Genomic DNA, 57,671 nt, shown 5'->3' with positions numbered 1-57,671 from the left:
ACAGTTCATTGTGATCACCTAATTTTGGCAAAAAACGGAGCTCAATCCGATTTGGCTGTAGCCAATACACAATCCAAAGAAGTTTTTGATTTCCTTTCTTCGGTTTCTGATAAATATGGAATCGGGTTCTGGAAACCAGGTTCAGGAATTATTCATCAAATCGTTTTAGAAAATTATGCTTTTCCTGGAGGTTTGATGATTGGGACTGATTCACATACCGTTAATGCGGGTGGTTTAGGAATGCTCGCCATTGGTGTTGGTGGTGCTGATGCTGTTGATGTGATGTCTGGAATGTCTTGGGAATTAAAATTTCCAAAATTAATTGGAGTTAAATTAACGGGTAAGTTATCTGGATGGACTGCTCCAAAAGACGTTATTTTAAAAGTAGCTGATATCCTTACTGTAAAAGGTGGAACAGGAGCTATTGTTGAATATTTTGGAGAAGGAGCAACTTCAATGTCATGTACTGGTAAAGGGACTATTTGCAACATGGGTGCAGAGATAGGAGCAACAACGTCTACATTTGGTTATGATGAATCCATGCGTAGGTATTTAGCAGCAACGGGCAGACAAGATGTAGTAGATGCGGCAGACCATGTAGCAGCATATTTAACCGCAGATCCTGAGGTTTATGCAGATCCTGAAACGTATTTCGACCAAGTAATTGAAATCAATCTTTCTGAATTAGAGCCACATATTAATGGACCTTTCACGCCTGATAGAGGAACACCAGTATCTCAAATGAAAGCAGAAGCTGCTGCAAACGGTTGGCCAATTAAAGTAGAATGGGGTTTGATAGGGTCTTGTACCAACTCATCTTATGAAGATATGGCACGAGCTGCATCAATTGTAAACCAAGCAGTGGAATTAGGGATTACTCCGAAAGCTGAATTCGGAATCAATCCAGGATCGGAACAAATTAGATATACCATTGAAAGAGATGGAATTATTGCCACTTTTGAAAAAATGGGAACCAAAGTATTTACCAATGCATGCGGTCCATGCATCGGGCAATGGGATAGAGCAGGAGCGGATAAAGAAGAAAAAAATACCATTGTACATTCGTTTAATCGAAACTTTTCGAAAAGAGCTGATGGAAATCCCAACACGCATGCTTTTGTAACTTCCCCAGAAATGGTTGCGGCTCTGGCTATTTCGGGACGTTTGGATTTTAATCCGATTACAGATACCTTGATTAATGATAAAGGTGAAGAGGTGAAATTAACGGCTCCTTATGGTGATGAATTGCCTCAAAAAGGTTTTGCAGTAGAAGACAATGGATTTCAAGTGCCAGCTGAAGATGGTTCTGGAGTTCAAATTTTAGTTAGTGAAACGTCTGATAGGCTGCAACTTTTAGCTCCATTTGAAGCTTGGGATCGAAAAAATATTACAGGAGCAAAGTTATTGATAAAAGCATTTGGCAAGTGTACCACAGATCACATATCTATGGCTGGTCCTTGGTTGCGTTTTAGAGGCCATTTAGATAACATTTCTAACAATATGTTAATTGGTGCAGTTAATGCGTTTAATCAAAAAACAAATGCCGTAAAAAATCAAGTAACACGTGAATATGACGCTGTTCCTGCGGTGGCAAGGGCTTACAAAGCTGCTGGGATTCCGTCAATAGTTGTGGGAGATCACAATTATGGTGAAGGATCTTCAAGAGAGCATGCGGCTATGGAACCTCGATTTTTAGGGGTGAAAGCCGTACTTGTTAAATCGTTTGCACGCATACATGAAACGAATTTAAAAAAACAAGGTATGCTAGCTTTGACTTTTGCTAATGAAAATGATTATGATAGAATTCAAGAAGACGATACCATTAATTTTCTTGACTTAATATCATTTGCACCTGCAAAACCACTCACACTAGAGTTTGTTCACTCAGATGGTAGCAGTGATCGAATTCTTGTAAATCATACTTATAATGAAAGTCAAATTGGTTGGTTTGAGGCAGGATCAGCTTTAAATTTAATTGCTGCAGCAAGTAATTTATAAACAGATTTTACATCATTTAAAACTCTCAAAGCTGTTTTGAGAGTTTTTTTTGTGATATAAATTACTTGAGTTGACTTCTAAAGTAAGAATAGTAATAAATATCAGGTAGGCTAGTTGCTTTAATTTTTCTAAAGAATTCGTTAAAATGGATTTTTTCAACGTTAAAGTTCTAAAAAAGGGTGTGTTTTTTGATTAAATCAATTAAATTAGCTTTTTTGAAATAATTAAATAAAAATTTAATTCATTTTCAGAAATTTTTGAATTTAATGCAATACTAATCCCAATCGCTAATATTTAGATTGGAAAAACTCTTTCAGACAAAGAGATTAGGGTAATTGCATTTTTATATTGTTTAGAAATGAAAAGTTTTTTTACATCATTTTTTTAAGCTATTAGCTAAGAACCAAATCACGCTCTGTATGTTTTTTAAAGAGCAGCAAACAAATAAATATGAATTTACGATTACTAACAGCTTTATTTTTTCTAAATAGTATTGCTATTTTCTCGCAAGAGCGAGTCATAAAACATACTATCGTAAAAGGAGAAACCGTATCCAGTATTGCTGATAAATATGAAGTGAAGCAAAGTGAAATTATAAAGTTAAATCCAAGTGCAAAAAAATTATTAAAACTGAATTCAGTTTTAGTAATACCGCAAGAATCTAAGAATAAAAGTGTATCCAAAAGTAATTCGATCTTAAGTCAAAAAACAAAAGATCATGAAGTACAAGCCAAAGAAACGTTATACGGTATTGCAAAACAATACGGAATTGCATTTAAAGTACTTAAGGAATTGAATCCCACTCTCGGAGAATCTGAATTAAGAATAGGTCAAAAAATTAATATTCCTGAAAATGCATTTTTATCTAGTAAAATAGAATCGGATGTTGTAAATCGCACCGAAAGTGGTGAAAGCGAAGATCAAAATGAAGTTAAAAGCACTTTTACAAGAGCAGTTTTACCAAAAGAGACAAAGTATTCTATCACACGAAAATACGGTATTACAATCAAAGAATTTGACAAAGCAAATCCTGAAATAGGCGTAAAAGCATTGCGGGCGGGTCAAATGATAACAATCCCGGGCACAGAGGTTGTATCACAAAGTCAAACTATCCCTCTTGAAGAAACTAGTAAAACAATTGTTGCAGAAAGTCCCAAAAATGAAAATTTGGAAACAATACCAGCTACAAGTAGCGTAGTAGAAAAAGTAACAGATAATTCAGCTAGAATTATTCAGCCTAATACTGCTGCAGGAACATTAAATTCTAGTTCCCAATCTATAGTAAGAGAGGTTTTACCTAAGGAAACTAAGTATGCTATAGCCAAACAATATGGTATCACTGTTCAAGAATTAGAGAAACAAAATCCTACAATAAAAAACGGACTTCTTGTGGGGGATAAACTTTCTATTATTTCACCAATAACTTCAAATACTGTACTTGAAACAGCTGGAGATATAAAAATAACTGATGCTGCTATAGAAAGTAAAAAAATTGACTTTAATACCTCCGTTAAACCATCATTTAATCACGATTTTTTAGACCAGTTGATTTCTAGAGCCTCAGAAAATATAGGAACTCGATACCGAAGCGGAGGCACCGGCAAAGAGGGCTTTGATTGTTCTGGATTGATGTGTTCCACTTTTGGTTCTTTTGACATAAAACTACCCCGAACTTCTAGAGAACAATCTGCGGTGGGCACTAAGATTAGTACAGATGAAGCTCAAAAAGGAGACTTAATTTTTTTCAAAACTAATGGTAGAGGCCAGATTAATCACGTAGGAATGGTTGTTGAGGTTTGTGAGGGAGAAATAAAATTTATCCATTCATCAACAAGTAACGGAGTAATCATATCTTCAACCAAGGAAAAGTATTATGAAAAAAACTTTTCCCAAATCAATAGAGTGCTACAATAATTCCCGTTAAAAATTAAAAATATTTATATTCAAAACGTCCCACAATTGGGGCGTTTTTTTTGTTTTAAAGTTTAATTTCTCCTTCATTACCACTTACATAATTTGTTCCTGTTACAACGGATGCCGCCATTTTTAGAAAATTAATCATTTTATTTCCGTCAGTGTCCCAGAAATAAGCACTGCTTGGTTTTACTTTGATAAGCGAAATATTCGGGTCGTTTTTACCTTCTTTAAACCAAATATTTACAACAGGAGACCAAAGTTCTTCGATTTTTTCTTGATTGGTAATTATTGATGCTTCACCATTAACAACCATGTAACTTCCTTTTCCGGGATGTGCAAAAAATAATTGAACACTAGAATCTTGCTCAATTTCTTTGTTTTTATCACTATTTTTTTCGCTGAAGAACCAAATGTTTCCTTGCTCACATACGTGTACCGCTCCCATTGGTCTAGTGGTTGCTCCATCATTCGTTTTGAGATTGGTGCAAAAAAGACAGGTGTTAATTTCTGCAACTAGGCTTTTAAGTTTATCTATTCCTTCTATTGTATATTCATTTGCTTGATCACTCATAATCCTAAGTTTTATTTAGACTGTTAGACTCTGTAAATTCTTTTACAAAGTTGGGATATAAAACAGTAAAAAGGATTATACAATTCAGAGTAAAAGTTTCATTTTTCACGTATCCTAAATGTGGAATTGTTTTATTCCATCTGCGGGAACCGTACTCTTTTTAAGTATTCTTGGAAGGTCTTATTGGAAGCTGTTTAGTAAACTGATCATTATTGATTAAAGCTTCAGAATTAGGGTTTTATATACCAAGAAAACTCCTTAATACGCTTGGTCAGGATTGTGATTTCTGATAGCTTCAATACATTTTGTAAACATCAAATAATCGATCCAGATCTTTAACTGAAACTGTCATATAATCTAACATCAGAGTTAAAGTTTCTGGATTTTACGACGAAATTGTTGCCATACAAAGCAATGCAAATAGGATGGGTAGTAGAAATTTGTTCTTAAGTTGGTACAACTAGGTTAAGTATTTTAATCATTGTACGGTTTCAATATTTCTACCTCTAAGGATATTTTTATAAATAGGATGTGATTAATTATTGTTTAAGCAATACGTTATTTATTGTTTCAATCCAGTCTTTTGTGGTACCTATGTTTGTGTTGATTCCTATGCTTTTGTTGTGATAAGGCTTGTAGATATCAATGTTTGGCCTTGAAAACAAACCTACTGTAGGAGTTAAACCGGCGCTTGCTAAATGCATAATGCCACTATCAGCTCCTATAAAAAGTTTTGTATTTGCAACTACAGCAGCTATTTCTCTCACATCTTTGCTGTAAAATGAAGTTGCCTTAAAATTGATTTGTGACACATTTTCAACGGGTAAAATTTCTAAGATATTGTAATCAGAAAATTCTACTTTTAGACTAGCATAAAATTCTTCCCACCACGTTGTAGAGTAGCATTTGTCAGCCGTAGCATAGGTAAAAATACAAATGGTTTCTTTGTCATTTGGTACTAAAGCATCAACAGCATTCTTACCTTGTAGCAATTCCGCTGCTGTCAGTTTGATGTCTAATGGAGGCAAAGCTGCATGATTCTCGGGGAAACCTAATTTAGTTAGAAAACTTCGGAATTCATAGATAGGAAACTTTGCAATATGATCGTAATCAGGGTATTTCATTCGGAGTATTTCGTCTTCTTCTCCAAAAAATTTATATTTCGCATTTGCAAATTGTGCTGATAACCTACCAGAAGAGGAGTTTTTATCCACATTTATTACAATATCATATTTTTCACTTTTGATTTTTACCCATACTTTAAAATAAGCAACAAGATCTTTAAAAGGCTTTTTGGGTAATTCTATGATATTATTGATGTTGTCATAGTTTTGAAAAACAATTGGCGCCAAGCCACCTTTTACAAACAAATCTATCTTACAATCTGGAAAAGTGTTGGTGACATCCTGAACAAGCGGAGTAATAAGTAGTAAGTTACCAAGCCTGTGATTGGGTCTAGAAATTAAAACTTTTTTAATTGTTATTTTTTGAGAAGGATCTATTGCGAAGTTGCTAGCTGAGTTACCAATATTTTTTGTAAGTCCACGAGTTATAGCTCGGCGCAGCACATTGATTTTTGTTAGAAGGCTCATGTTATATATGAAATGTTATACTGTTCTATTTTGGACAAATGTACAATTTACTTGTTTACATTGTTTTTTTGAGTAAAAAAAGTATTATTTGGAATTGGTTCAAAACTTTAAAATGCTTAATAGACTGTGAGTTTTTTGTTGTTTTTCTCTGATTGAAATTGATTGTTCTTGCTGAATAAAAACACTTTTCATGAAGTACAACAAAATAGAATTAATGTAAATAACCCTATTCAATAATAAAATACTACTCTATCTTGAACAGGTTCTAAAATATTTTGCAATCTTTGATTTCTAAAAAAAAATACAGCAATATGAGCAAGACTAAATTAACAATCAATAAGAATGGTTCTATAAAAATAGAAGGTGATTTTGAAATTACAGACTGTGAAGGAAAAACATACGGATTAGAAGGAAGAACCGCATTAGGGCTTTGCCGTTGTGGTTTATCTGCCAACAAACCTTTTTGTGATGGTGCACACCGCAATAGTTTTGAGCATGAGCCTGCTGCGTTTGACTTGCCACCGATGAAAACAAAGTAATATCGTTTTCTGATTCGAGTAAACAAGAAAAGCTACATCTTACTGGGTGTAGCTTTTCTTGTTTTTGTGGGTATTTAATAGAATTATAAAACCCTATTTACTTTTCAAACTACTAATAATCGCCATTACATCTTGATCGCCCAATCCTTCTTTTTCGGCTGCAGCGTAACTATCATACAAAGGATGAATGAGTGGTGAATCTAATCCCGCTGCTTTGGCCAAGCCTAAATCTTTAACCAAGTGTTTCAACGCAAATGCTGCTGGATAGGAATCGCTTAAAATAGAAGGAGTTTTGATATTTGTGATGCCGTTACCACAAGCGCCTTGATTGATAATGTTAAGCATGTTTTCTTTACGTACGCCATTTTTCTCGGCAAATAATACGGTCTCCGCAATACCTTGTAAGTTGAGGCCAAGTAAATAATTGATAGCTAATTTAGCCGAACTTGCTACGCCAGGTTCGCCTACATGAATGGCAATTTTACCCAAAACATCAAATATCGGTTTTACTTTTTCGAAATTTTCTAGAGTAGCACCCACCAAAATTACAAGTGTGCCATCTTGCGCTGGTTTTACACTTCCCGAAACGGGCGCGTCTATAAATGCTACTAGGTGTTGGTTGCAAATGGTATTTAAATAGCGAGAGGTTTCAGGAGAAACGGTGCTCATATTGATAATGGTTTTTCCAGAATTACCTTTTGATAATAAACCACTCGGACCTTCCAAAACTTCTTTTACTGCTGCGTCATTAGATAACATGGTCAAAACTATATCGCAAGTTTCCATTAAATCTTGTAAACTGTCTGCTGATTTTGCTCCCGCAGCCAGTAATGGAGTTTCTTTTTCTTTGGTTCTATTAAAAACGGATACATTAAAACCCGCTTTAAGTAGGTTAAGCACCATTGGGTTACCCATGTTGCCCAGACCGACCCATCCTAATTGTATATTTTTCATAATTTTCTAGTTCAAAAAATGATTTGTTTTCTTTTTGGTTTTAAATGCATACTTGCAAAAGGAAAACAACACTAAAGTACGGTTTAATTTTTGTAAATAAATCATCTTACCGATAGCACATTTGGGACTGAGGAGTTTTGATTTTATATTTATAAATAACTCATAAGTCTCACCAATAAAAAACCGATTCCAACTCCAATCACAGACCAAAGAATCCTCTGTTTGATACTAATTTTAGCAGATTGTTCTTCAAGCAATAGATCATTTTCCATCAATTGCATTTTCATATTTCCTGGTACGTATCTCACTTTTAAAACTAGATTCCGGCCTTGAAGTTTTATGGGATGATTTTCACCTGAGAAAGAAAATTTACTTGAAACTTTTTTACCGTTTAAAAGCACTTTTTCAACTCCAAGAATAGTGTTCGAAAATTCTATGGTGTTGTTTTCAATAGTAAATTCAGCGTGTTTCATTATATTTTAATTGAGTAGTGTTATGCAATTTGGCGTTATGATTTTAGTTTTTAAGAATGAATTACAGAGTAGCTTTACGCCAATTGTACAATAACAATCTTCTTCTATCATCAATATCATTTACTCTTACCTCAGTAATATCCTCTATTTTAAAGAGCGAGGTTCCTAGATCTTCTCCGTTTTTTGCTACACAATTCAGAATAAAATCTTGGTCAGAAAGGTCTTTAACAAAACCAGTGAAAAACTCATTTCCGTTGATTTCAAAACTCGCCATTTGATCCTGATTGTTATACAATTGTAAAATAGCACTAAACTGCCAGTTTTCGGATTGATTCAAGTGAATAGCAAAGTTGGATGGCTTGTCAATAATATCAGAATATTGGATGAGGCATTCCATCACCTTGATGTAATCATCATTAAAGTCAACATTTTTAATATTTTCTACTTTTATAAAAATAATTCCATCTGGTTTACCAAAACGGGTGTAATGTCTAAACCCAATATAATCTTCATTAATTTCAGTGATGTAGCCTACAAGGGAACCTTTGTCAGAATTGTATTGCCAGATGGCAATTATTTCTTTGTTGTCCTTAGATTTTTGTAATATCGACTGTAAAATGCTGGTACTCATCTGGGGAGATTTCTTTTTTGTTTGAAATAATTTTTTTAAAAATAGAATCATGATGGTTGGCTTGGTTAATCTATTTTATAAAATATGTGTGAACCGTTTTTCTCTTTATAAACGATTTGGATTGTGTTTTGTAAGTATGATACTATTTTATTCGCTAGAACTAATTGTAAATTTTTTAAGTTGCTTTTTTAGTTTTTGTTCACCAAATCAATTAAAATTCCTATTATGACAGGTATTACCCAAAAAAATATCATACCTAATAGGTACGCACCCAATGCCTTAATATAGCTCATAACTTTGCCTTTATTAAAAAAATGTCCTACTGCCCAAGAACTATACAATATACCTACGGCACCTGCAAATGTCATAATTTTGAAATGTGTTACACCTTCAATGATTACAAAAACTGAAAATATCAGCATTGCCATTCCCAAAACAAAACATAGCATTATCAAGATTTCGTAGAAGTTATAGCTGGACTTTTTAAAAAATATTTTCAACCATATTGCTATTAATACTCCCATTAATATGTTTGCATATCCATAATGTCCTTGCAACCATTTTACAATTATGCTTGTTGTATCATTCTGAGCTCCTTGGTATTTTACATATCCATCCTCAAGGTTGAAAAAGTTAATTAGAATGGTGTAAATTAGAGAAGTGACAATTATAAATATCACTGGTTTCACAAGTCGGGTTCTGTTTTGTGTGAAATAATCTCTGATGTTTTTCCCAGGATTAACTAGTAACTCTTTAACGGTAAATAAAATGCCCCGTTCAAAATGTAAAACATGTTCTATTTCATGAATTATGTAGTGTCCGTTAATTCTTTTTAGCTCAGCTGGCTGTCCGCACTCTGGACAATACTTTGAGGTTAATTCTTGATTACAATTGTTACAATTCATGTTTATAGATTCTTAATTATTCTGCCTGTAGGTTAATAGCTATCTCGGTTGGTTCAAAAGGTAAGTGAATTTAATCGTAAATATAATTGATTTTAACTACAAAATAAGAACAAGTATCATTATGAATATGTTTTGTTTTTAGGTACTAGCTGGTCATTTGAAATTTATGCTGTGGTATTTAATTTTATTTCTTTTTGAGTTCTTTCATTAAATCTTCTAGATAGTCTGTTTGGATTTCTTGAATTTCAAGTAGTTTTTTGTTTTGATGGGCTAACAAATGGTCAATTTTTTCACTTAAAAGTTTTATTTCAAGTTCGGCTTTTAAATTGATTTTATAATCATGTTCGCTTCTCTGTCTGTCTTTTTGTTCCTGTCGGTTTTGGCTCATCATAATAATAGGAGCTTGGATAGCTGCTAAACAAGAAAGATTAAGGTTAAGCAATATAAAGGGGAATGGGTCAAATGGTTTTGTGGTTAAAAACCAAATATTAATGATCATCCAAATTAAGATGAAAGAAAAAAAAGTGATGATAAACATCCAACTACCACCAAATGAAGCAACATTATCAGCAAGTTTTTGTCCGAAAGTGAGTTCAGCCTCTATTTCATCTTGAATATTTTCAGAAAGAATGGAGTTGTTTTTTATGGCCTCCATTACATCTTGATCAATGGCCGCAATTTCTCCTTTTTCCAGAATGATTAAGGAGGTTAAATAAAGACGTCTGTATTGATTCAATTCGTCAATAGTAATATAATCGTCTTGTTTTAAGTCGGGAAAGGTTGATTTGATTAAATTGAAAATTCCTTCTCTTATATCCCAACATTTTACCTCTTCACCCTTTTGAATTTCTTTTTTACTGATGTGGCTTGTTTTCATTTAGGTTTTATGTTTTTTAATACTATCTAACTTTGTTCTTTTGCTAAAGAATTAATTTCAGAAGCACTTTTCAAAACTTATTATCATAGCCAATATGCTTTAAAAACGCTGCATGTATACCGTAAATATAGTCGTTCTAAATTACAAAACCGTAATGTATTCTAATCTTATAGTTTGCTTTTGAATCTAATAAAAAATAGAACGGTAAGCCTTACAAAGCGCGCTGTCTATTCAATAAAGCACGTTTTATCATTGCTATATTGAGGTTCTTATGGATAAAATCATATCTTTTTTTTAAACAAAAACTTGTACAGAAGCTTGGTCTATTATAAGTGATTATCTCTTTTTTAAGACTCCTATTTCTGACTCAAACAACATCGGACCTTCGCTTTGTTTTACCGTAAAATTGTATTCGTTATGCATGCTCAAGACTAAGCCGTACTGTTCGTTCATTTGTCTGAATACGTAAAAAGAAAGTATTTTTTGTTCTTTATCATAGTTCCAACTTCCAACTTCTGTGGTCATATAATCTTTTGTCTGTTTCGAGAGATAGCCATTGTATCGTTTTAAATCATTACCCAATCTAATGGTGCGAAAATTATCAGCAGTAGTTAGCGTATAAGACCCTACAAACTGCTCTAATTGTTCCATTCTAGCATCGTAGTAAACACCGGCTTCACAATTTAGATTTAACACTAAATCAGTGTTAAGGGCTATGTTTTTTAAATTTTCAAACTCCGAAGCATTTACAATTTCTAATACCTTGATGCGCTGTACGCAACTGTTTGGATTAGTTGTTTCTTGCGTTATGTCAGTTGCAAAGACCAAAACGGGACTGTTTAGTTTCTTGATTTCGGCAATGGCTATTTTAAAACGGAACGCTCTATCCTTTCCAAAAGGTATAAATTTTTTAGGATCAAATTGCTTTCCTTCTATCGTCCAATAAATTTTACCTGTTTCTGGTAAGCCGTAAGATTCGACTTTTCCAAATAACTCTAGGTTTTGCGAAAAGCCCTTTGATGAAACAATAAGTAGTAAAAGGAAAACTATTTTTTTCATTTTTTTTGGGATTTAGGTGTGTTTTATAATGTTACTTTTTTTATGTAGTAGCGTTACAAAACCTACATATTTTTTTAAAAGTACGTGATTAGCTCCATCTAATCGAGGGAACTACTTTATTTTTTACAACACTCTATTTTCGATTTCAGCTTTTCGATCTAAATTATTACCGATTAACTGCCCAACAGCGATTCCAAAGACCATACCTACTGGTAAACCTAGTGCTATTTTTCCTAATGCAGCACCAATAGCTATCCCGATTGACATTCCTAATACCATACCCTGACTGGTATAACTTTTTTTGAATTTACCTTTTGGGATATAATTGTAGTTTTCTTTTACAAAGGTTTGTAAATTAGTAATGTCATTCAAATTTTTTGTTTTATACTGAATTTTTTGATTCGCTGTCTTAGGTTGGATACCATTAATAACCTATTCTGTTTTTGAGCAAAGTAATTCGCTATCAGGTATATGGTTGTCTTCAATTTTGATTAGTAAGTTTTTTAAATACTCAAAATTAACAGTAACCTTCTCTTGGGAAGTATAATTTTCAGTTTTATCGTTTAAAATTTCTTGCATTTTTTGCGTCCAATTTGTCATAACTATTTTGGTTTGAAATTATCAGTTTTTAATTTGCTGTTAGCTTTAATGCATCTTTGTTTTTGGCCTGAGAACGAGAAGCTCGCGCCAGCTTAGTGAACGGAACGAAACTTCTCCCACTCGCAGGGGAATTATTGTTTATCGATTTTTTTTTTATTAAAACTAACAATAAAAACTCCTACGAAAACAATAATTAAACCTCCAAAATGTAAAAGCGCATTACTCTCACCATTTTTTGAGTTTTTTCCCATTTCAAAACCCATCATCGCTAATCCGATTACACTAACAATTATTCCAAAAATATTCTTCCTACTCATCTGTTTATTTTTTTAAATTTTATATCTCTAATTTTAATGTTTTAAATAATTTATTAAAGTATTTCAAAACAAACTATTTTAATTACGATTTAATTTAATACTCCAGCTAAAGCGAGGGTCCCGCTCGTGAACACAAATACGAACTCAATATTTCAAAAAAAACTAAATACTGGTGGAAACTAAAATCGTTTTAAACTTTAATACCCATTATGAGCGAGAAGCTCATACTAGAGTGTGAGTTTGCGGTGGTTGATTTTTACTTTTTATCCAAGAATAAAAACATCCATTCCTAAATATTTAGTTTCGGATAAAATCTTCATCCCGTTCTTTATAGCTACGTTTATAGAAGCTGTGTTTCCTTTGTCTATTATTGAAACAAAATGATTTGAAATGTTATTTTCAAGTCCAAATTTTTTTAACTGTGTTGAGATTTCTGTAGCAAATCCTTTTCCCCAAAACTCTTGTTTTAAGGAATACGATATTTCCATTTGTGCTTTGCCATCAACTTCACGTGGTATAATTCCACTTACCCCAATAAACTCCCCCGAATTTTTCTCAATAGCTGCAAGATGCCCAAGTCCTTGATTTTCGTAGCGCTCTAATTGTTTGGATATCCAGTCAGTTGCTAGCGTACTAGGTGATTTTGACATGTCAATACCAACATACTTTAACATTTGATTATCTACAAAAAAGCCAGTCCATTTTTCAACGTCAGACATTGTTAACTTTCTTAATATTACTCGTTCTGTTTCTTGGTTAAAATACTCCACTATATTTTATTTGTGTTATTTTGTTTGTTTACTATGCTACTCGTTTTCAATTACTGTTAATTTTTCGTAACTAGATCGTGTTTTTTAACTTCCTAATTTTCCATATCTTACATGTTCTGAAAAATATAAAACAATTATTTTTTTGCCTTTTTTGTAGGGATAAAATAATTCATAGTCACCATCGTGATTGCTATATCTCAATTCTTCACTTTTACCACTAAATACTTTGTCTAAATATTCTCTTTCTTCTTGAGTTGTTTTGTACAGATATTCTTTTTTATTCGGTTCAATAGTGTCGTTTAACTTTTCATAATTACTTTGGTTAAATCCTAAATAAACAGGTGAACCATTTATACTATCCTTAACTAATAAATTTACACTTGGAAAATTCTTATCTGTTTCTGAATAGATTTCTAAAATAGTACTAGTTTCATTTATATATTCTTCTGAAAATTCATAATTGACTATTTTTGAACTATTCTTTTCGTTTTTCTCTAAAATTGATTTTGCCGATTTGATCAGCATTTTTTCTTTTTTGTTGGATGTTAAATAATCGCCACCAAATAATATCATTCCAATTATTGGAAAAATTATAAAAAGAATTAAATATGTTTTTTTATTCGATTTTGTATTAGTGTCATCATTATTTTTCGTTTCTGCAATTCTTGTTAGATTGAACATTACGTTTATAATTAGTGAGCCAACCATTAAAGCAAGAATACCCAAAACGCTCAGATAAAACGTTTCTGTCATATTTTCTCTAAAAACTTTTAATCCAAAAACTTGAATTATAATAAATGTAAAAACCCAATAAACTAATAGAAGTATCGCTGTGATTCCAATTGCGTTGCTAAGTTTTACAAGTTGTTTCGGGGTCATAATTTTATTTTTTTAGTTAATTTTATTTTTCGTTTTTTCGAGTGATATGTATGTGAATTTTGTTTGCTATCAAGGGTTTAGCACTGAGTTAAGATTTGTTTTTCGGTTATCACTAAACTTCCAAATACAAAACCAACTTTCAATTCTGTCAATTGCCCAAATCTGTTGCAGAAGCTGAAGGCAGAATAGTTTTACTCAAATTGTATGTCGCTTACTTTTTCATCTTTATAGTATAATTCATAATCCGAATCTTTGTTAACTACTAAAATTGCAAAAAACAATTCTGCTGTAAATTTTTTATAGGTAGTTTCTCCAAAATATAATGTGCTCAATTTTGGTTTTTCTGTTGTCCCAAAATTTATTTTCATTTCAAAGTTTTTATAACCTTCAATATCGAAAAGGTTGAAATAATCTTTTTCAGAAGGATCATAAGGAGGTAACAGATAGCCATTAATTTCTTCACCATTTTCTTTATAGATTTTATCTTTTCTAAATGGTATTAATTCTGGATATCCAATTATTCCAGCATATCCTTTATAGTCAGCAAGTCTATACCGAATTTTATTTTTAGTGTCTAAAAGTGAAAATGCACTTAACTTTGTCTTGTTATCTATTTTAGATTCAATTTTGGTTTTAATCATGACTTTTCTTAAATCATCACTAGTTACTTTTAGTTGTCTTATTCCAAAAACACTTACGTTATCAACTAATTTCGATTTTAAAATTTCAATTTTTGTTTCTTCTTTTGTTGTAAATTGAGCGTACAAACTGAAACTTACATTAATGGTAATAAGCAGTATTATTTTTTTAACCTTCATTTTTTATTTATAAAATTATTTTATGTTTTCTCTAAAGTTGTTGCCAGCGTTTACTCATCTGCCGCGAGCGTCTCGCTCATGAAGGCTGTTAAATCACAAAATTTGATGACTGGCACAAACTAAAATCCTATTAATTCATTCACCCATCACGAGCGGGACGCAAAATCCAACTTTTACGCTTCTAATTTTTTCTTCACAATTTTCCATTTTCCATTTCAATTGTTCTCAAATTCTTCTTTAGAAACCTCGGAATTAATAAAATCAAAACGATTAGTAAACAGAAAAATACCGAAAGCAATATTCTTAGCGGATTAAAAATCGGTAAAGAGAATAATCCTATCGATAAGACGAAAAATATCCAAGTAAATTTTTTGCTATTGAATATTGAAGTTAACACGTTCTGAATTAACACAATGATAAAAAAAGCAAGTACAATAAATGGAAATATAGTTCCTATAATTAGTTTTTGATTTGGCGTTATCGTTAAATAAACTAATGCAAGGAGGAAGGAATAAAATACAGTTTGTATTATACTATTTAAAAATCCAAATGCTACTATTTGTTTCATACTCAAACAACATAAAATTATCTTCTGCTTATTCTAAATTCTTCTTGTGGCGCGAGCACTACGATCATGAACACAATTAATTTCTTAATATTTTAAAAAAAACGGATGACTATCACAAACTAAAATCATAGTAATCCGTTAAGACCATCACTAGCGGGACGCTCGCGCTAGCGGGGAAATATTGCCATCAACCTTTCCATGATTGGCTAGGTTGCGAACTTTGAAACTGATTATTTTCGATATAAGAAAAATACTTCTGATCAAATAAAAACAAGTATGTACCTCAAAATTCGCAATCCTGCCAAAAGGCTTTTGAAGCTGATTTTATTTGGATAAAAATTCTTTTTTATCAACTTCCTCGCCTTTCATATTAAATACCATTAATATTTTGTCAGGTTTATTATAATTGTAAACAACAAAATGGCCTTTTAGCAATTTAACAGCTCCATTGAATTGTTTAAGAGGAGGAACGATTATGTTTCCACTGCTATCAATGATATAATTTTTATATGTTGCCGTGCTGACTGTGTAGTAACTATTGCAATCATTGACTTTGTAGATATCCCTTTCTTTACTAACTATGATTTTTTTAGCTTCACGCGAACCAAGTCCTTTCGTGCCATCTTCAAATTCTATATAAAAGCAAGGCCCAAAATTTCCGAACTGAATATTTACCATTTTTTCCGTTTCATCTAAATAAACTTCATCGGTAATTGAATTAAACATTTTCCAATATTTATCTGCTTTTCCTAGAACAACATCTCTTTTTTTATCATCAAAATTCAATTCACTGTAAAAATTTTTAAAGAGTTCTTTTTTCGATGTTAAATCATAATAATTGTATTGATTGATGTCGTTGTAAACTGTAAAATAATTTGGACTACGACCATCTTTTGAGTAGCTAAGATTTGTATATAAAAGGGGTACAATCACTTGATTTTGCTGATTAATAGCTCCCTTTTTTTTATCTTTTTCTGCATAATACAAGTCTGTGTACATTACTTTTATGTGTCTTGCTTTTGGAGTTCTTTGATCTACGCCAAAGGATTCAATTACTTGTTCCAATTTGTCGTACACATTTGGAATAGTCCATTTATTTAAAGCGAAGTCATACAGGCCGTATTTATTGTCTTTCTTGGCAACATTTTTACCATAAAAATAGTTTTGAAAATCAATTTCGTAAATTTGAATTTCCTCAAATTTTGTGGGATTAATTGTTTTTTTAACAGCATCATAAATGTAATAAAACCCGTCTTTCTTGAGCGAAAAAAAATTCTTTCCAATATGATCAATAGATTGGTATTCTGCTGGTAAAACTAATTTTCCATCGTCTTGCAACAATCCTTCGAAAATTACATTATCCACCGCTTTGTGTATGGTAATATAATCTCCATAATCTGTAAAATATTGTCTAACAGTTTGGCTTACTCTACGAGAAAAAAAATAAGAACTCAAATCATTTATTTGAATTTTCTTTTCTTCGCCTTTTACAGTAAAGGATTGAATATTGTACAATCTGTCGGAGTGAGAATGTATATTTTTACTTGCATCTGAAGTAAAAATGATTCCTTTTTTGGTTGGGTAAAAAACAGCGCTATTTTTCAGAGGTAAATTAACAACGTTACCTAAAGTGTCGCTAAAACTTTGATAATCATTTTTATTAACCATCAAATAATTGTTGATGTAATAATCATAATTAGTGGTGTAGCCTTCACTTTGTATTTTACTAATTACTGCAGGATTTACTTTTTTAAGTTTTTTGTTAATTTCAATGTAATTGTTTTGAGCAGTTGTTTTATTGCACATTAAAAGCGTTGTTGTGCAGATTAACATAAATTTCAAGGTATTCTTCATCGTTGTTAAATAATTCTAGGTGTTACGTTTTTTTTTATTTTAAATTAATTGTTGCGTTTCGTTTTTTCAAAAAAATATTACATAGTGTTTGATTGCGTTTTAAATTAAGTTATCATTTGTATTGGTTATTTTTTATGCAGAAAATCAATTTCAGTTTGAGCTTGCTATTAAACCCGCTGCGCTAATTCTTGAGCAATGTTATTCCAGATCAAACCAATTTTTAAGTTGATTTTCTAATGCCTCAATCTCTGTTTTGTTGGTAACTTCTTTTGTAAAATCAACTTCAATATTGTTTGGATTAACTGTAGCATATTTTAGGTAGAAGAATTTATTGATTTTTTCAGAAGAATTCTCAGGACAACCACCACTATTAGTTCGATACAATTTATTATTTACAACGTATTTTACAAAAGCGGAAGAAGATTTGCCGACAGGTTTGCACAGCGTGTATTTACAAATCGTTGTACCAGGATAATTTTCAATTTCTTCTCTAGATTTATTGGCTTTGTTGATAATAAAACAAAATCCAATTATAATTAAAATGAAAAATACAATCGCTTCTATTTTGCTCATTTTCGTTCCTTCTGTCATAATGTTATCTAATTTGCTTTTTCTGAAAAAAAAAATTGTCCTCAAGCTACCTGTAGTGTCACGCTCGTGAACACAAATACTATTTCAATATTTTTTTTAAATCTAATGACTAGTACAAACTAAAATCATAGTAATCCGTTGACACCATCACGAGCGGGACGAAGTTATAATCAGTATTCTTATTCGTCAAAATAATCAGTATCAATTCTTTTCACTTCATAAGTGGATTGAGTTGATAAACCAACATTATACTCAAACATCAAATCTGCAAGTCGACTACCATCAATCAATACTATTTTATGTTCTATGCTTTCGACAAATTCATAAGCTCCTTTTGGAAAGTTAGAAGTTGTAATAAAAATACCTTTTCTAGCTTTTTTTGAAAGTAATGCACCTGCAAAGTCTCTAATTTCTCTAACAGGAACAACATTTTCCCATCTTTTAGCTTGAATATAAATTGTATCAAGACCCAATTTATCTTCTTTAATTATTCCATCAATTCCGCCATCTCCTGATTTGCCTAAAGCTCTTCCGGCATCTTTACGTGAACCGCCGTATCCCATTTTTGTTAACATATCAACGACTAACCTTTCAAAAAATGAAGGGGAGCAGCTTTTAATAGTGTCAAGTAAATCTCTTGATAAATCATTTTTTAATTTCTGATATGCATATTCTAAAGCTTCTTCTGGAGTTTTAGTAGTGTCTCCATTTTCTTGATTTTCCGGATTAGAATTGTCAAGATCATTTTTGGGAGTAATTGATTCTTTAAATTCCTTGAAAGCTTTAAATTTATCTAAATCTTTTGTTTTGAGTTCACTTGGATTTGATTTTAAGAAAGTGACACCAAGTTCAGTAACACGATAATATCCTCTTTTTTCAGTTTTTAATAAACTAGCTTTTTCCAAATAGAATTTTGCCCAACCAACTCTATTGTCAAAAATTGCTTGACTTCCGCTTGGTAGTAATTCTTTTTTCTCAGCATCACTCAATTTAAAATGATCATGTAAAATTTCTATTAGCTCTCTAAGTTTATGAGTTCTTTCATCGCTCATTATTTTCAAGAGTGGTAACATTATGGATTGATAATCAGGAATCATTATTTTGTCATTTTTTTTAATATTAGCGCTATCGTTCAGATACTATTGCGGGTTTGGGATAAAGAAAGCCCTATTTTCAGATTTGCCAAATCATCCCAAATACAAAACCATTTTTCCATTATGCTAATTGCCTAAATCCGTCGTAGTGGCTATAATGCACAGTCATTTAATCGATTGGACTTTCAGTTATGAATTCTAAAAATTCTTTTCCAAAGGTTGTTGTTCTCGGAACCATTAAACCTGAGCCTGTCATTGTAGTATGTAAACCGCTAGTTTTATGTAAACCTGCTCGTGACAAATCATCCCAAATCAAATCATACAATTCTCTTTTTCCTTTTAATTCAGGATATGCTTCTTCCAAAACATTTGATAAACCGTCAGCCATATAATTCGGTAAACTCTTTCCATTTTTCTTAAACCAATTTTCTGGATTGTCAAATAATTTCAAGATTTTAATGTGCCAAACTGTGAAAGTAGATATAAAGTTTAGAAAGATTTGCACTTCAGTTATGTTTGGATTTTCCTCAACGGCGCTATTCAAAATTACGTTTTTGAAATATTGTATTTTCTCTTTTTCGCTTGTTCGAAGTGCCAACTGTGTGGTTTGCAAAACAACGTCTATAAACACATCATTATTTGCTAATTTAATCAAATCAAGTTCTTCTTTCTGTTCAAGTTGTTTTAGTTTTTCGCCTACTTCAATCATCCATTCATTTCTCCTTTTTTCTAATGGAGGAGTGACTAATAATTGTAAAAGCTCTGACGCTGTCGCACCGACAACAGGAATAGAACCAAGAACTGCCTTTGCTACACCATATGCAATGTCATCTTTAGTTTCTTTTTTCATTTCTAGGTTTCTTTATGATTGTGCATAACTTTTAGCTTTATCCCGCAAAATCAAACACAGCAGCCTGAAATTAGGTCGCTTGCTTTGATGTCAGCCATTTTTATCTGTTTTCAAATATAAGTATAATAGTATTACAAAACGGTAAAGGCATTTTATTAATTGCAAGCTTTTCGTACTTAAAACACTAGTGCAGCACTTCTCTTTTTTGAGATTAAACTTGAAAAGGAGGATTTTGCATGAAGGATAGCAGCGGCATCCTTTATTTTCTTTCTTTAAGAAAATAAAGATAGAGCGCATAGCCTGACGCAGCTGTAGCCTTGCGGAAGCTGGGACATGCCCAAAATAAGCGCATCTGAATTTAGATTTCTAAAAAAAGTATATCTTTAGCCCACAACTAACCAAAAAACCATTTTATGGAAGACCAAAAACCAGACAATTTTAAGAGAGAATTAGGACTACTTGACGGGACCATGCTTGTGGTGGGCTCTATGATAGGATCAGGGATATTTATTGTAAGCTCGGATATGGTGAGACAACTCGGCTCTGCCGGCTGGCTGATTGCTATGTGGGTGCTTACGGGCGTGATTACCGTGATTGCTGCGGTGAGTTACGGCGAGTTGAGCGCGATGTTCCCTACGGCGGGCGGGCAGTATGTGTATATTAAGGAAGCTTACGGTAAACTGATTGGTTTTTTGTACGGATGGAGCTTTTTTGCGGTGATTCAAACCGGTACTATTGCGGCTGTGGGTGTGGCTTTTGCCAAATTTGCGGCTTACTTGTATGCGCCTTTGAGTGATAAAAATATTTTGTATGAAATAGGCGATTTTAAACTGAACGCGGCCCAAATTGTATCTATCGTTACCATTGTGTTGTTGAGTTATGTCAATAGTCGCGGGGTGAAAAACTCTAAGATCTTGCAAACGGTGCTTACAGTGATCAAAGTACTTTCGTTAGCGGGTTTGATTATTTTTGGTTTTATTGCTGCTGATAGTGCGGTGTGGGATGCGAATTGGGCCAACGCATGGCAAGCTCAAAGTTTGAATGTGGAAACAGGCGAGTGGCTGCCTATTGGTGGTATTGCACTGATATCAGGTATTTCGGCGGCCTTTGTGGGATCGCAATTCTCGAGTGTGGCTTGGGAAGGCGTGACTTTTATTGCAGGCGAAATTAAAAACCCAAAACGCAATGTGGGTTTGAGTTTGTTTCTAGGAACATTATTGGTGAGTGTGATTTATATTGTGGCCAATGTGATGTACTTGGCTGTGGTGCCTTTGTTTGATATTGCTACTGCCGAATCAGATCGTGTGGCTGTGGTGGCTTCGCAAACTATTTTTGGGTCGGTAGGAACTTTGATTATTGCCGTGATGATTATGATTTCGACTTTTGCGTGTAACAATGGTTTGATTATGGCTGGTGCTCGCGTGTATTATACGATGGCGCAGGATGGTGTTTTCTTTAAAAAAGCGGCTTCGTTAAACAAAGCGAGTGTACCAGAATGGTCTATTTGGGCGCAATGCATCTGGGCTTCGGCCTTGTGTTTGACGGGTAAGTATGGGGATTTACTTGATTTTGTGGTGATTATTGTACTGGTGTTTTACATCTTGACAATATTAGGAATATTTATTTTACGTAAAAAAATGCCCAATGTGGAACGTCCGTACAAAGCTTTTGGTTATCCGGTATTGCCTGCTTTATACATTTTGATTTCTTCGGCGATATGTTTGGCGTTATTGTACACAAAACCAACTACCTGTGGTTGGGGCGTGTTGATTATGCTTATTGGTATCCCGATTTACTATTTGACTAAGGCGAAGGAGTAGGTTTTTTTAGTCTCAGTTTTCAGTCTCAGTTTTCAGTTTCGGAGTTTAGATTGAATATTTATAAAGTTGAAAATCTGTGAAATCTGTGAAATCTGTGTTTGGTTCAGTCGCGGTGCTAAATATTCAGTCACAGTTTTTAATCTCGGAGTTTAGATTGAATATTTATAAAGTTGAAAATCTGCTAAATCCGCGTAATCTGCGTGCCAATTCAGTACCACAACAAAAAGCATAAAATAAAAAATCCGTCTCGTTGAAGAACAAGACGGATTTTGAATTTTATTCAAGTTGGGAAGTGGCTGTCTTTCATTTAAACTATTTACTAAAACTAAAAAAATAGTGAAATCTGTGGTTCAGTCGCAGTCTCAGTGTTCAGTCTCAGTTTTTAATCTCTGAGTTTAGATTGAATATTTATAAAGTTGAAAATCTGCTAAATCCGCGTGATCTGCGTGCCAATTCGGTACCACATCAAAAAGCATAAACAAAAAATCCGTCTCGTTGAAGAACAAGACGGATTTTGAATTTTATTCAAGTTGGGAAGTGGCTGTCTTCCATTTAAACTATTTACTAAAACTAAAAAAATTACAACCACCCACCACAACTTGTAAACGGTAGGCTAGTAGTACGTAAAACGTCTTACTTTAGCAATATATTTAGCCAAGCGAATTACTTGGTGGCTGTACCCGTATTCATTATCATACCAAATGTAAAGCACAATATTTTTCCCATCTGCAGACACAATAGTAGCATTACTGTCATAGATAGCAGGAGCCGAAGTGCCTACAATATCAGAAGAAACTAATTCGTTATTCAATGAATATTTTATTTGCTCTACAAGCTCCCCTTCAAGAGCATATTTTTTCATAATTCCATTGATGGCCTCTACAGAAGTGGTCTTTGAAACCTCAAGGTTTAATACAACCAGCGAACCATTAGGAACAGGAACTCTAATAGCATTTGAAGTTAATTTTCCAGCTAAGCTAGGCAATGCTTTTGCAACAGCACTTCCTGCACCAGTTTCAGTAATTACCATATTCAACGCTGCTGCTCTACCACGGCGGTATTTCTTGTGCATGTTGTCTACCAAGTTCTGATCGTTAGTATAAGCATGGATAGTTTCTAAATGTCCCTTAACAACGCCTAGGGTATCTTCAACCGCTTTCAAAATCGGAGTAATGGCATTGGTAGTACAAGAAGCTGCAGAGAAAATGTTGATTTCATCTGGGTTGTATTCGTTGTGGTTTACACCGTGTACAATATTAGGAACTCCTTTTCCAGGAGCGGTAAGCAATACTTTATCGGCTCCTTTTGAAGTTAAATGGCGGCTCAATGCTTCTTGAGTTGTAAAAGCGCCAGTGTTATCAATTACTAAAGCATTGTTGATGTCAAATTGCGTATAATCAATTTCTTCTGGACTGTTTGCAGTAATAATATGAACGGTTGTCCCATTAATTATTAAAGCATTGTTTGCAAGATCTGCAGTTACTGAACCTTCAAAATCTCCATGAATAGAATCATAGCGCAACAATGAAGCTCTTTTTTCAAGAGAAACAGCATCGTTTTTATCACGGGTTACAATAGCACGTAAGCGCAATTGACTTCCTTTTCCCGTTTTTGACATTAATTCTCTTGCTAGTAAACGACCAATACGTCCAAAACCGTATAAGACAACATCTTTTGGCTGAATTTCTTCAGAATCTTTAGCGTTTTTTAGTTTGTCAATTACAAAATACTTAGCATCTGGATATTTGTCCTCTTCTAATCCATATTCATACGTAAGTTTTCCGATGTCTAATTTTGCAGGAAGTAAGTTCAATTCTAAAATAGCTTTTGCAATTTTAACCGAATCAAAAACTGAAATAGGTTTGCCTACAAACTCAGCAGCATATTCGTGTAAATTGATAATGTCACTTACATTTCTGTCTAATAATTGATTTCGGAATAAGACCATCTCAATTGATTTGTCATACCATAAATCACTGATGATTTTAATCAATTCTACTCCTGCACGTCGTCTGTCGGCTTGCAAAGAGACTTCTTTTTCGTATAAAGTAGTAGTTGCCATGTTGAAAATTTAAGGAAAATAAGGTGTTGTATTTTTTAAAATTTTTTGCAAAAGTACCCATTTCAATCGATTTCGTAGTGTGTTTTTAGATTTTTTTATAAAATAAAAAAGCCATCTTGTTTTACAAGATGGCTTAGTATTCAATTTTAAAAAATGAACTTACATATAGAAACGTACCAGTTCACCATTTTTACTGATCAATTCGATGCGCACTTTTTGATTGTCATCAATTTTACTCATCATTTTGGATACGGTTTCTACATTGGTAGCTTTTACATTATCGATACTTAAAATGATACTTCCCACTAATTCCTCTTCATATTGCTGCCATTTTTGGTCGCTAATGCCTTTGATGCGCACTCCGTAATCGATTTTAAATTTCTTTTTGTCAGCTGCTTCAATGTTTTCTAAAGTCATTCCTTTGAACTCAGCATTAAAAAACTCGTTTTTACTCAAAGTTACAGGAACGGTTTTCGTTTTTCCGTCTCTGCTATAAGTTACTTGAACTTTGTCATTTGGGCGTTTCGTATTGATATAACCAGAAAGATCCGCAAAAGAGCTGATGTTTTGCTCATCTATCTTCACGATAACATCGCCTTTGGTCAAACCAGCTTTGTCAGCACCAGAATTTTTGGTCACTTTATTGATGTAAAATCCTTGAGTCAAACTAAGGCCGTACTCTTTAGATGAGATACTGTTTAATTCGCCACCTTCAACGCCTAGAATTCCGCGTTGTACATTCCCGAATTCCATTAAATCTTCAATGATTTTTCGGGTAATGTTTGAGGGTACTGCAAATGAATATCCAGTATAACTTCCGGTTGGTGAAGAGATCATCGTATTGATACCAATTAATTCACCACGAGTATTCACTAATGCACCACCACTGTTTCCTGGATTTACCGCCGCATCCGTTTGAATGAAAGATTGAATTCCGCTCGTGTCAAGATTTCTAGCTTTCGCCGAAACGATACCTGCTGTTACAGTGGAGTTCAGATTGTACGGATTTCCTACTGCCAATACCCATTCACCTACTTTCACCGAATCAGAATTGGCGAAAGCCGTGTATTGAAGCTTTTCACCCGCATCGATTTTAAGCAAAGCAATGTCCATTTTGGAGTCGGTGCCAATTAATTTTGCTTTGTATGATTTCTTGTTATTGAGCGTAATTTCAATTTCGGATGCATCTTTAATCACGTGATTGTTCGTTACAATGTACCCGTCTTCAGAGATAATTACTCCAGATCCTGTTCCTACTTGCTCCTGCGATTGTCCGCCACGAAAGCCGTAAAAATATTCTAAAATGGGGTTAGAAACGGTTGTTCTGGAAACATTTTTTACGTGTACCACCGTGTGTATAGTTTTATCAGCCGCCTCTGTAAAATCAAGTACTTCCGTTGATAATCCTACTCTTTTAGTATAGGAATCAGAGGCCATGGTAACCAATCCGCTTTTATCTTTAGAAAAATAGCCATCGGTGTCAAATAATAGCTTGTATGAACCTAGTGTTACTACTCCGCTCAACAAGGAAACCAAAAAAAGTGTTGAAAAATTTTTCATAATTAAATTCGTTTTTAAAGATATTTACATGTAAAATTAACACTAAAATTGATTGTTAAAATACAGTTTAACGCTCTTTAACAATGATTAACATTTCATTAATAGTTCGTACTTTTGTATCATTCAACACGATAAAAAATGCAATTAGAATTTTATAAATACCAAGGAACGGGCAATGATTTTGTAATGATTGATAACCGTACCGAATTTTTTCCAAAAGAGAACACAAAATTGATCGCTCAACTGTGTGACCGCCGATTTGGAATAGGAGGAGATGGTTTGATTTTGTTAGAAAACGACTTGGATACCGATTTTAAAATGGTGTATTACAACTCAGATGGAAACCAGAGTTCTATGTGTGGCAACGGTGGACGCTGTTTAGTGGCTTTCGCCAAAAAGCTTCAGGTTATCGAAAATAAAACTACATTTATAGCCACAGATGGATTGCATCATGCTACTGTTGATGAAAACGGAATTGTAGCACTGCAAATGATTGATGTTGCCGCCGTAAATGTGACTCCTGATTATGTGTTTTTAAATACAGGTTCACCACATCACGTGCAACTGGTAGGTGATCTAGAAAACTACGATGTAAAACATATTGGTGCATCAATTAGATACGGAGATTTATACGGACAAGTAGGTAGTAATGTTAATTTTGTAGAGCAAATTGATGGAAATAACTTTTCTCTTAGAACGTATGAAAGAGGTGTTGAAGATGAAACACTTTCTTGCGGAACGGGCGCTACAGCAGTTGCAATAGCCATGAATGTACTTGGAAAAACAACTGAAACTGCTATTAACTTAAATGTTGAAGGTGGAAAATTAGCAGTTTCATTTGATGTCAATGAAGGTGTGTTTACCAATGTTTTTCTTAAAGGCCCAGCTCAATTTGTATTTCAAGGTACGATTGAGATTTAATTTTCGAAACCTGTATTAAAATCAAGCTTGGTGTATCTCTGTGTAACTTTGTGAAAAAAATAAATGAAAACATTAAAAGGTAATAATATTTACATTCGGGCATTAGAACCCAATGATTTGGAATTTATTTACGCTATCGAAAACGACCAAAGCATTTGGGAAGTAAGTAATACAAACACTCCATATAGTAGGTTTCTAGTGAAGCAATACCTTGAAAACGCACATCAAGATATTTACGAAGCTAAGCAGTTGCGTCTTGCTATTTGCCAAGATCAAGATTTTCCCGCCATAGGTTTAATTGATTTATTTGATTTCGATCCAAGGAATAATAGGGCAGGTGTGGGTATTGTAATTCAAAAGAACGAAAACCGAAATCAGAATGTAGGCTCCGAAGCTTTGGAGTTATTAATCGAATATGCATTCTATAATCTAAATTTACATCAATTATATGCAAATATTGGTACCGAAAATGTAGCAAGTACCGCACTTTTTACTAAATTTGGATTTGAAATGATTGGTATAAAAAAAGATTGGACTTTGCATCAGGGATATTACAAAGATGAAGCCATGTACCAGCTTATCAATACTAAATTTTAATTTTTCAAATTAAGATATAAGTATTTTTAAATCAATTAATTACCTTTTTAATAAACTAAAAGCTTAAAAAAATAATACCACCCTATGAATACTAAGAAAATTATTAGCATTGTTTCAGTTGTTTTGATATCTGGACTGATGATCTACGGCATGATTTTATTAAAACAAATTTTCTCTGCCAATACTAAGTTTCCTGAGCAAGAAGTGTACGTTTATGTACCTACAGATTCTAAATATGAAGATGTGAAGAAAATTTTAAGCCCTTACGTAGAAAATCTAGAGCGTTTTGAGCTTGTAGCTTCTAAGCGAGGCTATATTGAAAATGTAATTCCAGGTCGATTTTTACTTACAAAGGGAATGAGCAGCTATGATCTTGTAAAAACCTTACGTTTAAATTCGGCAGTAAAATTAGCTTTCAACAATCAAGAACGAATAGAAAATCTTGCAGGTCGTGTAGGATCTCAAATAGAAGCGGATAGTTTAGTTTTGCTAAATACGTTCAAAGATTCAGTTTTTTTACAAGAAAACGGATTCAATGAGGAAAACATTTTAGCCATGTTTATTCCCAATACTTATGAAATTTATTGGAATACCACAGCCGAAAAGTTTCGAGACAAAATGATTAAAGAGTACCGCAACTTCTGGAACGAAGAGCGTACTGCAAAAGCAAAAGCGCAAGGTCTTACTCCAGTTGAAGCTACAATTTTAGCCTCAATTGTTCACAAAGAGTCGGTAAAAAAAGACGAAAGACCAAGAATTGCAGGAGTATATCTCAACCGATTGAAATTAGAAATGCCTTTACAAGCAGATCCTACGGTGATTTTTGCCATGAAAAAGAAAGCCAATGATTTTAACCAAGTAATCAAAAGAGTTTTTTACAATGACTTGACAATGCCTCATCCTTACAATACGTATATGAATGTGGGACTTCCTCCAGGACCTATTGCTATGCCTGATATTACTGCATTAGAGGCTGTTTTAAATCCAGAAAAAAATGATTTCATTTATTTTTGCGCTAGTGTTGACCGTTTTGGGTATCATGAATTTGCCGCTACATTGCCAGAACATAATGTAAACGCCAAAAAATATTCAGATTGGATTAATAATCAAGGCGTAGTAAGATAGTTGTGAATACTACTTTAAGGTACACGTTTGTTGCTGTGCTGTTTTTTCAAATTGGCTTTTGCCAAAGCAAATTAAACACGTTTTTAAAACCTTCGGATACAATACAAGTGCAAAGGCAAAAAACAGTGTTGATTTCCGAAGCTTTGGTTGCAACAGGAACATTACTTGCTTTGAATCAGTTATGGTATGCCAATTATCCCAAATCTGATTTTCATTTTGTAAATGATAATGCAGAGTGGTTGCAGATGGACAAAGTAGGCCATGTATTTTCATCCTATCAATTGGGTAGTTTTAGTGCTCAAATGCTCAATTGGAGTGGAGCTTCTAAAAAAAATCAACTGATTTATGGTGCAGGATTGGGTTTTGCATTCTTGACCGCTGTTGAGGTAATGGACGGATACTCCGCAGAATGGGGAGCTTCTCTAGGCGATGTTGTTGCTAATGCTACAGGAACAGGCTTGTACGTGTCGCAAGAATTACTGTGGGATGAACAACGTATACTGCCTAAATTTTCTTTTCATACTTCACCTTATGCGCAATACCGTCCAGCGGTGTTAGGGAAATCATTATCAGAACAAATCATAAAGGATTATAACGGACAAACATATTGGCTCTCTATCAATTTACATTCTTTTACTAAAAATTCTAAAATACCAAAATGGTTGAATGTTGCTTTGGGTTATGGTGCCGAAGGAATGGTAACGGGAAATAGCGCTACACTTGCTCCAGATGCGACTTTTAATCCACAACGGTATAGACAGTTTTACTTTAGTTTGGATGTTGACTTGACAAAAATCAAAACAAATTCTCATTTTTTGAAGACGGTTTTCTCGGTTTTTAATACGGTCAAAATTCCTGCACCTACAATAGAGTTCTCGCACTTAAACGGTATTAAATACCACTTAATCTATTTTTAGATAAGTTTAACGTGCTGATTATCAAGATTGCTATTTTTTTTTTGTATCTTTGTGCATAGAAATTTCTCAACGGGACAGCGTTTTGAAGAAAAACAATTTATGATAAAGAAGTGGTATTTTTATGCTAGCCTAACTGTGATTACAGTTTTTTTAAGCTCAGGTTTTAAACCTTTTAATCTAGAAACCAGCCCTTGGTTTCTAATCAACGAAGAAGATGGAACACACTACTTATTTCCATCCGAAGAAGCAAGCGAATACACTAATTTGAATATTCCATTTACAGGAAATTTTTTCATAGGCTTCAAAGAAGCGATCGGGCATCGAGAATCCGAAAGCAAATACAAGAAAATCAATTCACTTGGATATTTAGGTAAATATCAATTTGGTACCGAAACGCTAAAATCTGTTGGTGTAAAGAGTAGTACTACCTTTTTGAATAGTCCTGAATTACAAGAGCGCGCTTTTATTGCACTATTAGCAAAAAATAAGTGGGAATTAAAAAGAGAAATTGAGAAGTACGATGGTACAGTGCTCAATGGAATCCGAATCACCGAATCAGGAATATTAGCTGCTGCTCATTTAGGAGGCGCAGGATCGGTAAAAAAATATTTTAGACACGAAGGCAAGCGCAACTTTAGAGATGCTTACGGTACCTCTATCAGGAGTTATATGAAAATGTTTGGCGGGTATGACACTTCCTTTATTGTTGCAGATAATAATGCAACAGTCCATAATATCTAGTATTTTTTTATTTTCTAAAATAAACTTTAAAATTTTAATTTTTGTTTGTTCAAATTCAATACGGATGTATTGGACGAACTTTTACGAGAAGTAATTATCTTTTACATTCATTGTAAAAACAAAAAAATCACCATTTAGGTGATTTTTTTGTTTTGTAAAAGGTTTATTCAAAACTTTCGAGCAATATTTCAAGTATTTTGATTGCTGCGTCACTTATTTTTGTTCCAGGGCCAAAAACAGCTACCGCGCCAGCATCAAATAAAAATTGATAATCTTGCGCTGGAATTACACCGCCTACAACGACCATAATATCTTCACGACCGTATTTTTTTAATTCGTCAATTACTTGTGGCACTAGCGTTTTGTGTCCAGCAGCTAAGGATGAAACACCTAGAATATGCACATCATTTTCTACGGCTTGTTTGGCAGCTTCTTCAGGTGTTTGAAAAAGCGGACCTATATCCACATCAAATCCCACATCGGCATAGCCTGTTGCTACTACTTTTGCACCTCTGTCATGACCGTCTTGCCCCATCTTTGCAATCATGATTCGAGGGCGACGGCCTTCTTTTACTGCAAATTCGTCGGCAAGTTGTTTTGCTTTTTCAAAACTTTTGTCGTCTTTTATTTCTTTACTATACACACCGCTAAATGATTTTATTTGTGCTTTGTACCTGCCAAAAACGGCTTCAAGTGCATCACTAATTTCTCCAAGTGTAGTTCTATTTCTGGCTGCTTCAACTGCAATTTCAAGTAAATTTCCTTCACCAGTTTGTGCGCAAAGGATCAGTTTTTTTAGTGAATCTTGTACTTTTTGGGTATCTCTAGACGCTTTAATTCGATCTAGTTGTTCTAGTTGCTGCTTGCGAACCATTTGATTATCTACATCAAGAATCTGTAGTGGATCTTCCTTTTCTAATCGATATTGATTTACACCTACAATAATATCTTGTCCGCTGTCTATTCTAGCTTGTTTTCTTGCGGCTGCTTCTTCAATACGTAATTTTGGGATACCAGATTCAATAGCTTTGGTCATTCCGCCAAGTTCTTCAACTTCTTCGATTAATTTCCATGCGTTTTCGGCAATTTCATTCGTCAAACTCTCTACATAATAACTGCCAGCCCATGGATCTACTGTCTTTGTAATTTTAGTTTCTTCTTGAAGATATAGCTGAGTATTTCTTGCAATCCTAGCTGAGAAATCTGTTGGCAATGCAATGGCTTCATCAAGTGCATTGGTATGTAAAGATTGTGTACCACCAAAAGCGGCAGCAGCAGCTTCTATACAAGTTCTTGCTACATTATTAAATGGATCTTGCTCGGTTAAACTCCATCCTGATGTTTGACAATGCGTTCGTAACGCCAAAGACTTATCATCTTTTGGTTCAAACTGTTTGACTAATTTAGCCCAGATCATTCTACCGGCACGCATTTTTGCAATTTCCATAAAATGATTCATTCCAATTGCCCAGAAAAAGGACAAACGCGGAGCAAATTCATCTATTTTCATTCCTGTGGCTAATCCAGTTCTGATGTATTCCAATCCATCAGCTAGTGTATACGCTAATTCAATATCGGCTGTAGCTCCAGCTTCTTGCATGTGGTATCCAGAAATTGAAATGGAATTGAACTTAGGCATGTTTTTGCTGGTATACTCAAAGATATCAGCAATTATTTTCATCGAAGGTGTAGGGGGATAAATATAGGTATTACGCACCATGAACTCCTTTAGAATATCATTTTGTATAGTTCCAGAGAGTAGTTCTGCTTTAACTCCTTGCTCTTCTGCAGCTACAATATAAAAAGCCATTATAGGTAAAACAGCACCATTCATAGTCATGGATACTGACATTTCATCAAGAGGGATTTGGTCAAAAAGAACCTTCATATCCTCAACGGAATCTATAGCGACTCCTGCCTTTCCTACATCGCCTACCACACGTTCGTGATCTGAATCGTATCCTCGATGGGTAGGTAAGTCAAAAGCTACTGAAAGTCCTTTTTGTCCTGCAGCTAAGTTTCTGCGGTAAAAAGCATTACTTTCTTCGGCTGTAGAAAATCCAGCATATTGTCTTACTGTCCAAGGACGGCGAACATACATGGTTGCGTAGGGTCCACGTAAATTTGGTGCAAAACCAGCCCCAAAATCAAGATGTGTGAGCTTTTCAATATCTTGCTGTGTGTATGTTGGTTTTAGTTCGATTCCCTCTGCAGTTAGAAATGCATCAGCAGAAGAATTTACATTCACCACTGTTATTGGGTCGCTCTCTAATTTTATATGTTGTAAATCTTTTCTTTTCATTTGTAATGTACCAAATTATAGGAATGCTGTTGATTTATAAAGTTCGTTATCCTTTTATTCAAGGTCTAATCGTTCCTGTTCTACTTTTTCTGCCAAACGTTTTTCAATGATGGGTGTAATCAATGTTTTTCTTGGCTTTACTTTTACAAAAGGAAATAACTCTAAATCATGTTTCATTTTATCCTGTTTGTTAGGATGTTTGTTAGTTCCTAACAAAATTTCTTTACCAGAATCAAATAATTCTTGTGCTACATCTGCGCTTTCTTGAATTTTTCTTTTTATGGTTCCTTCATTTAGTTGTTTTAAGAAACCACCATTTGCCTCAATATCTTTAAATAGTGCTAAGGCTTTTTCTGCAAGCTGTTGCGTTAGATTTTCAATGTAATAACTGCCATCGGCGGGGTTGTTTACTTTGTCAAAATAACTTTCTTTTTTAAGAATAAGCAACTGGTTACGGGCTATTCTATCTCCAAATTCATTGTCTTTGTGATATAAAGCGTCATAAGGTAGATTGGCTATTGCATCTGCGCCACCTAGGATAGCACTCATACATTCGGTAGTGGTGCGCAACATATTTACGTTATAATCATACAAAGTTTTATTTCTTTTGGTAGGAAAAGCAATAATGTTACACGGTAGTGCGTGGTTGTATTCTTTAGCAATTAAGTTAAAAAGGATACGTAGCGCACGTAGTTTTGCAATTTCAAAGAAATAGTTAGTCCCAACAGCTATTTCAAAAACAATAGGTGTTGAAATTGATTCCACACGATTAAAATACTCATTTACATGACCTAAACTATATGCAATTTGCTGCACAATTGTAGCGCCAGCATTTTGATACAATGCGCCGTTTACGCTAATAAAAGAAACCGAGTTCGTGGATGACGCTATAGTGTTCAAACTATCAAAATTACTTTTTTCTGGCGTTGAAAACCAATTTCCATCTTTAGCAAGTTGGCCTATTGGATCTAGATTACAAAAGATAGTAACGTTGTTTTTCTTAGCAAAATCCTCTATTTTTTTTACGAAATCGATTGAAAAAAATCCTAGGTTAAAATAAACGGTAATCCCTTGAAGAGTAATTTTTTCTAGTAAAAGAGTGATGTCTACAGTTTCGTCTTCAATAGTAAACCTCAAGCTGTCAGCACCTCTATTTAATGCATCTTGAGCTCTTTCAATAGATTTTGATACATCAAAAACAAATATATTTTGACAAATTTTGAATTCAGTAGCTTTTGTTCCACTGTTTAATGCAGGACTAGTTTCGTCTTTATGGTAAAAAGGCTTTACCATAATATCCTCTGGGGAGTTCCAAACTAATGTTTCGTTATAATCCGCTCCTTTGAGTTCGTATTGGATTTTTTGTTTCCATTGTTTGGAAGAAACAGGATCAAAATCTTCAAAAAGGTTTGTATTCATCTTTTTTATAGTTTTCAGCATCTTTATCCCTAAAAAAAGGACACCGATTTATGTTGTTTTATTGGGCTGTTAGCGTATGTAATAATCCTTAAGCAATGCGAAATCAGAAATAGAATTTTACTTTTTTAAAGTATCGTTTTCAAATTCTATGATGTAAATGTCTTCGCTATCTTTTTTCATGTAATATTTTTCCCGAGCGTATTTTTCTATTTGTTCGGAATTTTTCAATTGCTTGATATTTTCTTTGTCTTTCTTAATTTCCTCTTTATAATAACTAGCATTTTCTTCTAGATCTTGTATTTGCTCATCTAAAATTCGATGGTTAAAATAGGAGTAATTGTCCAAAAAAATCATCCAGATACAAAAAAACAATAAAACCCAGACGTATTTATTACTCAAAAACGTAAGCCAAGGTTTGTTTGTAAATTTGTTTTTCATTTTCTTTTAAATACAATTAGGTATTCGATTTTTATTTTTTATAAAGATACATCAATTTATGAAATCCTTTGATTTATTACTGCTCTAACCACATCAATAGCAACGGTATTGTATTTATCGTTTGGAATGATAATATCAGCAAAAGCTTTTGTAGGTTCAATAAATTGCTCATGCATTGGCTTTAATGTATTTTGATAACGGTTGATAACCTCGTTCATGTCTCGGCCGCGTTCTGCAATATCACGTTTCATCCTACGAATTAAGCGCTCGTCTGAGTCTGCATGAACGTATATTTTTACATCAAATAATTCTCTTAACTCAGGATTTGCCAGGATAAGAATTCCTTCAACAATCATCACTTTTCTAGGGTGTGTAAAAACAGTATCGTCTGTTCTATTGTGTGTTACAAAAGAATATACAGGTTGGTGAATGTTGTTTCCAGCTTTTAATTCTTTTAAATGGGATACTAATAGTGGAAAATCAATGGCTCTAGGATGGTCAAAGTTGATTAAGGCTCTTTCATCAAATGAGAGTCCGTGGTTTTCTTTGTAGTAAGAATCTTGAGAGATAATGCCTACCTCTGTTTGCGGTAACTCATTCATAATTTGATGTACAACAGTTGTTTTTCCGCTACCAGTTCCTCCAGCAATTCCTATAATTAGCATATGTGTATTATTATGTTTTTATTGTGGCAAAAATAGGAATTTTAATGGGGTAGTTTTTCATTTTTCGAATAAAAATTAGTTCAACAGCATGCTTTTTTTGTCCTTTATGCGATCAGATTTAGTATCTTTAATATTTAAATTCAGAACCCATCGTGTATACACAAATTAACTCCAATATCACTCGTTATGTTTCTTTCAGTTCAAGTGAGTTAGAAATTTTTAATTCACTTTTGACTTATAAAGAGGTGCCCAAAAAAACCATGTTGTTGCAAGAAGGGGAGATCTGTAATTTTGAAATTTTTGTAATCAAAGGCTGTGTTCGCAAGTATTATATTGATGCCAATGGATTTGAAGTCATTTTACAATTTGCCATAGAAAATGCTTGGGTGAGCGATAGTTCATTTAGTATTTATGAAAATAAACCGAGTCGCGTTTTTATAGAAACTCTGGAAGATTGTGAGTTCTTCGTCTTTAACCCAGAAACCAAAGAAGAGCTATTTGCGAAAGCACCACGGTTTGAACGTGCTTTTAGGATTTTAATGCAGCGCAGCCTTGCTGTAACTCAGGAGCGTTTATTTCAAACTATTTCAAGATCGGCCACCGAAAAATACCAAGAATTCACAGCACAATATCCCACTCTCTCGCAACGTGTGGCACAACATTATATTGCCTCCTATTTGGGCATTTCGGCTGAATTTTTAAGCAAAATAAGAACAAAAATGGCTAAGAAATAATGTAGAAAATTGTTTTTCTTGTCCTAGTTCAATGTCCTAGTTTCTTTTTTGTTGCAATTTTGTACTCTAATATTAAAACAAGAAATCATGGAAAATACAACGATACCTCAAGAAAATGCACTAACTCATTATGAACTACACAAAGCGAACACTCGTGGGCACGCTAATCATGGCTGGTTAGAGTCCTATCACACTTTTAGTTTTGCAAATTACCACAACAAAGACCGAATGAATTTTGGAGTTTTACGTGTATTAAATGATGATAGAGTGAATCAAGGTATGGGTTTTGGGAAACATCCGCATGATAATATGGAAATAATATCCATTCCTCTCGAAGGAGATCTAGAACATCAAGACAGCATGGGGAATACAACTGTGATAAAAGAAGGTGATATTCAGGTGATGAGTGCTGGTACCGGAATTTTTCATAGTGAATATAATAAAAACAAAGATCAACTAGTTAAATTTTTACAAATTTGGATTTATCCAAATAAAAAGAATGTTACCCCGCGTTATGACCAAGTTACTTTGGATTTAAACGACCGACACAACAAATTACAACAAATTTTATCTCCTTATCCAGATGATGCTGGCGTATGGATTCATCAAGATGCTTGGTTTCACATTGGTAAGTTTGATAACATGCATACAGCTAATTACCAATTGAAGAAATCTGGAAATGGCGTTTATGCTTTTATTTTGAAAGGTGATTTTACAATTGGTGGTGTTTCTTTAAATGAAAGAGATGGTTTAGGAATATGGGATACTAATTCTTTTGAAATTACGTCAAACAGTGATGGTGCCGAAATTTTATTGATGGAAGTACCCATGCAACTTTAAATTATGAACAATCTATTAATTTTTAAATAAATCAATTATGGCTACAATTAAATGGGCAATTGACCCAACACACTCTGAAATAGGGTTTAAAGTAAAACACATGATGTTTACAAATGTTTCTGGTAAATTTTTAACTTTTGATGCTACCATCGAAACAGAGAATGAAAGTTTCGAGAATGCTAAAATTAATTTCACAGGAGCTGTAGCTTCAGTAAATACAAGTAATGCCGATAGAGACAAGCATTTGCAAAGTGCTGATTTTTTTGATGCTGAGCAATTTCCAGAAATTGCTTTCCAAGCGACTTCTTTTACACAAAAAAGCGGTTCTGATTATGAATTGGTAGGCGATTTGTCTTTACATGGCGTAACAAAACCAATTACTTTAGCTGCTGATTTTGGAGGAATAATGCAAGATCCTTGGGGTAATACCAAAGTAGCTTTTGCTTTAGAAGGTAAAATTAGCCGCAAAGATTGGGGATTGACTTGGAATTCAGCTCTTGAAACAGGTGGTGTTCTTGTAAGTGATGAGGTTCGTTTGGCAATCGAATTGCAATTCGTAAAACAATAAACTCTATTTTTAAAAAGTAAGTCGTTGTTTGTTGAGGCTTTCGCCGAAGTAATGTATACCAATACCATGAAAAAAGTCAATATTTTATACATAGGAAGACATCTTGAAATATTGCAAACAGTAATTCGTTTGATCAATAAGCAAGATAATTGGCATGCTCAAGGCGTATTAAAAGATGATGAAGCCAAAGCAATTTTTGCAGAATCTAATTTTGATATTGTTTTGTTGGGATGTGGAATTTTAGAACAAGAAGAAGAATCTTTACGCTCTTTTTTTGAAAAACAGCAACCTCATTGCCGAATCGTACAACATTATGGAGGCGGTAGCGGATTACTTACTAGCGAAATCTTACTAGCTTTAGAATAATTATTTTGTAAATATAAAAGGCAAAACAAACAAGTGTTACACTTGGTTATTTTGCCTTTTTTTATGTCACTAGACTCGTGTTTATTTATTTTTTTTGGCTTTGATCATCATTTCTAGTTGATCCCAAAGTTCCTCTGGAATTGCCTCAAGTAAATTAAATTGTCCAGCTCCTTTAAGCCATTCGCCACCATCAATAGTAATTACATCTCCGTTGATATAGGCTGAAAAATCAGATACTAAATAAGCTGCAAGATTAGCTAATTCTTGGTGATCACCCACACGTTTTAAAGGCACTTTTTTCGCCATATCAAATTTTTCGGCTAAGTCTCCTGGAAGTAATCGGTCCCAAGCTCCTTTTGTTGGGAACGGTCCTGGCGCAATAGCATTAGTACGAATACCATATTTAGCCCACTCTACAGCTAAACTTCTTGTCATGGCTAACACTCCCGCTTTTGCAGTAGCACTAGGTACTACATACGCTGATCCTGTCCAAGCATAAGTGGTTACAATATTTAAAACAGTCGATGAGGCTTGTTTGGTATCGATCCAATGTTTTCCAAAAGCCAACGTACAGTTTTTAGTTCCTTTAAGTACAATATCAATAACAGTATCAAATGCATTTGACGACAGTCGTTCTGTAGGGGAAATAAAATTTCCAGCAGCATTATTAAGTAAGACGTCTACTTTTCCAAAGGTTTTTAAAACTTCTTGAAGCATATTTTCTACTTCTTCATAATGACGTACGTCACACTGAATAGGCAAACAAGTCCCACCTGTCTCTTGCTCAAGCTCAGCAGCTGTGTTTTTTAATTTCTCAATATCTCTAGAGGAAATAGCAACTTTTGCCCCTAATTCTAGGAAATATTTAGTCATTGCTTTACCCAATCCACTACCACCTCCAGTTACAACTATAACTTTTCCTTGAAGCGCATCGTCGCGTAACATTTTATCTGTATAACTCATATCTTGATGTTTTTTAATGTAAATATAATAAAATAAAAATAGTATGCATGCATAATAAAAAGAAATACTCAGAAATAGTTAAACTTTACACAATCGTAAAGCAGCCTCTTTAAGTGTATTGTTGTCCTTGGCAAAACAAAAACGAATGAGTTTTAAATCTCTACCATCAGCATAAAAGGTCGATATAGGGATTGCAGCAACACCATGTTCAAGGATCAATCGTTTGCAAAAATCAACATCATTTTCCTGAGATATCTTGGCGTAAGAAGCTACCTGAAAGTATGTTCCTTCACAGGACAGCAGGTCAAATCTGCTAGAAATAAGCAGTTCTTTAAAATAATCTCGCTTTGCTTGGTATTGTTTTTTAATTTCAGAAAGATCTACGATATCAATGTATTCGCTAATGGCCACTTGGCTTATGCTATTCACACTAAAAACAAGGAACTGATGTACTTTTTTAATTTCAATCATCAATGCTTCGGGAGCTACAACATATCCTATTTTCCAGCCTGTGATGTGAAAGGATTTACCAAAAGAGGAAATCATGACACAGCGATTCCGAATTTTTTTTCTAGTGTGCGCTGATATATGTTTGTCTTCAAATGTGATGTATTCATACACTTCATCTGAAAGTAAGATGATGTTAGGATGTTTTTCCAAAATAGCTTCAAGACATTCAATGTCCTCATTACTCAATATTTTTCCGGTAGGATTGTGCGGATTTGTAATAATTATCATTCTGGTTTTTGAGGTACAAGCAGTCGCAATTCGCTCCCAATTAGGAGTATAATCATCATGAAGCGGAATCCTAACGGGTGTAGCTTGACTTAGCAACACCGGAGCCTCATAACAATCATAACTGGGATCTAGAATAATCACTTCGTCGCCACTATTCACCAGAGCCATTATAGTAGTAAAAATCCCTTGAGTAGCGCCCGCTGTCACTAGGATTTCAGTTTCAGGATTCAAAATTCTGTCGTAAGAACGCTCTACCAACTTAGAAATTTGATGCAGTAACGGAGGATATCCCGCCATGGGTGTATATTGATGCACATTTTCTTGGGACAAACGCGCCATAATAGCAGTCAACTTTTCATCTACAGGAAAGTTTGGGAAGCCCTGCGAAAGATTTATTGCTTGGTGTTCCGCTGCCATTTTAGACATTATCGAAAAAATACTTGTTTTTACATCCGGAAGTTTACTCATGAAATAGTCAATTAAAACACGTTAAAAATAAGGATTTAATACATACCATGAGTGCTATCAATCAAAAAAAGGGATTACTATATTATGCAGCGTTGCTTTCCTTTGGGCGTGACCCTACAAAAAAAGGGGCTTTATCACCGTAATAGTGACAAAGCCCCTTTTTTTGTAGCGTCGGGCTATACGCAGTACTTCGGTACTTGCTGCTATCCCTCACGCAACCCAACTTACATTTTATGAATGATAAAAATAGTAGGTCGTTTATGTAAATCAACAGTCTCTTTTTTCCAAGCTGCTATTTTTTTTGTCTTAATATATTCAGTAGGTAAGGTAATATCAGTTGCTATACACAAGTGTGTCTCTGGATGCAATATCTGAATTAAGTCTTCCAGTAACTTATTATTTCTATAAGGAGTTTCAATAAAAATCTGAGACTGATTTTTTTCAAATGAGATTCTCTCTAAGGTTTTTAAACTGGATTTTTTTTCGTCTTTCTCTATGGGTAAATAACCATGAAAAGTAAAACTTTGACCATTCATTCCAGATGCCATCATTGCTAGTAATATTGAGGATGGTCCTACTAATGGAACTACTTGTATGCCTTTTTCATGTGCTAGTTTTACAATCACGGCACCAGGATCGGCCACACCAGGACAGCCGGCTTCGCTCATAAGTCCCATGTTATGGCCTTCAAGCAAAGGTTTTATAAACTCAAGATGCTCTTTAGTTTCAGTATGTTTGTTTAAAACATAAAGTGTAAGATCAGCTTGCTTTTTTTCTGGACATACTAATTTGATTGATTTTCTTGCTGTTTTGTCATTTTCAACAATATAATGGTCTAGTAGTTCTATGCTTCTTTTTATAGTTTGCGGAAAAACATCCATAGGATCACATTCACCCATTGTTGTAGGGATTAAATAAAGTTTGCCTAGAGAAGTTTTACTGTTCATATACTGTAATTTTAAGTCTTGAATGATTACTTTTTAGAAAACTAAATTGCATCAATATAATTAGGAATGTTGTTTTTTTAGTTTGTCTGCAATGATGTCGCAAACTTCGTTTAGCATGTTAAAAACCAATTCAAATCCATTCGATAATCCATAATAGGGATCAGGAACATCTACATTTTCACCTGGGAATAGTTCATTCAAGATCATTTTTACCTTTTTTTGATGCTCAGGAGTTGGTGCAAGTTGCATAACGTCATCATAATTTGAACTGTCCATCACGTAGATGTAATCATAGGTTTCAAAGTCCTTTTTACTGAAATGTTTTCCTTTTTGATGAGAAATATGTATGTTGTTTTTTTTTGCAACGGCAATCGAACGTTCATCAGGTGATTTACCCACGTGCCAAGAACCGGTACCAGCTGAGTCTACAATAAACTTTTCAGGTTCAAGTTTAGAGGCTAATATTCCCTCAGCCAATGGTGACCGACAGATATTACCCAAACAAACCATGAGAATTTTAGTAGGCATGAACTATTTACAACGTTAATTTTTTATTGATATCGTCAACAAATTTTTTGAATTGTTTGTCAGTAGCAACAAGATTATCAACTGTTTTGCAAGCATGTAAAACGGTAGCATGATCGCGATCACCTATCTGTGAACCAATATTAGCTAGTGAAGCTTTGGTGAACTTTTTGGCAAAAAACATAGCTAGTTGACGGGCTTGTACCACATGTCTTTTTCTAGTTTTTGATTGTAAAGTCTCTAAATCTAATTGAAAGTAATCTGAAACTATTTTTTGGATGTAATCAATTGAAATTTCACGTTTTACATTTTTAACGAATTTTTCAACTACACTTTTCGCTAGGTCAAGAGTAACTTCTTTTTTATTGAATGAGGATTGTGCTATCAATGAAATGATGGCACCTTCTAGCTCCCTAACATTTGATTTGATATTTCTAGCTACGTACTCAATGATATCTTCAGGGATTTCAACTCCGTCTCTATACAATATGTTTTTTAAGATAGAAATTCTAGTTTCATAATCGGGTTGGTGAATTTCTGCAGACAATCCCCATTTGAATCTCGAAAGCAAACGCTGTTCAATGTCTTGCATGTCAACAGGAGCTTTGTCAGATGTTAGAATTACCTGTTTCCCGTTTTGATGCAAGTAGTTGAATATGTGGAAAAACACATCCTGAGTACCTGATTTACCAGAAAGGAATTGAACATCATCAATGATTAAAACATCAATCAATTGATAAAAATGGATAAAGTCGTTACGGTTATTTTTTTTAACCGAGTCAATATATTGCTGCGTAAATATCTCGGCAGAAATATACAAAACAGTTTTCTCTGGATATTTATCTTTTATTTCTACACCTATTGCATGTGCAAGGTGAGTTTTACCTAGTCCTACACCTCCAAAGATTAGTAAAGGATTAAATGATGTTCCACCCGGTTTATTGGCCACAGCCATACCTGCAGAACGTGCTAATCTATTAGAATCTCCTTCAAGAAAATTATCAAAGCTATAATTGGCGTTAAGCTGTGATTCAATCTTAAGATTTCGAATACCAGGAATTACAAAAGGATTTTTGAGCTCTGGGTTTAAGTTTTTAAACGGAGCATCAACTTCCTGAGGTTTCATGGGAACTCTATTGGCACTTGGCAACTGTTCTGTAAACGGTTGTTTGTTGCCATAGGTGTTTTCCATTCTAATTTTATAAAGTAACTTAGCGTTTTTTCCAAGTTCTTTAGTCAAGGCAACTTTTAAAAGTTTTACATAGTGTTCCTCTAGCCATTCGTAGAAAAATTTACTAGGTACTTGAATATATAATGCATTATCGGTAAGTTCAACTGATTTGATTGGTTCAAACCAAGTTTTATAGGCTTGGTCTTGGATGTTGTCTTTTATGAAAGACAAACAGTTTTCCCATACTGATTGAGCAGTTTTGTTCATATATTCTAAATAAATTGTTTTTTATTTGTAATTTTTAGATTACTAAAAAAAAGATGTTTTGTTACTTATTATTGGGGTAACAAATATGTGAACAAATTTCTGTAAAAAAAAATATATAGGGTTATAATTTTCCCTATTATTGTTGTAAGGCACTATTTTTAATTAAATTTTTTAATTCATTATTAATGAAAGATCATCAAGTACAAGTTAGAGTTCGATACTCTGAAACAGACCAAATGGGAGTGGTTTACCACGGTAATTACATACCTTATTTTGAAATAGGAAGGGTGGAATGGCTTAGAAACAAAGGGGTTTCGTATAAAGTAATGGAAGAAAGCGGTATTGCATTGCCTATAGTTTCTATGAATATAAATTATAAAAAATCAGCTCGCTATGATGAGCTTTTAACGGTTCATACGGTTTTTAAAAGTCAGTCGTCTGTTAAGATAGAATTTGATTGCGCTATCTATAATGAGCAGGATGAGTTATTAACAACTGCCCAATTTATCTTGGTTTTTGTGTCCTTAAAAACAGGTCGTCCAGTGGCTCCGCCAGATTATATTTTAGAATTGCTAAAAGCGATGGAATAAAATAAAAAAGATGCAGTTTTTTGTGAATTTAAACACGAATAATTTTGATTTCAAAAATGGAATTAAAAATGTCGAATATCATTTCGGCATTTTTTTTTCGTGTTTTTATTTCAATAATGCCTTCGGGTTGTTGTGTCAAACTATTAATTTCCATAGTTTGTGTCACGATATCTAATTTTTTTTCTTTCACCACGCGCATGATTTTATTCATGAATTGGTAATCAAACATGATTTTAAAATGAATGTCAATTGTTTTTTCGATAATCTCGCATTCTGATAAGGCCATTTGCGCTGCCGTTTTGTAGGCAGATATTAATCCACCAACACCTAGTTTTACACCGCCAAAGATGCGCACCACTACAACAAGGATATTTGTGACACCAAAGGATAGTATTTGCCCGTAAATTGGCATTCCAGCGCTGTTGCTTGGTTCTCCATCATCGTTTGCTCTATAGGTATAAGTTGAAGTCCCTTTTTGATACGCATAGCAAAAATGTCCTGCGTTTGGGTGAAGTTTGCGTAAACTTTCAAGTATGGTTTTTACATTTTCTTCACTGCTTGCGGGGAATGCATAGCCAAAAAACTTGCTGTTCTTTTCTTTGAATAGAATTTCACCAGAAGGCGTGTCAATGGTTTTATAGGTGTCTTTCACAATTAATTTAAAATCTTATGGTATTTTAGAATTTGCTAAAGCGTTAGAAATTTATTTTTTCGAATAAATCAACAACGTCTTCCGTATCAACTTGTAAATTCCAAACCTGTAAGCCAGTTTTTAATGCTGCATCTGTGTTTTCTTTTTTATCATCAACAAATAGGGTATTGGTTGGAATTAAATGGTGTGATTCTATAAGATGCTTGTAAATTTCTAGATCGGGTTTGCGCATTCCAAGTTCAAAAGAGAAATATACTTTTTCAAAACATTTATAAAAAGTGCTGTAAAACGCCTCCCCGCTTTGTTTTTCAAATTGCTCTATGTGAATAGCATCCGTATTAGACAATAAAAACAAACGGTATTTTTTTGACAATAAAACTAAGAAATCCAATCGATGTTGTGGAAAATCAATCAGAATGGCATTCCATGCTTTCAAAATCTCAGTTTGGTTAGCCTGTGGAATTTGTTTTTGTAAGCCATCTAAAAATTCTTGACGGGATATTTTTCCAGTTTCAAAAGCGACGTTTAATGCATCCAAGGTGCTATTCCATTGTTGTAAGCCTAATTCTTTGAAAGCTTTAGGAGTGGCTTGCTTGTCTAAATTGATGAAGATATCTCCAAAATCAAATATAATAGTATCAATCATGATTTTTGATCAAAATTAGTTCGTCTGTTAAAATGTGCTTTTTTTGCACTATAGTTTTATTTATTTGTGGAGCTTTGATTCCGTTAAGAAGAGGTTTCTCTCCAATGAAAACTCTTGCTTCATCCCAAAGTTGTGCCTCTATAAAAGTTTGCAAAGTCCTTTGTCCGCCCTCAATAATAACCGATTGAATATCCATTTCATAAAGCGTTTGGACAATTTGAGGAGCGATATTTTCTTTGAAATCGATGGTTTTTTCAATTATGTGAGCTGGAGTTTCTTTATTTTTTGCACTTGAAAAAACAATCGTTTGAGCTTGATTGTCAAAAATGGCACTTTTATTTGAGACTCTATTGTTTTGGTCTAAGATCAGTCTAATAGGGTTTTTTCCATACCAGTCGCGTGCATTAAGTGTAGGATTGTCATCAATAACGGTTTGAGTTCCCACCAGTATAGCTTGTTCCTCGGTACGCCATTTGTGAGCCAGTTGTCTAGAATAGGGATTAGTAATCCAAACGGGTTTTTGTTCAAAACGTTCTTTTGGAGCAATAAAACCATCTTGACTTTCGGCCCATTTCAAGATGATATAAGGTCTCTTTTTTTCGTGAAAAGTAAAAAAACGTTTGTTGAGTTCCAGACAATCTTTTTCTAGTACACCTACTTTAACGTTAATGCCTGCCTCAAGAAGTTTTTTTATACCATTTCCAGCTACTTTTATGTTAGGATCTATGGTTCCTATAACTACATTCGGTATTTTATGTTTGATGATCAAGTCACAGCACGGAGGTGTTTTACCAAAGTGGCTACAAGGTTCTAAGCTCACATAAATTGTGGCGTTTTTTAATAATGACGTATCTCGTACAGATTGTATTGCATTCACCTCGGCATGGGGTTCTCCTGCTTTTTTATGCCAACCTTCACCTATAATGACATTGTTATGTACAATCACACTTCCCACAAGTGGGTTAGGATAGGTTGTGCCAAGTCCGTTTTGGGCCAGCTGTATGCAGCGGTTGATGTATTTTTCATGTATATTCACGGTGCAAAAGTAATACTTTTTGAGCTTTTCATTTTGTTAAAATGTTTTACGTCTTTATAGCAAAGTATTTCTATTTTTGCATCAATAACCTGATTTTTTAAATATGGAAAATTACAGCATAAGAAAAATAAATAAAGAAGATAATGCAGCAGTGGCTCAATTGATTCGCTCTGTTTTTGACGAAATGGATATTCCAAAAGTAGGTACAGCTTACGAAGATCCGTATTTGGATTTGATGTATGAGGAGTACAGCAAGCCAAGATCTGTGTATTATGTTGTAGAGCATAATGATAGGATTGTAGGCGCGGCTGGAATTGCGCCACTGGCTAATGAAGCGGTTTCTATATGTGAATTACAAAAAATGTATTTTTTACCTGAAACTCGTGGAATGGGAATTGGAACTGAGATGATGGAAGTATGTTTGCAAAGTGCTCGAAATTTTGGATACGAAAAATGCTATCTAGAAACGATGCCTTTTATGCATGGTGCTCAAAAATTATATAAAAAAACAGGTTTTGAAAACATTGATGGGCCTATGGGTTCTACTGGTCACAGCAGTTGTCCGGTATGGATGTTGAAGGATTTGTAAAATAAATTATGGTGGTGATTTACCCTAAAACTTTCCCTCACACATGAAAATTAAAGAATATAGAACGCAATTCATACAAGATTTAACTGCTCTTTATGGTGAAGATGAGGCTGAAAGTTTTTTTTATTTGATTTTAGAAAATCAACAGCAGCTCAAACGGATTGATCTTGCACTGCAACCCGATTTAGTTTTTTCAAGTGCAGCACTTCAAGTTTGGGATCAATTTTTAATGCAACTGAAAAACGAAATCCCGGTACAATATGCCCTTGGGGTAACTAGTTTTTATGGATTGGATTTTGAGGTTAATACTAACGTTTTAATTCCAAGGCCCGAAACGGAAGAATTGGTTGATTGGATTCTTAACAATTTACAATCTACAGGTAATAATCAAAAAGTAAAGATTCTTGACATCGGAACGGGTAGTGGTTGCATTGCTATTTCTCTAGCAAAAAATCTAGGAAATGCGCAAGTTTTTGCTTTAGATGTATCTGAAGAGGCATTGGCGACAGCTGAGAAAAATGCTCAAAAAAATCAAGTTAGCATTACGTTTCTGCATCAAAATATTCTTGAAACAAATGATTTATTACAACAATTTGATGTCATTGTTTCAAATCCTCCGTATGTACGCAATTTAGAAAAGCAAGAAATTAAAAATAACGTATTACATCATGAACCGCATTTGGCACTTTTTGTTGAAGATTCAGATGCTTTGATTTTTTATAGAAAGATAGCCGAATTGGCTCAAACAAGTCTCTCTAATAATGGATTTCTTTATTTTGAAATTAATCAGTATTTAGGTAAGGAAACGGTGGATTTACTTGAAAACTTGAATTTTAAAAATATCGAATTAAGAAAAGATATCTACGGGAATGACAGAATGATACAGTGTAATTACAGTAAACTAGACTAGGGAAAAAAACAGTTTCTTGTTACCAAAAACAAACTACTGGGCACTTCGCGTGAGGGGTAGCAGCACGTTACCATGTAACGCGTATAACCCGACCCTATAAAGAAAAGGGGCAACAATCCAGTATGATTTGTTGCCCCTTTTCTTTATAGGGTCACGCCCTAATTTTACAATGAAATGTCTATTATTCGTAACGCAATGCCTCAATAGGATCTAAAACAGCAGCTTTAATGGCTGGATATAAACCAGACGCAATAGCTACTATAAAACTGGTGATAAAAGCTGCCATTATTGCGCCCCAAGGGATTACAAAAGCAAAATCCATGGCAGTTGCTATACCAAAACCAATTAAGATACCAAAAATAATTCCTACTAAGCCACCCATTTGTCCTATGAGCAGGGTTTCAATGAAGAATTGAATGGCGATGGTTGTTTTTTTGGCTCCAAGTGCTTTTCGAACCCCAATTTCTCGAGTTCGCTCTGTTACCGATACAATCATAATGTTCATCAATGCAATAGATGAACCTAAAACGGTAATAATCCCAATAAGCCATGATGCCCATCCTAGATATTGTGTAATTCCTAGAATTCTATTAATTAAATCATCACTTCGTACAATCCCAAAATTATTATCTTTTATAGGACTAAGTTTTCTAACCCTACGCATTACGCTTGTTGCGTTGTCTAGCGCTTGCTCTAGTAACTCCTTTTTATTAACCATTACGCTCACGGTATAATTAATGTTAGGTGCTGTAAATAGGGAACGTGCTACTTGGATAGGTATTAATATTCTTAAATCTTGACTATTGCCAAAAGTGGAACCTTTTTCTTTTAACACTCCAATAACTCTAAATTTTGCGCCACGTATGGAGACTACTTTATCTATAGGATTGATGTCTTTGAAAAGTCCTTTTTCAAAATCAGAACCTACTATGCATACATAAGCATTATTATCAACATCAAAACGGGTAAAATTTCTACCAGAACTGGTTTCAAGACCTGAATTGGTCATGAAATACTCATCAACACCTACAACAGAGTTTTCAGGATCTGTTTTAGTCGATTCATATTTTACTTCGGCTCCTGCCGTTGCGGTAAAGGAAAGTGAAGTTTCGGTTAAGGGGTAGTTGTATTTGTTTTTGAAAGCCACCGCTTCGGGATATGAAATAATAGGATTGATTATTTCACGTTCATCTCGCCCCTGTCTTCTTACGGTATTTTCATATTGCTTAATATTAAAGGTGTTGGCACCCATTGAAGCAAAATCAGAGGAAATAGTATTCTCCAGCGCAGATACAACCGTAAGAATACTCACTAAAGCCGTGATTCCTATGGCGATAATCATCACCGTAAGAACCGTTCGCAACAATTGCGTTCTGATTGAACCAGAAGCAATTCGAACATTTTCTTTAAATAATTTTAACATCATACCCATTTGACACGAATTTACATTTTTTGTTACAAAATTTACAAGCAAAAAAAATATTTTCATGGAGTGTTTAATTTTTTTAGAGCTGTTTCCGGCTTTTGCTACAATACCGCACTCCAAATTCTTTATTTTCTTTCTACCTTAAAGGAGCTTCCGCTGGTCGCTCTTTAAGTCAGGAAAACATAAGAATTTGTAGTGCTATATTTCCACGATAATCCGGGCTAAACAAGCAGTAATAAAATGTGGCATTTTGTAAACAGAATAATTTTAAAAATAAGATATTTGCAACCAGAAAAAGATTGCCTAGTAAGGCATAATAATAAGGACAGCAAAAACAGATTCATGGCATCAAAACCTAGCATACCAAAAGGAACCCGAGATTTTTCGCCAGCAGATGTGGCCAAAAGAAATTATATCATTCAAATCATTAAAAGCAATTTCGAAAAATTTGGCTTTCAACCTATAGAAACACCATCGTTTGAAAACTCTGAAACCTTAATGGGTAAATACGGAGAAGAAGGCGATCGATTGATTTTTAAAATATTAAACTCTGGAGACTATCTTTCTAAAGCCAACGAAAGTCATCTGGAAAGTAAAGACAGTACCAAATTAACGTCAAGCATATCAGAGAAAGCCTTGCGTTATGATTTGACGGTACCTTTTGCACGCTACGTGGTGCAACATCAAAACGATATTGAATTTCCGTTTAAGCGCTATCAAATTCAACCCGTTTGGAGAGCTGATCGACCTCAAAAAGGACGTTTTAGAGAGTTTTATCAATGTGACGCCGATGTAGTTGGGTCAAAATCTTTGTGGCAAGAAGTAGAGTTGGTTCAATTGTATGACACCGTTTTTACAGCATTAGGATTGCAAGGCGTTACCATCAAAATCAATAATAGAAAAATTTTATCTGGAATTGCAGCCGTAATAGGAGCCTCTGACAAGCTAATAGATTTCACAGTAGCTCTTGATAAATTAGACAAAATAGGCGAGGACGGAGTCAAGAAAGAAATGATAGAAAAAGGAATTCCTGAGGAAGCACTGTCAAAAGTTCAGCCTCTATTTAATTTCACAGGTTCTATCACTGAGAAAATAGAGAAACTTTCTGTTTTATTACAAGACTCAGAAGAAGGTATGAAAGGTGTGGAGGAATTGCATTTTATTTGTGAAACGGTTTCAAAACTAGGGCTTTCAACAGCTGTTTTAGATCTAGATGTTACATTAGCTAGAGGTTTAAATTATTACACTGGAGCTATTTTTGAAGTGGCACCACCCAAAACTGTTGCCATGGGATCCATCGGTGGCGGAGGACGTTATGATGATTTAACGGGTATTTTTGGTTTGAAAAACATGAGTGGAGTGGGAATATCTTTCGGTCTTGACCGCATTTATTTGGTGTTAGAAGAACTAAAGTTGTTTCCAGAAACAATAGCAGCAACATCTAAAGCTTTATTTATCAATTACGGAAATAACGAAGCCTTTTATGCCATGCAAGCTATAAAGAAACTTAGAGAATCTGGAATTAAAGTAGAGTTATATCCAGATAATGTAAAAGTGGCAAAGCAGTTTCAGCATGCTGACAAGCGTGGAATACCTTTTGCAATTATTGCAGGAGAACAAGAATTAGAATCTAAAACATTTGCTCTTAAAAATTTACTTTCAGGAGAACAGCAGGTTCTCGATTTAGAAGGTTTGAAAAATTATCTCTTACAGAATTAAAAAAAAAAGCTTCGTTGAAAAACGAAGCTTTTTTTATATAACGTAAATGTGAATTAATAATTTGTCATTCTATTTCATGCGAAATGAATAAAACCATTTACAAATATAACAATAATGTAATATGATAATCTTAAAAAAAACCTAAATTTTAAATAAAGCGTTGGTAAAAATTGTTAAGAAATTTATTTTTTTATTCAGTTTAAAGGAATTCAAGTTGGTTGTACGTGAGCCATTTTTGGTAAAATCCCCCCTTTTTGATAAGCATAAATAATATTAAGTGTGACAATTTGACATTTTAAGAGAATTGGCAGTACTTTTGCAATTCAAAAAAAGATTAAAATGAAGTTTAAGAATATTTTTAAAAATAAGAGCACTATGACCACTGAAAATACAGAAATCGATCAAGAATTACAGGATGCAACATTAGAAAATAATGTTAATGAAGAGCAGGTTATTGTTGAGGAATTAAGCGTGGAAGAACAATTAACACAAGATTTAGCAAAAGAAAAAGATAAATACCTAAGGTTGTTCGCAGAGTTTGAGAATTACAAAAGAAGAACAACTAAGGAACGTATTGAGCTGTTTAAAACAGCAAATCAAGAAGTCTTACTTGCTATGTTACCAGTGCTAGACGATTTTGATAGAGCTATTATTGAGATTAACAAATCAGAGGATGAATTGCTTACTAAAGGTGTTGAACTTATCCATGAAAAACTAAAAAATACTTTAGTGGCTAAAGGATTAGAGCAAGTTGAGGTTACAGCAGGTGACGCATTTAATGCTGATTTTGCCGAAGCAATTACGCAAATTCCTGCGCCATCAGACAGTATGAAAGGTAAAATTGTGGATGTGCTAGAAAAAGGATACAAACTTGGAGACAAGATTATCCGTTTTCCAAAAGTGGTAATAGGTCAATAATACAACTGCGATGCTGGTTGAAAGTGTCATTTTAAGTATAAATGTGGAGTATTAGCTTTTTAAGATAATACTAAAATACATTCGCACTAAATAAAAAATACAGATGAAAAAAGATTTTTACGAAATATTAGGCATTACTAAAAGTGCAACTGCTGCAGAAATAAAAAAAGCATACAGACAAAGTGCCTTGCAACATCACCCTGATAAAAATCCTGGCGATAAAGCTGCTGAAGAGAAATTTAAGTTAGCTGCAGAAGCTTATGAGGTATTGAGTGATCCACAAAAAAAGGCAAAATACGATCAGTATGGTCATCAAGCATTTGATGGTTCAGGCGGTTTTGGCGGAGGCGGTCACGGCGGCATGAATATGGATGATATTTTCAGTCAGTTTGGAGATATTTTTGGAGGTGGTTTTGGAGGTTTTGGCGGCGGCGGTGGCGGCGGAGTTCGTCGTGCTAAAGGAAGTAACCTACGTATAAAAGTGAAACTTACTCTTGAAGAAATTGCAAACGGTGTTGAAAAGAAAGTTAAAGTAAAAAGAAAAGTTCAAGCCCCAGGCGTTTCCTATAAAACTTGCTCTACTTGTAATGGTCAAGGTCAGGTCATGAGAGTTACGAACACTATTTTGGGTAGAATGCAATCTGCTACAACGTGTTCTTCTTGTAACGGTTCTGGTCAAATATTAGATAAAAAACCATCTGAAGCAGATTCACAAGGGATGATCCTTGAAGACGAAACGGTTTCAATTAAAATACCAGCCGGTGTAGTTGATGGTATGCAATTAAAAGTTTCTAATAAAGGAAACGATGCGCCAGGAAACAGTATTCCAGGTGACTTGATTGTTGCTATTGAGGAACTAGAACATGATTTCTTGAAACGTGAAGGTGAAAACTTGCACTATGATTTATACATCAGTTTTGCTGAAGCTGTTCTTGGAATTTCAAAAGATATTGAAGCCATAAACGGAAAAGTTAGAATCAAATTAGAAGAAGGTATTCAATCTGGTAAAATTTTAAGATTAAAAGGTAAAGGGATACCAAGTATCAATGGATATGGAAATGGAGATTTATTAGTTCATGTGAACGTATGGACTCCTAAAACATTGAACAAAGAACAAAAACAGTTTTTTGAGAAAAATCTAACCGACGATAATTTTATTCCAAATCCTGAGAAATCAGATAAGTCATTTTTTGAAAAAGTAAAAGACATGTTTTCGTAATTCAAAAATATTGATTTTATATTTATACATTCTTAAAAAACCCATCCTTATGCACAAGGATGGGTTTTTTGTGAAATACAATTTGTTATTTTGGTGTCAGCAAAAAGCATTTTATGCAAGGCTAAAAAATTAAGTTTTTGCCAAAATAAAATACTACTTATATCAAACTATTCTAAGTATTTTGATACTAATTATTTACTTTTACACCATTAAAATATAAGTATGAGTACTATTCTTGAAATCAATCAAGTTGTAAAACAATACGGCGATTATAAGGCACTTAATGCAGTATCGCTTAATATACCTAAAGGCAGTATTTACGGACTCTTGGGACCAAATGGAGCTGGTAAAACATCATTAATTCGAATTATCAATCAAATTACAATGCCTGATAGTGGCACTGTAATTTTTGATGGAGAAAAATTACAACCCAAGCATGTACAACACATAGGATATTTACCAGAGGAAAGAGGTTTGTACAACACTATGAAAGTAGGAGAGCAATGCCTGTACCTAGCGCAAATGAAAGGTCTTTCAAAGGCTGAGGCCAAAATACAACTGGAATATTGGTTTGATAGACTAGGTATTCAAGGCTGGTGGAACAAAAAGATTCAAGAACTTTCTAAAGGGATGGCTCAAAAAATCCAATTTGTTGTTTGTGTGTTGCATAAACCCAAATTACTCATTTTTGACGAACCTTTTTCAGGTTTTGACCCTGTGAATGCCATCATTATCAAAGACGAAATTCTAGCTCTGAGAGATCAGGGTGCTACAATAATTTTCTCTACCCACCGTATGGAAAGTGTGGAGGAAATGTGTGATCATATTGCATTGATTCACAAATCAAATAAATTAATTGAAGGCAAGTTAAACGATGTCAAAAGGCAATTTAAAACCAATACATTTGAAGTAGGCATACTTTCGGATAAGCCTGAAGCTTTAATGCAAGCGCTATCTCAAAACTTTAGCACAAATCCTGCCCAATTTAAATCGTTAAATAATGAGTTTAAATTAAACATTCAATTAGGGAATGCATCACCAAATGAGTTGCTCAACAGTTTAACTCCTTTTGGTCAAATCACACATTTTGTAGAAAAAATCCCGAGTGTGAATGATATTTTCATTCAAACCGTTAGCGGTTCTTAGCAAGACATGTGCACATTAAAAAATAAACTAAATAACCATTTTTTGATTCCTCTTTTTTGGGAATTTTGGACAAATCAAAACTAAAAAATGTCAATAATTACATTAATCATCAAGCGAGAGTTCATTACCAAGGTACGTAACAAGTCCTTTATTGTAATGACTTTTTTAAGTCCGTTGCTATTTGTAGCCATTGCAGTTTTTGTAGCGTACTTGAGCAGTATGAAACCAGATACAAAGCGCATTGCCATACATGATAAATCGGGATTGTTTGTACAAGAATTTTTAAATAAAAACAATAAAAAAGCTACGTATGACTACCAAGATTTAACGGCTCTTGATTTAAATTTTTTAAAAGATAGTATTAGTGCTGAGGCATACGAAGGAATTATTTATATCCCAAAAGTACAGGATACAAAACTGTTAGAAAATAAAATTCAATACATATCAAATGATAGTCCAGGCATTGCATTTATTGAAAACATGCAAGATATAGTGGCTAATAAGTTGACAAAGGCAAATTTAGAACAAGCTAAACTCGATACACTTGCCATCAAAAAAGCACAGGCAAAAGTTGTTATTAACATTACAAAAGCATCTGGAGAAGAGAGTCTTAAAGGCTTAAACGAAATTAAAATTGGAATAGGTGGAGCATTTGGTTATCTTATCATGATGTTTATTATCATTTATGGCAACATGGTCATGCGTAGCGTAATAGAGGAAAAAACAAGCCGAATAGTAGAAATTATTATCTCCTCTGTTAAACCATTTCAATTAATGATGGGAAAAATTATAGGTACAGCTCTGGCAGGATTGTTGCAATTTTTCATTTGGGCGTGTTTAGGGTTTATATTGCTTTTCTCAGTGTCACTATTTTTTGGAGTTAATATAGGACCTGTTTCTGGTGCTCAAGATGTACTTTCGGCACAGCCAGAAATGAGTAGTTCAGCCGCACTTTATATCAAGGAATTATGGAACTTGCCTATTGCAGGTATACTAGCGGGTTTTGTAGTTTATTTTATAGGAGGCTATTTGTTATACAGCTCTTTCTATGCCGCAATAGGAGCCGCAGTAGACAATCAAACCGACTCTCAACAGTTTTTAATGCCCATAATCATGCCGCTTATACTCAGCGTATATGTTGGTTTCTTTACCGTTATTAATGATCCACACGGTACAGTGGCAGTAGTTTTTTCAATGATTCCGCTTACTTCGCCCATAGTTATGCTCATGAGAATTCCCTTTGGCGTACCTTTGTGGCAAATAGCCATATCAATAACGTTACTTTTTGCTTCTTTTTTATCCGTAGTTTGGTTTGCTGGTAAAATTTATCGAATCGGGATTTTAATGTATGGTAAAAAACCAACATGGAAAGAATTGTATCGATGGTTGAAATAGTAAAATAATTTATAAAATGCTGTTCAAGAGTATTTTTTAGGAGCTATTTCCCGCTTTTCATTTCAATCTTTCCTGCTCTGCTAGCGCGCCGCAGTAAAGGATTTCCATTGCAATCGGGGCTAGAGAATCCCGTAAGAAAGTTGAATTTTGCAATAAAAATAATTTGGTGTTCATAAGCCAATCAAAAATAAAAATATGTCAAAAATACTTATCATTGAGGATGAGGCAGCCATTAGAAGAGTGCTCTCAAAAATCCTATCAGAAGAAAATGATAGCTACCAAGTAGAGGAGGCAGAGGATGGTGCAGTGGGTTTGGAAAAAATTAAAACCACCGATTATGACCTGGTTCTATGCGATATAAAAATGCCAAAAATGGATGGTGTTGAAGTGCTAGAAGCAGTCAAAAAAATCAAACCAGAAATCCCAATGGTTATGATATCCGGGCATGGTGACATGGAAACGGCTATAAATACTATGCGTTTAGGAGCTTTTGATTACATTTCTAAACCACCTGATTTAAACCGTTTATTGAATACGGTTCGAAATGCTTTGGACAAAAAACAACTCGTAGTTGAGAATAAAATCCTAAAGAAAAAAGTCAGCAAGAATTATGAAATGATTGGTGAGAGCGAGCCCATTAATCATATTAAAATCATGATTGATAAAGTAGCTCAAACCGAGGCACGAGTATTGATTACAGGTCCTAACGGTACCGGAAAAGAATTAGTCGCGCATCAGTTGCATGAAAAAAGCGAACGTGCAAACTTTCCTTTAATCGAAGTAAATTGTGCTGCAATCCCATCTGAATTGATTGAAAGCGAATTATTTGGTCATGTAAAAGGAGCTTTTACATCAGCAGTAAAAGATCGTGCAGGAAAATTTGAAGCGGCAGATAAAGGAACTATTTTCTTAGATGAAATTGGCGATATGAGCCTTTCGGCGCAAGCCAAAGTTTTACGAGCGCTACAAGAAAGTATGATTACCCGTGTGGGAGCAGATAAAGATATAAAAGTTGATGTAAGAGTTGTTGCTGCTACTAATAAGGATTTAAAAGTTGAAATTGCCGAAGGACGTTTTAGAGAGGATTTATACCACAGACTGGCTGTAATCCTTATAAAAGTACCAGCTCTTAATGACAGACGTGATGATATTCCATTGTTGATCAAGCATTTTGCTGATAAAATAGCTTCAGAGCAAGGAAATACGGTAAAGAAATTTTCGGCAGCGGCAATCAAATTGTTACAAGAATATGATTGGACGGGGAATATTAGGGAATTACGCAATGTTGTGGAACGCTTGATTATCCTTGGCGGAAGCGAGATTTCAGAGAATGATGTGAAGTTATTTGCATCAAAATAATTAAATAATTTAGAGGTTGAATCATTTAAAAATTAGTGAGCTAATCATTTAATTTTTAAATTTTTGAATCTTTCAATCTAAAAAGAATGAAATTAAAAAAAATAAACGAGACGCTGCAACAAAACTTAATTGACAACGGGTTCTTAGAGGCGAATGATATTCAGAAAGAGACCTTTGGGACTTTAAAAAGTGGTGCCGATGCAATTATTGTAGCACCAGCGGGCAGCGGAAAATCGACTACAATTGTGATCAATGTAATTCAACGCTTGGTTGGCTCTGTCGAAGAATCGCCACGTGCTTTAATCATCGTATCGGATAAGGAAAAAGTTGTCGAGATGGTAGCGCAATTTGAAAAATTGGCAAAATACACAGACCTAGAAATATATGGTGTGCATGACAAAGGCGATATGGATTATGACAAAAATTACATTTCAACCGGTATTGATGTTTTGATTGGGACGCCAAATAAATTGAGCGAAATGTTTTCATCGGCGGGCTACAACGTGAACCGATTGAAAATGTTTATTCTAGACGATGCTGATCCTATTTTGAAATTGCGTCACGAAACCAAAATCATGCGAATCTCGAATAGTATTGATAAAACCCAACGCATTATTTTCACCGAGCAGTTCTCAGAACGAATTGAAATCATGGCCGAGAGAATGTTAATTGAGCCTTTTGAATTTGATTTTTATGAAGACGAAGATGAGGATGAAGAGGACGAAGATGAAGAAAACGAGGAAGAAAATAATGATGTTAATTAATAAATAGAAATACAATGGGATTAATGAAAGTCTTTTCAGGAAGTGAAATTTTGGCGCAAGCCTTGCAAGAAAGATTAGAAACAGCGGGTGTTGAAACCTTAAAAAAGGACAACATTCAATCTTCACGTTTGGGAGGTTTTGGCGGTAGTGATTTAGCAGTAGAACTTTTTATTCAAGAAACTGATTTTGCAAAAGCCAATCCAGTTATTGAAGATTTTAGAATGAATATCTAAGCTAGTCTGTGACTGATTTTTTAGCTGTAAAATAAAAATTATGAAATACAAAATGCTTGTCCTAGACATGGACGATACCTTGTTGACGGATGATCATACCATTTCTCCAGAGAACAGAAAAATGATTGCTAGGGCGCAAGATTTAGGCGTTGAGGTAGTTTTAGCATCAGGTAGACCTACACCTGCCATGACGCAATTTGCTTATGAGCTGAAAAATAATTTCATGATTTCTTTTAATGGAGCAGTAGTCTCTGATTTGAATACTAGTGAAATTCTTTTTGAAAAATCTTTGACCAAAGAGCAAATTCATATACTCCATGAATACAGTTTAAAAAGTAATACCCACATTATTACTTATATAAACGATGTTATTATTAGCGAGACTCACTCAGAGTTTATTGAGGTAGAACGAAGCATAACAGGACTTGAACATCATTTAGTACCTGATTTTAAAGCTGCTGTTACCACTAATGCAGTAAAGTGTATCTTGCTTGAAGAACCTTCTTACTTAAAAGAAGTAGAAAAAGATTTAAAAAACGCTATGCCAGATTTAAGTGTTTCCATGTCAAAACCTTTTTTCTTAGAAGTAGCACCAAACGGAATTGATAAAGCAGCAAGTATCGCTTTTTTAGCTAAAAAATTAGCAATTGATCAAAGCGAAATCATTGCTGTGGGTAATGCAGGGAATGATTTATCAATGATTCAATATGCCGGACTTGGCGTGTGGGTAGATAATGTTACACCAGAGTTACGCATGTACGGCGATGAAATTGTAGCATCAAATAACGATCATGGCGTGGCCGAAGTTATTGAACGTTTTATTTTGAACATAAACTAATAAAAAAGCGATACATTTTTTTTAAATGTATCGCTGAAATAGTTTTATCGTTTTGTAGTTCTCTACAGTTTAGCTACTGATATAAAGTATTTATTTCCGTCTCCCATAGTTAGTTTGACGCGCTCGTCACAAATATCAATTGCATGAGTTTTACTTACATAACAATTGCATGAAGTATTCTTGTCTTTTGCCATTGGTGTATCACACTTGACATTTTTGA

Annotated in this window: 58 protein-coding genes (2 of these 58 only partly in view); 25 read left to right on the top strand and 33 right to left on the bottom strand. The window is 34.1% G+C overall.

Annotation, left to right across the window (positions count from 1 at the left end; all coding sequences use genetic code 11):
• Together K5V07_RS11760 and K5V07_RS11755 are read left to right on the top strand one after the other, a co-directional pair.
• A protein-coding gene (locus K5V07_RS11760) for an aconitate hydratase (protein ID WP_221917627.1) crosses the window boundary here: on the top strand, positions 1-1,998 show its 3' portion. It extends 270 nt beyond the left edge of the window; only the last 1,998 of its 2,268 coding nucleotides appear in the window; its start codon lies off the left edge, out of view; it ends in the stop codon at positions 1,996-1,998.
• 450 nt (positions 1,999-2,448) lie between these two features.
• Entirely contained in the window at positions 2,449-3,912 is a 1,464-nt protein-coding gene (locus K5V07_RS11755) for a peptidoglycan endopeptidase (protein WP_221917626.1), read from the top strand.
• 64 nt (positions 3,913-3,976) lie between these two features.
• On the opposite strand, the gene K5V07_RS11750 is transcribed toward K5V07_RS11755, so the two are convergent.
• Positions 3,977-4,486, bottom strand: a complete 510-nt coding sequence (locus K5V07_RS11750) for a pyridoxamine 5'-phosphate oxidase family protein (RefSeq protein ID WP_221917625.1) — start codon at positions 4,484-4,486, stop codon at positions 3,977-3,979.
• 539 nt (positions 4,487-5,025) lie between these two features.
• Positions 5,026-6,078, bottom strand: a complete 1,053-nt coding sequence (locus tag K5V07_RS11745) for a glycosyltransferase family 9 protein (RefSeq protein ID WP_221917624.1) — start codon at positions 6,076-6,078, stop codon at positions 5,026-5,028.
• A gap of 311 nt (positions 6,079-6,389) precedes the next feature.
• On the opposite strand from K5V07_RS11745, the gene K5V07_RS11740 reads away from it, so the two are divergent.
• A complete protein-coding gene (locus K5V07_RS11740) occupies positions 6,390-6,617 on the top strand; it encodes a CDGSH iron-sulfur domain-containing protein (RefSeq protein ID WP_144889096.1) in 228 nt (75 codons plus the stop codon).
• Positions 6,618-6,710: 93 nt separating this feature from the next.
• On the opposite strand, the gene K5V07_RS11735 is transcribed toward K5V07_RS11740, so the two are convergent.
• The 15 genes from K5V07_RS11735 to K5V07_RS11665 form a co-directional block, all read right to left on the bottom strand.
• Positions 6,711-7,571, bottom strand: a complete 861-nt coding sequence (locus K5V07_RS11735) for an NAD(P)-dependent oxidoreductase (protein ID WP_221917623.1) — start codon at positions 7,569-7,571, stop codon at positions 6,711-6,713.
• Positions 7,572-7,720: 149 nt separating this feature from the next.
• Entirely contained in the window at positions 7,721-8,044 is a 324-nt protein-coding gene (locus K5V07_RS11730; protein WP_221917622.1) for a hypothetical protein, read from the bottom strand.
• A 61-nt stretch (positions 8,045-8,105) separates the two neighbouring features.
• Complete coding sequence (locus K5V07_RS11725) at positions 8,106-8,675, bottom strand: hypothetical protein (protein WP_221917621.1); 570 nt, start codon at positions 8,673-8,675, stop codon at positions 8,106-8,108.
• Positions 8,676-8,863: 188 nt separating this feature from the next.
• The gene (locus K5V07_RS11720; protein WP_221917620.1) at positions 8,864-9,580 is read right to left on the bottom strand and encodes a DUF3667 domain-containing protein; all 717 of its coding nucleotides are present in this window, start codon (positions 9,578-9,580) and stop codon (positions 8,864-8,866) included.
• Positions 9,581-9,764: 184 nt separating this feature from the next.
• Positions 9,765-10,457, bottom strand: coding sequence for a DUF1003 domain-containing protein (locus tag K5V07_RS11715; RefSeq protein WP_221917619.1), 693 nt, complete (start codon positions 10,455-10,457; stop codon positions 9,765-9,767).
• A gap of 336 nt (positions 10,458-10,793) precedes the next feature.
• Positions 10,794-11,516: a hypothetical protein gene (locus tag K5V07_RS11710; protein ID WP_221917618.1), complete on the bottom strand. Its 723-nt coding sequence runs from the start codon at positions 11,514-11,516 to the stop codon at positions 10,794-10,796.
• Positions 11,517-11,639: 123 nt separating this feature from the next.
• Entirely contained in the window at positions 11,640-11,888 is a 249-nt protein-coding gene (locus tag K5V07_RS11705) for a hypothetical protein (protein WP_221917617.1), read from the bottom strand.
• A 359-nt stretch (positions 11,889-12,247) separates the two neighbouring features.
• Complete coding sequence (locus K5V07_RS11700) at positions 12,248-12,433, bottom strand: hypothetical protein (RefSeq protein ID WP_221917616.1); 186 nt, start codon at positions 12,431-12,433, stop codon at positions 12,248-12,250.
• 263 nt (positions 12,434-12,696) lie between these two features.
• Entirely contained in the window at positions 12,697-13,203 is a 507-nt protein-coding gene (locus K5V07_RS11695; protein WP_255577962.1) for a GNAT family N-acetyltransferase, read from the bottom strand.
• An 84-nt stretch (positions 13,204-13,287) separates the two neighbouring features.
• Positions 13,288-14,082 carry a hypothetical protein gene (locus K5V07_RS11690; protein WP_221917614.1) on the bottom strand — a complete coding sequence of 265 codons (795 nt, stop codon included), beginning with the start codon at positions 14,080-14,082 and terminating at the stop codon, positions 13,288-13,290.
• Between the two features lie 191 nt (positions 14,083-14,273).
• Positions 14,274-14,900 (bottom strand): hypothetical protein, encoded by a 627-nt coding sequence (locus K5V07_RS11685; RefSeq protein ID WP_221917613.1) that lies wholly within the window; start codon positions 14,898-14,900, stop codon positions 14,274-14,276.
• 892 nt (positions 14,901-15,792) lie between these two features.
• The gene (locus K5V07_RS11680; protein WP_221917612.1) at positions 15,793-17,274 is read right to left on the bottom strand and encodes a WG repeat-containing protein; all 1,482 of its coding nucleotides are present in this window, start codon (positions 17,272-17,274) and stop codon (positions 15,793-15,795) included.
• A gap of 246 nt (positions 17,275-17,520) precedes the next feature.
• Complete coding sequence (locus tag K5V07_RS11675; RefSeq protein ID WP_221917611.1) at positions 17,521-17,895, bottom strand: hypothetical protein; 375 nt, start codon at positions 17,893-17,895, stop codon at positions 17,521-17,523.
• 197 nt (positions 17,896-18,092) lie between these two features.
• Positions 18,093-19,010 carry a restriction endonuclease gene (locus K5V07_RS11670; protein WP_221917610.1) on the bottom strand — a complete coding sequence of 306 codons (918 nt, stop codon included), beginning with the start codon at positions 19,008-19,010 and terminating at the stop codon, positions 18,093-18,095.
• A 166-nt stretch (positions 19,011-19,176) separates the two neighbouring features.
• Positions 19,177-19,857: a hypothetical protein gene (locus K5V07_RS11665; protein WP_221917609.1), complete on the bottom strand. Its 681-nt coding sequence runs from the start codon at positions 19,855-19,857 to the stop codon at positions 19,177-19,179.
• Between the two features lie 413 nt (positions 19,858-20,270).
• On the opposite strand from K5V07_RS11665, the gene K5V07_RS11660 reads away from it, so the two are divergent.
• On the top strand, positions 20,271-21,677 hold the full coding sequence (locus K5V07_RS11660; protein ID WP_221917608.1) for an APC family permease: 1,407 nt from the start codon (positions 20,271-20,273) through the stop codon (positions 21,675-21,677).
• A 613-nt stretch (positions 21,678-22,290) separates the two neighbouring features.
• Here the strand turns inward: K5V07_RS11660 and K5V07_RS11655 are convergent.
• On the bottom strand, positions 22,291-23,739 hold the full coding sequence (locus K5V07_RS11655; RefSeq protein ID WP_221917607.1) for a glyceraldehyde-3-phosphate dehydrogenase: 1,449 nt from the start codon (positions 23,737-23,739) through the stop codon (positions 22,291-22,293).
• Positions 23,740-23,898: 159 nt separating this feature from the next.
• Positions 23,899-25,299, bottom strand: a complete 1,401-nt coding sequence (locus K5V07_RS11650; RefSeq protein ID WP_221917606.1) for a trypsin-like peptidase domain-containing protein — start codon at positions 25,297-25,299, stop codon at positions 23,899-23,901.
• A 138-nt stretch (positions 25,300-25,437) separates the two neighbouring features.
• Here K5V07_RS11650 and dapF point away from each other — a divergent pair, with 138 nt between their 5' ends.
• From dapF to K5V07_RS11625, 5 genes are all read left to right on the top strand, one after another.
• Positions 25,438-26,220, top strand: coding sequence for a diaminopimelate epimerase (gene dapF / locus K5V07_RS11645; protein ID WP_221917605.1), 783 nt, complete (start codon positions 25,438-25,440; stop codon positions 26,218-26,220).
• A 63-nt stretch (positions 26,221-26,283) separates the two neighbouring features.
• On the top strand, positions 26,284-26,817 hold the full coding sequence (locus K5V07_RS11640; RefSeq protein ID WP_221917604.1) for a GNAT family N-acetyltransferase: 534 nt from the start codon (positions 26,284-26,286) through the stop codon (positions 26,815-26,817).
• Positions 26,818-26,901: 84 nt separating this feature from the next.
• Entirely contained in the window at positions 26,902-27,942 is a 1,041-nt protein-coding gene (gene mltG / locus K5V07_RS11635) for an endolytic transglycosylase MltG (RefSeq protein WP_221917603.1), read from the top strand.
• Between the two features lie 2 nt (positions 27,943-27,944).
• Positions 27,945-28,859, top strand: coding sequence for a DUF2279 domain-containing protein (locus tag K5V07_RS11630; protein ID WP_221917602.1), 915 nt, complete (start codon positions 27,945-27,947; stop codon positions 28,857-28,859).
• Positions 28,860-28,958: 99 nt separating this feature from the next.
• Positions 28,959-29,600 carry a peptidoglycan-binding protein LysM gene (locus tag K5V07_RS11625; protein ID WP_144889072.1) on the top strand — a complete coding sequence of 214 codons (642 nt, stop codon included), beginning with the start codon at positions 28,959-28,961 and terminating at the stop codon, positions 29,598-29,600.
• A gap of 163 nt (positions 29,601-29,763) precedes the next feature.
• On the opposite strand, the gene scpA is transcribed toward K5V07_RS11625, so the two are convergent.
• The 4 genes from scpA to udk all read right to left on the bottom strand — a co-directional run bounded on the left by scpA (position 29,764) and on the right by udk (position 34,424).
• A complete protein-coding gene (gene scpA, locus K5V07_RS11620; RefSeq protein WP_221917601.1) occupies positions 29,764-31,902 on the bottom strand; it encodes a methylmalonyl-CoA mutase in 2,139 nt (712 codons plus the stop codon).
• A 54-nt stretch (positions 31,903-31,956) separates the two neighbouring features.
• A complete protein-coding gene (locus tag K5V07_RS11615; RefSeq protein ID WP_221917600.1) occupies positions 31,957-33,321 on the bottom strand; it encodes a methylmalonyl-CoA mutase subunit beta in 1,365 nt (454 codons plus the stop codon).
• A gap of 117 nt (positions 33,322-33,438) precedes the next feature.
• Positions 33,439-33,759, bottom strand: coding sequence for a septum formation initiator family protein (locus tag K5V07_RS11610; RefSeq protein WP_221917599.1), 321 nt, complete (start codon positions 33,757-33,759; stop codon positions 33,439-33,441).
• Positions 33,760-33,815: 56 nt separating this feature from the next.
• On the bottom strand, positions 33,816-34,424 hold the full coding sequence (gene udk, locus K5V07_RS11605; protein WP_086454257.1) for a uridine kinase: 609 nt from the start codon (positions 34,422-34,424) through the stop codon (positions 33,816-33,818).
• 152 nt (positions 34,425-34,576) lie between these two features.
• Between udk and K5V07_RS11600 the strand changes: the two genes are divergently transcribed.
• The 4 genes from K5V07_RS11600 to K5V07_RS11585 all read left to right on the top strand — a co-directional run bounded on the left by K5V07_RS11600 (position 34,577) and on the right by K5V07_RS11585 (position 36,932).
• Positions 34,577-35,158, top strand: a complete 582-nt coding sequence (locus tag K5V07_RS11600) for a Crp/Fnr family transcriptional regulator (protein ID WP_144889068.1) — start codon at positions 34,577-34,579, stop codon at positions 35,156-35,158.
• Between the two features lie 87 nt (positions 35,159-35,245).
• Entirely contained in the window at positions 35,246-35,998 is a 753-nt protein-coding gene (locus K5V07_RS11595) for a pirin family protein (RefSeq protein ID WP_221917598.1), read from the top strand.
• A gap of 37 nt (positions 35,999-36,035) precedes the next feature.
• Positions 36,036-36,566, top strand: coding sequence for a YceI family protein (locus K5V07_RS11590; protein ID WP_221917597.1), 531 nt, complete (start codon positions 36,036-36,038; stop codon positions 36,564-36,566).
• A gap of 66 nt (positions 36,567-36,632) precedes the next feature.
• Positions 36,633-36,932 (top strand): hypothetical protein, encoded by a 300-nt coding sequence (locus K5V07_RS11585; protein WP_182648687.1) that lies wholly within the window; start codon positions 36,633-36,635, stop codon positions 36,930-36,932.
• Positions 36,933-37,013: 81 nt separating this feature from the next.
• Here K5V07_RS11585 and K5V07_RS11580 read toward each other — a convergent pair whose 3' ends face one another.
• The 5 genes from K5V07_RS11580 to dnaA all read right to left on the bottom strand — a co-directional run bounded on the left by K5V07_RS11580 (position 37,014) and on the right by dnaA (position 42,011).
• Positions 37,014-37,895, bottom strand: coding sequence for an SDR family oxidoreductase (locus K5V07_RS11580; RefSeq protein WP_176330725.1), 882 nt, complete (start codon positions 37,893-37,895; stop codon positions 37,014-37,016).
• A gap of 78 nt (positions 37,896-37,973) precedes the next feature.
• The gene (locus K5V07_RS11575; protein WP_221917596.1) at positions 37,974-39,101 is read right to left on the bottom strand and encodes a methionine aminotransferase; all 1,128 of its coding nucleotides are present in this window, start codon (positions 39,099-39,101) and stop codon (positions 37,974-37,976) included.
• A 224-nt stretch (positions 39,102-39,325) separates the two neighbouring features.
• Complete coding sequence (locus K5V07_RS11570) at positions 39,326-40,048, bottom strand: SAM-dependent methyltransferase (protein ID WP_158728692.1); 723 nt, start codon at positions 40,046-40,048, stop codon at positions 39,326-39,328.
• Positions 40,049-40,108: 60 nt separating this feature from the next.
• On the bottom strand, positions 40,109-40,576 hold the full coding sequence (locus K5V07_RS11565) for a low molecular weight protein-tyrosine-phosphatase (protein WP_221917595.1): 468 nt from the start codon (positions 40,574-40,576) through the stop codon (positions 40,109-40,111).
• 7 nt (positions 40,577-40,583) lie between these two features.
• Positions 40,584-42,011 (bottom strand): chromosomal replication initiator protein DnaA, encoded by a 1,428-nt coding sequence (gene dnaA / locus K5V07_RS11560; protein WP_144889062.1) that lies wholly within the window; start codon positions 42,009-42,011, stop codon positions 40,584-40,586.
• A 185-nt stretch (positions 42,012-42,196) separates the two neighbouring features.
• On the opposite strand from dnaA, the gene K5V07_RS11555 reads away from it, so the two are divergent.
• A complete protein-coding gene (locus K5V07_RS11555; protein ID WP_182648674.1) occupies positions 42,197-42,601 on the top strand; it encodes a thioesterase family protein in 405 nt (134 codons plus the stop codon).
• A gap of 28 nt (positions 42,602-42,629) precedes the next feature.
• Here K5V07_RS11555 and K5V07_RS11550 read toward each other — a convergent pair whose 3' ends face one another.
• The 3 genes from K5V07_RS11550 to ribD are packed head-to-tail and all read right to left on the bottom strand — an operon-like array spanning position 42,630 to position 44,935.
• The gene (locus tag K5V07_RS11550; protein ID WP_221918182.1) at positions 42,630-43,256 is read right to left on the bottom strand and encodes a YigZ family protein; all 627 of its coding nucleotides are present in this window, start codon (positions 43,254-43,256) and stop codon (positions 42,630-42,632) included.
• 40 nt (positions 43,257-43,296) lie between these two features.
• Complete coding sequence (locus K5V07_RS11545; protein WP_221917594.1) at positions 43,297-43,899, bottom strand: HAD family phosphatase; 603 nt, start codon at positions 43,897-43,899, stop codon at positions 43,297-43,299.
• Complete coding sequence (gene ribD, locus K5V07_RS11540; protein ID WP_221917593.1) at positions 43,892-44,935, bottom strand: bifunctional diaminohydroxyphosphoribosylaminopyrimidine deaminase/5-amino-6-(5-phosphoribosylamino)uracil reductase RibD; 1,044 nt, start codon at positions 44,933-44,935, stop codon at positions 43,892-43,894. Before ribD ends, K5V07_RS11545 begins: the two co-directional genes overlap by 8 nt.
• Before the next feature lie 103 nt (positions 44,936-45,038).
• On the opposite strand from ribD, the gene K5V07_RS11535 reads away from it, so the two are divergent.
• Together K5V07_RS11535 and prmC are read left to right on the top strand one after the other, a co-directional pair.
• Complete coding sequence (locus K5V07_RS11535; protein ID WP_221917592.1) at positions 45,039-45,524, top strand: GNAT family N-acetyltransferase; 486 nt, start codon at positions 45,039-45,041, stop codon at positions 45,522-45,524.
• 43 nt (positions 45,525-45,567) lie between these two features.
• Positions 45,568-46,434: a peptide chain release factor N(5)-glutamine methyltransferase gene (gene prmC / locus K5V07_RS11530; RefSeq protein ID WP_221917591.1), complete on the top strand. Its 867-nt coding sequence runs from the start codon at positions 45,568-45,570 to the stop codon at positions 46,432-46,434.
• A gap of 181 nt (positions 46,435-46,615) precedes the next feature.
• On the opposite strand, the gene K5V07_RS11525 is transcribed toward prmC, so the two are convergent.
• Positions 46,616-47,860, bottom strand: a complete 1,245-nt coding sequence (locus K5V07_RS11525; protein ID WP_182648705.1) for an ABC transporter permease — start codon at positions 47,858-47,860, stop codon at positions 46,616-46,618.
• A gap of 342 nt (positions 47,861-48,202) precedes the next feature.
• Between K5V07_RS11525 and hisS the strand changes: the two genes are divergently transcribed.
• From hisS to K5V07_RS11480, 9 genes are all read left to right on the top strand, one after another.
• Positions 48,203-49,579 (top strand): histidine--tRNA ligase, encoded by a 1,377-nt coding sequence (gene hisS / locus K5V07_RS11520; protein WP_221917590.1) that lies wholly within the window; start codon positions 48,203-48,205, stop codon positions 49,577-49,579.
• A gap of 339 nt (positions 49,580-49,918) precedes the next feature.
• A complete protein-coding gene (locus K5V07_RS11515; protein WP_221917589.1) occupies positions 49,919-50,497 on the top strand; it encodes a nucleotide exchange factor GrpE in 579 nt (192 codons plus the stop codon).
• Positions 50,498-50,600: 103 nt separating this feature from the next.
• Positions 50,601-51,716 carry a molecular chaperone DnaJ gene (gene dnaJ / locus K5V07_RS11510; RefSeq protein ID WP_182648662.1) on the top strand — a complete coding sequence of 372 codons (1,116 nt, stop codon included), beginning with the start codon at positions 50,601-50,603 and terminating at the stop codon, positions 51,714-51,716.
• 222 nt (positions 51,717-51,938) lie between these two features.
• Positions 51,939-52,862: an ABC transporter ATP-binding protein gene (locus K5V07_RS11505; protein WP_086453773.1), complete on the top strand. Its 924-nt coding sequence runs from the start codon at positions 51,939-51,941 to the stop codon at positions 52,860-52,862.
• Between the two features lie 87 nt (positions 52,863-52,949).
• Complete coding sequence (locus K5V07_RS11500) at positions 52,950-54,257, top strand: ABC transporter permease (protein WP_221917588.1); 1,308 nt, start codon at positions 52,950-52,952, stop codon at positions 54,255-54,257.
• A 195-nt stretch (positions 54,258-54,452) separates the two neighbouring features.
• Positions 54,453-55,616, top strand: a complete 1,164-nt coding sequence (locus K5V07_RS11495; protein WP_086453771.1) for a sigma-54 dependent transcriptional regulator — start codon at positions 54,453-54,455, stop codon at positions 55,614-55,616.
• 86 nt (positions 55,617-55,702) lie between these two features.
• On the top strand, positions 55,703-56,380 hold the full coding sequence (locus K5V07_RS11490; protein WP_221917587.1) for a DEAD/DEAH box helicase: 678 nt from the start codon (positions 55,703-55,705) through the stop codon (positions 56,378-56,380).
• 14 nt (positions 56,381-56,394) lie between these two features.
• Positions 56,395-56,613 (top strand): putative signal transducing protein, encoded by a 219-nt coding sequence (locus K5V07_RS11485; protein ID WP_086453769.1) that lies wholly within the window; start codon positions 56,395-56,397, stop codon positions 56,611-56,613.
• Between the two features lie 40 nt (positions 56,614-56,653).
• Entirely contained in the window at positions 56,654-57,451 is a 798-nt protein-coding gene (locus K5V07_RS11480; RefSeq protein WP_221917586.1) for a Cof-type HAD-IIB family hydrolase, read from the top strand.
• Between the two features lie 62 nt (positions 57,452-57,513).
• On the opposite strand, the gene K5V07_RS11475 is transcribed toward K5V07_RS11480, so the two are convergent.
• Positions 57,514-57,671: the 3' end of a hypothetical protein gene (locus tag K5V07_RS11475; RefSeq protein ID WP_244289507.1), read on the bottom strand. It continues 361 nt past the right edge of the window; 158 of the gene's 519 nt are visible here — the last part of the coding sequence; its start codon lies beyond the right edge, outside the window; it ends in the stop codon at positions 57,514-57,516.

Origin of the sequence: Flavobacterium sp. CHNK8 (assembly GCF_019774515.1) — a bacterium.
Taxonomy (GTDB): domain Bacteria; phylum Bacteroidota; class Bacteroidia; order Flavobacteriales; family Flavobacteriaceae; genus Flavobacterium; species Flavobacterium tiangeerense.
The sequence above is the reverse complement of the archived record's forward strand: the minus strand, read 5'-3'. Positions and strand labels throughout refer to the sequence as shown.

Coding starts and splice junctions, on each gene's coding strand:
- K5V07_RS11755 (WP_221917626.1), top strand. CDS start 2,449: ATGAATTTACGATTACTAACAGCTTTATTTTTTCTAAATAGTATTGCT.
- K5V07_RS11750 (WP_221917625.1), bottom strand. CDS start 4,486: ATGAGTGATCAAGCAAATGAATATACAATAGAAGGAATAGATAAACTT.
- K5V07_RS11745 (WP_221917624.1), bottom strand. CDS start 6,078: ATGAGCCTTCTAACAAAAATCAATGTGCTGCGCCGAGCTATAACTCGT.
- K5V07_RS11740 (WP_144889096.1), top strand. CDS start 6,390: ATGAGCAAGACTAAATTAACAATCAATAAGAATGGTTCTATAAAAATA.
- K5V07_RS11735 (WP_221917623.1), bottom strand. CDS start 7,571: ATGAAAAATATACAATTAGGATGGGTCGGTCTGGGCAACATGGGTAAC.
- K5V07_RS11730 (WP_221917622.1), bottom strand. CDS start 8,044: ATGAAACACGCTGAATTTACTATTGAAAACAACACCATAGAATTTTCG.
- K5V07_RS11725 (WP_221917621.1), bottom strand. CDS start 8,675: ATGAGTACCAGCATTTTACAGTCGATATTACAAAAATCTAAGGACAAC.
- K5V07_RS11720 (WP_221917620.1), bottom strand. CDS start 9,580: ATGAATTGTAACAATTGTAATCAAGAATTAACCTCAAAGTATTGTCCA.
- K5V07_RS11715 (WP_221917619.1), bottom strand. CDS start 10,457: ATGAAAACAAGCCACATCAGTAAAAAAGAAATTCAAAAGGGTGAAGAG.
- K5V07_RS11710 (WP_221917618.1), bottom strand. CDS start 11,516: ATGAAAAAAATAGTTTTCCTTTTACTACTTATTGTTTCATCAAAGGGC.
- K5V07_RS11700 (WP_221917616.1), bottom strand. CDS start 12,433: ATGAGTAGGAAGAATATTTTTGGAATAATTGTTAGTGTAATCGGATTA.
- K5V07_RS11690 (WP_221917614.1), bottom strand. CDS start 14,082: ATGACCCCGAAACAACTTGTAAAACTTAGCAACGCAATTGGAATCACA.
- K5V07_RS11685 (WP_221917613.1), bottom strand. CDS start 14,900: ATGAAGGTTAAAAAAATAATACTGCTTATTACCATTAATGTAAGTTTC.
- K5V07_RS11680 (WP_221917612.1), bottom strand. CDS start 17,274: ATGTGCAATAAAACAACTGCTCAAAACAATTACATTGAAATTAACAAA.
- K5V07_RS11675 (WP_221917611.1), bottom strand. CDS start 17,895: ATGAGCAAAATAGAAGCGATTGTATTTTTCATTTTAATTATAATTGGA.
- K5V07_RS11670 (WP_221917610.1), bottom strand. CDS start 19,010: ATGATTCCTGATTATCAATCCATAATGTTACCACTCTTGAAAATAATG.
- K5V07_RS11665 (WP_221917609.1), bottom strand. CDS start 19,857: ATGAAAAAAGAAACTAAAGATGACATTGCATATGGTGTAGCAAAGGCA.
- K5V07_RS11660 (WP_221917608.1), top strand. CDS start 20,271: ATGGAAGACCAAAAACCAGACAATTTTAAGAGAGAATTAGGACTACTT.
- K5V07_RS11655 (WP_221917607.1), bottom strand. CDS start 23,739: ATGGCAACTACTACTTTATACGAAAAAGAAGTCTCTTTGCAAGCCGAC.
- K5V07_RS11650 (WP_221917606.1), bottom strand. CDS start 25,299: ATGAAAAATTTTTCAACACTTTTTTTGGTTTCCTTGTTGAGCGGAGTA.
- dapF (WP_221917605.1), top strand. CDS start 25,438: ATGCAATTAGAATTTTATAAATACCAAGGAACGGGCAATGATTTTGTA.
- K5V07_RS11640 (WP_221917604.1), top strand. CDS start 26,284: ATGAAAACATTAAAAGGTAATAATATTTACATTCGGGCATTAGAACCC.
- mltG (WP_221917603.1), top strand. CDS start 26,902: ATGAATACTAAGAAAATTATTAGCATTGTTTCAGTTGTTTTGATATCT.
- K5V07_RS11625 (WP_144889072.1), top strand. CDS start 28,959: ATGATAAAGAAGTGGTATTTTTATGCTAGCCTAACTGTGATTACAGTT.
- scpA (WP_221917601.1), bottom strand. CDS start 31,902: ATGAAAAGAAAAGATTTACAACATATAAAATTAGAGAGCGACCCAATA.
- K5V07_RS11615 (WP_221917600.1), bottom strand. CDS start 33,321: ATGAATACAAACCTTTTTGAAGATTTTGATCCTGTTTCTTCCAAACAA.
- K5V07_RS11610 (WP_221917599.1), bottom strand. CDS start 33,759: ATGAAAAACAAATTTACAAACAAACCTTGGCTTACGTTTTTGAGTAAT.
- udk (WP_086454257.1), bottom strand. CDS start 34,424: ATGCTAATTATAGGAATTGCTGGAGGAACTGGTAGCGGAAAAACAACT.
- K5V07_RS11595 (WP_221917598.1), top strand. CDS start 35,246: ATGGAAAATACAACGATACCTCAAGAAAATGCACTAACTCATTATGAA.
- K5V07_RS11590 (WP_221917597.1), top strand. CDS start 36,036: ATGGCTACAATTAAATGGGCAATTGACCCAACACACTCTGAAATAGGG.
- K5V07_RS11585 (WP_182648687.1), top strand. CDS start 36,633: ATGAAAAAAGTCAATATTTTATACATAGGAAGACATCTTGAAATATTG.
- K5V07_RS11580 (WP_176330725.1), bottom strand. CDS start 37,895: ATGAGTTATACAGATAAAATGTTACGCGACGATGCGCTTCAAGGAAAA.
- K5V07_RS11575 (WP_221917596.1), bottom strand. CDS start 39,101: ATGAGTAAACTTCCGGATGTAAAAACAAGTATTTTTTCGATAATGTCT.
- K5V07_RS11570 (WP_158728692.1), bottom strand. CDS start 40,048: ATGAACAGTAAAACTTCTCTAGGCAAACTTTATTTAATCCCTACAACA.
- K5V07_RS11565 (WP_221917595.1), bottom strand. CDS start 40,576: ATGCCTACTAAAATTCTCATGGTTTGTTTGGGTAATATCTGTCGGTCA.
- dnaA (WP_144889062.1), bottom strand. CDS start 42,011: ATGAACAAAACTGCTCAATCAGTATGGGAAAACTGTTTGTCTTTCATA.
- K5V07_RS11555 (WP_182648674.1), top strand. CDS start 42,197: ATGAAAGATCATCAAGTACAAGTTAGAGTTCGATACTCTGAAACAGAC.
- K5V07_RS11545 (WP_221917594.1), bottom strand. CDS start 43,899: ATGATTGATACTATTATATTTGATTTTGGAGATATCTTCATCAATTTA.
- K5V07_RS11535 (WP_221917592.1), top strand. CDS start 45,039: ATGGAAAATTACAGCATAAGAAAAATAAATAAAGAAGATAATGCAGCA.
- prmC (WP_221917591.1), top strand. CDS start 45,568: ATGAAAATTAAAGAATATAGAACGCAATTCATACAAGATTTAACTGCT.
- K5V07_RS11525 (WP_182648705.1), bottom strand. CDS start 47,860: ATGATGTTAAAATTATTTAAAGAAAATGTTCGAATTGCTTCTGGTTCA.
- hisS (WP_221917590.1), top strand. CDS start 48,203: ATGGCATCAAAACCTAGCATACCAAAAGGAACCCGAGATTTTTCGCCA.
- K5V07_RS11515 (WP_221917589.1), top strand. CDS start 49,919: ATGAAGTTTAAGAATATTTTTAAAAATAAGAGCACTATGACCACTGAA.
- dnaJ (WP_182648662.1), top strand. CDS start 50,601: ATGAAAAAAGATTTTTACGAAATATTAGGCATTACTAAAAGTGCAACT.
- K5V07_RS11505 (WP_086453773.1), top strand. CDS start 51,939: ATGAGTACTATTCTTGAAATCAATCAAGTTGTAAAACAATACGGCGAT.
- K5V07_RS11500 (WP_221917588.1), top strand. CDS start 52,950: ATGTCAATAATTACATTAATCATCAAGCGAGAGTTCATTACCAAGGTA.
- K5V07_RS11495 (WP_086453771.1), top strand. CDS start 54,453: ATGTCAAAAATACTTATCATTGAGGATGAGGCAGCCATTAGAAGAGTG.
- K5V07_RS11490 (WP_221917587.1), top strand. CDS start 55,703: ATGAAATTAAAAAAAATAAACGAGACGCTGCAACAAAACTTAATTGAC.
- K5V07_RS11485 (WP_086453769.1), top strand. CDS start 56,395: ATGGGATTAATGAAAGTCTTTTCAGGAAGTGAAATTTTGGCGCAAGCC.
- K5V07_RS11480 (WP_221917586.1), top strand. CDS start 56,654: ATGAAATACAAAATGCTTGTCCTAGACATGGACGATACCTTGTTGACG.